The 56413-nt window shown below is 67.2% G+C and carries 54 protein-coding genes (2 of these 54 only partly in view); 35 read left to right on the top strand and 19 right to left on the bottom strand.

What is annotated here, in order from left to right; translation table 11 throughout:
• Positions 1-279, bottom strand: the 5' portion of a protein-coding gene (locus CXR42_RS12285; protein ID WP_103258258.1) for a DMT family transporter. 636 nt of this gene lie to the left of the window's left edge; only the first 279 of its 915 coding nucleotides appear in the window; its start codon is at positions 277-279; its stop codon lies off the left edge, out of view.
• 75 nt (positions 280-354) lie between these two features.
• On the opposite strand from CXR42_RS12285, the gene ade reads away from it, so the two are divergent.
• Positions 355-2055 carry an adenine deaminase gene (ade, locus tag CXR42_RS12280; protein WP_103257865.1) on the top strand — a complete coding sequence of 567 codons (1701 nt, stop codon included), beginning with the start codon at positions 355-357 and terminating at the stop codon, positions 2053-2055.
• Between the two features lie 429 nt (positions 2056-2484).
• Here the strand turns inward: ade and CXR42_RS12275 are convergent, their stop codons facing one another.
• The gene (locus CXR42_RS12275; protein WP_103257864.1) at positions 2485-3630 is read right to left on the bottom strand and encodes an ROK family transcriptional regulator; all 1146 of its coding nucleotides are present in this window, start codon (positions 3628-3630) and stop codon (positions 2485-2487) included.
• A gap of 279 nt (positions 3631-3909) precedes the next feature.
• Here CXR42_RS12275 and CXR42_RS12270 point away from each other — a divergent pair, with 279 nt between their 5' ends.
• The 13 genes from CXR42_RS12270 to CXR42_RS19355 all read left to right on the top strand — a co-directional run bounded on the left by CXR42_RS12270 (position 3910) and on the right by CXR42_RS19355 (position 17868).
• A complete protein-coding gene (locus CXR42_RS12270; RefSeq protein WP_103257863.1) occupies positions 3910-4932 on the top strand; it encodes a substrate-binding domain-containing protein in 1023 nt (340 codons plus the stop codon).
• A 122-nt stretch (positions 4933-5054) separates the two neighbouring features.
• Positions 5055-6134 (top strand): ABC transporter permease, encoded by a 1080-nt coding sequence (locus CXR42_RS12265; protein WP_103257862.1) that lies wholly within the window; start codon positions 5055-5057, stop codon positions 6132-6134.
• Positions 6135-6145: 11 nt separating this feature from the next.
• Positions 6146-6922: an ATP-binding cassette domain-containing protein gene (locus CXR42_RS12260; RefSeq protein WP_103257861.1), complete on the top strand. Its 777-nt coding sequence runs from the start codon at positions 6146-6148 to the stop codon at positions 6920-6922.
• Positions 6923-7234: 312 nt separating this feature from the next.
• Complete coding sequence (locus tag CXR42_RS12255; protein WP_103257860.1) at positions 7235-10063, top strand: monovalent cation/H+ antiporter subunit A; 2829 nt, start codon at positions 7235-7237, stop codon at positions 10061-10063.
• Entirely contained in the window at positions 10063-10428 is a 366-nt protein-coding gene (locus CXR42_RS12250; RefSeq protein WP_103257859.1) for a Na+/H+ antiporter subunit C, read from the top strand. The genes CXR42_RS12255 and CXR42_RS12250 overlap by 1 nt, the downstream gene beginning before the upstream one ends.
• Entirely contained in the window at positions 10425-11915 is a 1491-nt protein-coding gene (locus CXR42_RS12245) for a monovalent cation/H+ antiporter subunit D (RefSeq protein WP_103257858.1), read from the top strand. The genes CXR42_RS12250 and CXR42_RS12245 overlap by 4 nt, the downstream gene beginning before the upstream one ends.
• Complete coding sequence (locus CXR42_RS12240; RefSeq protein ID WP_103257857.1) at positions 11912-12400, top strand: Na+/H+ antiporter subunit E; 489 nt, start codon at positions 11912-11914, stop codon at positions 12398-12400. Before CXR42_RS12245 ends, CXR42_RS12240 begins: the two co-directional genes overlap by 4 nt.
• A complete protein-coding gene (locus CXR42_RS12235) occupies positions 12397-12669 on the top strand; it encodes a K+/H+ antiporter subunit F (RefSeq protein ID WP_103257856.1) in 273 nt (90 codons plus the stop codon). The genes CXR42_RS12240 and CXR42_RS12235 overlap by 4 nt, the downstream gene beginning before the upstream one ends.
• On the top strand, positions 12666-13040 hold the full coding sequence (locus tag CXR42_RS12230) for a cation:proton antiporter (protein ID WP_245875437.1): 375 nt from the start codon (positions 12666-12668) through the stop codon (positions 13038-13040). The genes CXR42_RS12235 and CXR42_RS12230 overlap by 4 nt, the downstream gene beginning before the upstream one ends.
• Before the next feature lie 91 nt (positions 13041-13131).
• The gene (deoC, locus tag CXR42_RS12225; protein ID WP_103257855.1) at positions 13132-14121 is read left to right on the top strand and encodes a deoxyribose-phosphate aldolase; all 990 of its coding nucleotides are present in this window, start codon (positions 13132-13134) and stop codon (positions 14119-14121) included.
• 4 nt (positions 14122-14125) lie between these two features.
• The gene (locus CXR42_RS12220) at positions 14126-14452 is read left to right on the top strand and encodes a hypothetical protein (RefSeq protein WP_103257854.1); all 327 of its coding nucleotides are present in this window, start codon (positions 14126-14128) and stop codon (positions 14450-14452) included.
• Positions 14449-16788 carry an aldehyde dehydrogenase family protein gene (locus CXR42_RS12215; protein WP_103257853.1) on the top strand — a complete coding sequence of 780 codons (2340 nt, stop codon included), beginning with the start codon at positions 14449-14451 and terminating at the stop codon, positions 16786-16788. Before CXR42_RS12220 ends, CXR42_RS12215 begins: the two co-directional genes overlap by 4 nt.
• A gap of 186 nt (positions 16789-16974) precedes the next feature.
• Entirely contained in the window at positions 16975-17868 is an 894-nt protein-coding gene (locus CXR42_RS19355) for a hypothetical protein (RefSeq protein WP_146038062.1), read from the top strand.
• Between the two features lie 179 nt (positions 17869-18047).
• On the opposite strand, the gene CXR42_RS12205 is transcribed toward CXR42_RS19355, so the two are convergent.
• Positions 18048-18602 carry a YqgE/AlgH family protein gene (locus tag CXR42_RS12205; RefSeq protein ID WP_103257851.1) on the bottom strand — a complete coding sequence of 185 codons (555 nt, stop codon included), beginning with the start codon at positions 18600-18602 and terminating at the stop codon, positions 18048-18050.
• A gap of 122 nt (positions 18603-18724) precedes the next feature.
• Between CXR42_RS12205 and CXR42_RS12200 the strand changes: the two genes are divergently transcribed.
• The gene (locus CXR42_RS12200) at positions 18725-19513 is read left to right on the top strand and encodes a protein-disulfide reductase DsbD domain-containing protein (protein WP_103257850.1); all 789 of its coding nucleotides are present in this window, start codon (positions 18725-18727) and stop codon (positions 19511-19513) included.
• Positions 19514-19596: 83 nt separating this feature from the next.
• Here CXR42_RS12200 and CXR42_RS12195 read toward each other — a convergent pair whose 3' ends face one another.
• From CXR42_RS12195 to CXR42_RS12175, 5 genes are all read right to left on the bottom strand, one after another.
• Positions 19597-22959: an efflux RND transporter permease subunit gene (locus CXR42_RS12195; protein WP_103257849.1), complete on the bottom strand. Its 3363-nt coding sequence runs from the start codon at positions 22957-22959 to the stop codon at positions 19597-19599.
• Complete coding sequence (locus CXR42_RS12190; RefSeq protein ID WP_103257848.1) at positions 22959-24392, bottom strand: efflux RND transporter periplasmic adaptor subunit; 1434 nt, start codon at positions 24390-24392, stop codon at positions 22959-22961. The genes CXR42_RS12195 and CXR42_RS12190 overlap by 1 nt, the downstream gene beginning before the upstream one ends.
• 96 nt (positions 24393-24488) lie before the next feature.
• A complete protein-coding gene (gene moaB, locus CXR42_RS12185) occupies positions 24489-25031 on the bottom strand; it encodes a molybdenum cofactor biosynthesis protein B (protein WP_103257847.1) in 543 nt (180 codons plus the stop codon).
• Position 25032: 1 nt separating this feature from the next.
• A complete protein-coding gene (locus CXR42_RS12180; RefSeq protein ID WP_180996049.1) occupies positions 25033-25662 on the bottom strand; it encodes a LysE family translocator in 630 nt (209 codons plus the stop codon).
• Positions 25663-26466, bottom strand: a complete 804-nt coding sequence (locus CXR42_RS12175) for a uracil-DNA glycosylase (protein WP_103257846.1) — start codon at positions 26464-26466, stop codon at positions 25663-25665.
• 168 nt (positions 26467-26634) lie between these two features.
• On the opposite strand from CXR42_RS12175, the gene CXR42_RS12170 reads away from it, so the two are divergent.
• The 8 genes from CXR42_RS12170 (at position 26635) to CXR42_RS12130 (ending at position 32841) form a co-directional block, all read left to right on the top strand.
• Positions 26635-27144 carry a hypothetical protein gene (locus tag CXR42_RS12170; protein ID WP_146038061.1) on the top strand — a complete coding sequence of 170 codons (510 nt, stop codon included), beginning with the start codon at positions 26635-26637 and terminating at the stop codon, positions 27142-27144.
• Between the two features lie 57 nt (positions 27145-27201).
• Positions 27202-28164 (top strand): aspartate carbamoyltransferase catalytic subunit, encoded by a 963-nt coding sequence (locus CXR42_RS12165; RefSeq protein WP_103257844.1) that lies wholly within the window; start codon positions 27202-27204, stop codon positions 28162-28164.
• A 594-nt stretch (positions 28165-28758) separates the two neighbouring features.
• Positions 28759-29307 (top strand): hypothetical protein, encoded by a 549-nt coding sequence (locus tag CXR42_RS12155; RefSeq protein WP_146038060.1) that lies wholly within the window; start codon positions 28759-28761, stop codon positions 29305-29307.
• 115 nt (positions 29308-29422) lie between these two features.
• Positions 29423-29866, top strand: coding sequence for a hypothetical protein (locus CXR42_RS12150; RefSeq protein ID WP_103257841.1), 444 nt, complete (start codon positions 29423-29425; stop codon positions 29864-29866).
• Positions 29863-30384, top strand: a complete 522-nt coding sequence (locus CXR42_RS12145; RefSeq protein ID WP_103257840.1) for a hypothetical protein — start codon at positions 29863-29865, stop codon at positions 30382-30384. Before CXR42_RS12150 ends, CXR42_RS12145 begins: the two co-directional genes overlap by 4 nt.
• Before the next feature lie 63 nt (positions 30385-30447).
• Positions 30448-31719 (top strand): dihydroorotase, encoded by a 1272-nt coding sequence (gene pyrC / locus CXR42_RS12140; protein WP_103257839.1) that lies wholly within the window; start codon positions 30448-30450, stop codon positions 31717-31719.
• Positions 31720-31722: 3 nt separating this feature from the next.
• Positions 31723-32337, top strand: a complete 615-nt coding sequence (gene plsY / locus CXR42_RS12135) for a glycerol-3-phosphate 1-O-acyltransferase PlsY (RefSeq protein ID WP_103257838.1) — start codon at positions 31723-31725, stop codon at positions 32335-32337.
• 3 nt (positions 32338-32340) lie between these two features.
• Positions 32341-32841, top strand: coding sequence for an NYN domain-containing protein (locus CXR42_RS12130; RefSeq protein WP_103257837.1), 501 nt, complete (start codon positions 32341-32343; stop codon positions 32839-32841).
• Here the strand turns inward: CXR42_RS12130 and CXR42_RS12125 are convergent.
• From CXR42_RS12125 to CXR42_RS12115, 3 genes are all read right to left on the bottom strand, one after another.
• A complete protein-coding gene (locus tag CXR42_RS12125) occupies positions 32838-34184 on the bottom strand; it encodes a glutamate--cysteine ligase (protein WP_103257836.1) in 1347 nt (448 codons plus the stop codon). The two genes, CXR42_RS12130 and CXR42_RS12125, sit on opposite strands and share 4 nt — an antisense overlap.
• A gap of 112 nt (positions 34185-34296) precedes the next feature.
• Positions 34297-34839: a hypothetical protein gene (locus CXR42_RS12120; protein ID WP_245875436.1), complete on the bottom strand. Its 543-nt coding sequence runs from the start codon at positions 34837-34839 to the stop codon at positions 34297-34299.
• Positions 34836-35552 carry a 16S rRNA (uracil(1498)-N(3))-methyltransferase gene (locus CXR42_RS12115; protein ID WP_103257835.1) on the bottom strand — a complete coding sequence of 239 codons (717 nt, stop codon included), beginning with the start codon at positions 35550-35552 and terminating at the stop codon, positions 34836-34838. The genes CXR42_RS12120 and CXR42_RS12115 overlap by 4 nt, the downstream gene beginning before the upstream one ends.
• 12 nt (positions 35553-35564) lie before the next feature.
• On the opposite strand from CXR42_RS12115, the gene ubiA reads away from it, so the two are divergent.
• The 11 genes from ubiA (at position 35565) to CXR42_RS12060 (ending at position 47622) form a co-directional block, all read left to right on the top strand.
• Positions 35565-36530, top strand: a complete 966-nt coding sequence (gene ubiA, locus CXR42_RS12110) for a 4-hydroxybenzoate octaprenyltransferase (protein WP_103257834.1) — start codon at positions 35565-35567, stop codon at positions 36528-36530.
• A gap of 70 nt (positions 36531-36600) precedes the next feature.
• Positions 36601-38664 carry an OmpA family protein gene (locus CXR42_RS12105; protein ID WP_245875435.1) on the top strand — a complete coding sequence of 688 codons (2064 nt, stop codon included), beginning with the start codon at positions 36601-36603 and terminating at the stop codon, positions 38662-38664.
• Positions 38661-38990: a hypothetical protein gene (locus tag CXR42_RS12100; RefSeq protein ID WP_103257833.1), complete on the top strand. Its 330-nt coding sequence runs from the start codon at positions 38661-38663 to the stop codon at positions 38988-38990. Before CXR42_RS12105 ends, CXR42_RS12100 begins: the two co-directional genes overlap by 4 nt.
• 59 nt (positions 38991-39049) lie before the next feature.
• Complete coding sequence (locus CXR42_RS12095; protein ID WP_103257832.1) at positions 39050-39616, top strand: hypothetical protein; 567 nt, start codon at positions 39050-39052, stop codon at positions 39614-39616.
• A 111-nt stretch (positions 39617-39727) separates the two neighbouring features.
• Positions 39728-41206, top strand: a complete 1479-nt coding sequence (locus CXR42_RS12090) for an NAD-dependent succinate-semialdehyde dehydrogenase (protein WP_103258253.1) — start codon at positions 39728-39730, stop codon at positions 41204-41206.
• A 143-nt stretch (positions 41207-41349) separates the two neighbouring features.
• On the top strand, positions 41350-42201 hold the full coding sequence (gene yghU / locus CXR42_RS12085) for a glutathione-dependent disulfide-bond oxidoreductase (RefSeq protein ID WP_103257831.1): 852 nt from the start codon (positions 41350-41352) through the stop codon (positions 42199-42201).
• Positions 42202-42274: 73 nt separating this feature from the next.
• Entirely contained in the window at positions 42275-43006 is a 732-nt protein-coding gene (locus tag CXR42_RS12080; protein ID WP_103257830.1) for an SDR family NAD(P)-dependent oxidoreductase, read from the top strand.
• A gap of 74 nt (positions 43007-43080) precedes the next feature.
• A complete protein-coding gene (locus tag CXR42_RS12075) occupies positions 43081-44202 on the top strand; it encodes a pyridoxal phosphate-dependent aminotransferase (protein WP_103257829.1) in 1122 nt (373 codons plus the stop codon).
• Between the two features lie 146 nt (positions 44203-44348).
• Positions 44349-44810 carry a peptidoglycan-binding domain-containing protein gene (locus tag CXR42_RS12070; protein ID WP_103257828.1) on the top strand — a complete coding sequence of 154 codons (462 nt, stop codon included), beginning with the start codon at positions 44349-44351 and terminating at the stop codon, positions 44808-44810.
• 152 nt (positions 44811-44962) lie between these two features.
• Positions 44963-45499, top strand: coding sequence for an RNA polymerase sigma factor (locus tag CXR42_RS12065; RefSeq protein WP_103258252.1), 537 nt, complete (start codon positions 44963-44965; stop codon positions 45497-45499).
• Between the two features lie 215 nt (positions 45500-45714).
• A complete protein-coding gene (locus CXR42_RS12060; protein WP_425444866.1) occupies positions 45715-47622 on the top strand; it encodes a vWA domain-containing protein in 1908 nt (635 codons plus the stop codon).
• 121 nt (positions 47623-47743) lie between these two features.
• On the opposite strand, the gene CXR42_RS12055 is transcribed toward CXR42_RS12060, so the two are convergent.
• The 6 genes from CXR42_RS12055 to CXR42_RS12030 all read right to left on the bottom strand — a co-directional run bounded on the left by CXR42_RS12055 (position 47744) and on the right by CXR42_RS12030 (position 53895).
• Positions 47744-48214 carry an Hsp20 family protein gene (locus tag CXR42_RS12055; protein ID WP_103257827.1) on the bottom strand — a complete coding sequence of 157 codons (471 nt, stop codon included), beginning with the start codon at positions 48212-48214 and terminating at the stop codon, positions 47744-47746.
• A 123-nt stretch (positions 48215-48337) separates the two neighbouring features.
• The gene (locus CXR42_RS12050; protein ID WP_103257826.1) at positions 48338-49150 is read right to left on the bottom strand and encodes a trypsin-like serine peptidase; all 813 of its coding nucleotides are present in this window, start codon (positions 49148-49150) and stop codon (positions 48338-48340) included.
• A complete protein-coding gene (locus CXR42_RS12045) occupies positions 49147-49956 on the bottom strand; it encodes a trypsin-like serine peptidase (protein ID WP_103257825.1) in 810 nt (269 codons plus the stop codon). The genes CXR42_RS12050 and CXR42_RS12045 overlap by 4 nt, the downstream gene beginning before the upstream one ends.
• 74 nt (positions 49957-50030) lie before the next feature.
• The gene (gene glcF, locus CXR42_RS12040) at positions 50031-51314 is read right to left on the bottom strand and encodes a glycolate oxidase subunit GlcF (RefSeq protein ID WP_103257824.1); all 1284 of its coding nucleotides are present in this window, start codon (positions 51312-51314) and stop codon (positions 50031-50033) included.
• On the bottom strand, positions 51314-52396 hold the full coding sequence (locus tag CXR42_RS12035; RefSeq protein ID WP_103257823.1) for an FAD-binding protein: 1083 nt from the start codon (positions 52394-52396) through the stop codon (positions 51314-51316). Before CXR42_RS12035 ends, glcF begins: the two co-directional genes overlap by 1 nt.
• Positions 52397-52461: 65 nt before the next feature.
• A complete protein-coding gene (locus CXR42_RS12030) occupies positions 52462-53895 on the bottom strand; it encodes an FAD-linked oxidase C-terminal domain-containing protein (RefSeq protein WP_103257822.1) in 1434 nt (477 codons plus the stop codon).
• 116 nt (positions 53896-54011) lie between these two features.
• On the opposite strand from CXR42_RS12030, the gene CXR42_RS12025 reads away from it, so the two are divergent.
• A complete protein-coding gene (locus tag CXR42_RS12025) occupies positions 54012-54701 on the top strand; it encodes a DUF599 domain-containing protein (RefSeq protein ID WP_103257821.1) in 690 nt (229 codons plus the stop codon).
• On the opposite strand, the gene CXR42_RS12020 is transcribed toward CXR42_RS12025, so the two are convergent.
• Positions 54669-55919, bottom strand: coding sequence for a flavin monoamine oxidase family protein (locus CXR42_RS12020; RefSeq protein ID WP_103257820.1), 1251 nt, complete (start codon positions 55917-55919; stop codon positions 54669-54671). The genes CXR42_RS12025 and CXR42_RS12020 overlap by 33 nt on opposite strands.
• A 159-nt stretch (positions 55920-56078) precedes the next feature.
• Positions 56079-56413, bottom strand: partial view of a hypothetical protein gene (locus CXR42_RS12015; RefSeq protein WP_103257819.1) — the end only. 1735 nt of this gene lie beyond the right edge of the window; the window shows 335 of its 2070 coding nt (coding positions 1736-2070); its start codon lies beyond the right edge, outside the window — the gene reads right to left on this strand; its stop codon occupies positions 56079-56081.

The raw sequence follows: 56413 nt of genomic DNA, 5'->3' as shown, positions 1-56413 counted from the left end.
CAGCGGCAGGTAGCCCAGCCCGGCGAACCCCAGCCCCATCGCCAGCGTCCCCACCACCCCGCGCCAGAGGTGGCCCATCGGGTTCGCGGTTTTCAACCCCGTCCCCAACTCGCGCCGCAGCGCCAGCCAGACCAGGATCACCGGCATCGCGAAGAAGGACCGGAAGAACACCGCCTGCCCGGCCGGGACATGGTCGGCCGTGGCCTTGATCAGGCTGGCCATGACGATGAACACCAGGACAGAAGCCAGCTTGAAGGCAATGCCGCGCAAGGGGCGCATGTTCGGGTCCGCAAAAGCCGCGGCCTCTGGACGCCGCATCGGCTTTCAGGTTCCCTGATCGGAAAGGAGAATGCCATGCCGAAAGCGCCGCTTGCCGACAGAATTGATCAGGGCCGGGGTCTGGTGCCGGCCGATCTGGTGCTGAAGGGGGGCCGGGTCTTCGACCTGGTCACCGGAGACCTGGTGGAAACCGACGTCGCGATCTGCGGCGACACGATCGTGGGGGTCTTTGGTAGCTATCAGGGCCAGAGGGAGATCGACGTCGCGGGCCGCATCCTGGTCCCCGGCTTCATCGACACGCACCTGCATGTGGAAAGCTCGCTGGTCACCCCGCATGAGTTCGACCGCTGCGTCACCCGGCGCGGGGTGACGACGGCGATCTGCGACCCGCATGAGATCGCGAATGTCTGCGGGATGACCGGCATCCGGTTCTTCCTCGACTCGGCCGCGCAGCTGGTGATGGACCTGCGGGTGCAGCTGTCCTCCTGCGTGCCCTCGACCCATATGGAAACGACGGGCGCGCAGCTGGTGGCTGCCGATCTGGTGCCGTTCATGGACCATCCGAAGGTCATCGGGCTGGCCGAATTCATGAACTATCCCGGCGTGCTGATGAAGGACGCAGGCTGCCTGGAGAAGCTGCAGGCCTTCCAGGGCCGCCATATCGATGGCCATGCCCCCCTGCTGCGGGGGAACGATCTGAACGGTTATATCTCGGCCGGGATCAGGACCGAGCATGAGGCGACAACTTATGACGAGGGGCTGGAGAAGCTGCGCAAGGGGATGCGGGTGCTGATCCGCGAAGGGTCGGTTTCAAAGGACCTGCACGCGCTGGCGGGGCTGCTGACGGAACGGTTCTCGCCCTACCTTGCCTTCTGCACCGACGACCGCAACCCGCTGGACATCGCCGAGCATGGGCATCTCGACTACATGATCCGCACCGCGATCGAACTGGGCGCGCCGCCGCTGGCGGTCTATCGGGCGGCCAGCCTTTCGGCGGCAGAGGCGTTCGGGCTGAAGGACCGCGGGCTGATCGCGCCGGGTAAGCGGGCGGATATCGTGGTGATCGACAGTCTGGAGGGCTGCCACGCCAACCTGGTACTGGCGGGCGGCGTGGTGGCGGACGCGGCGGCCTTTGCGGCGCGGGGGGTGACGCCGCCGGTGGCGCGGCATTCGGTGAAGGCACCTCCGATCCGGGCCGAGGATTTCCGCACCGGCGGCAATCGGGTGGAGACGCCGGTGATCGGTATCCTGCCGGGCAAGATCATCACTGAACACCTGACCTTCGATATCGCCCCACAGGACGGGGACAAGCGGCCGGATCTGTCCCGCGACCTGGTGAAGATCGCCGTGATCGAGAGGCACGGGGTGAACGGGAACCGGGCGACGGGGTTCGTGAAGGGGTTCGGGCTGACGAGGGGGGCCATCGGGTCCACGGTCTGCCACGACCACCACAACATCGCCGTCGTGGGGGCGGAGTATGGGGACATGGCGCTGGCGGCGACCCGGCTGAGCGAGATCGAGGGCGGCTTCGTCGTCGTCGAGGGCGGGCGGGTGCTGGCCGAGCTGCCGCTGCCGGTGGCGGGGTTGATGAGCCTGGGAACCTTCGAGGAGGTGCGGGAGGGGCTGGTGGCCCTGCGGGCGGCGGCGCGGTCCCTGGGGGTCACGCTGGAGGAGCCGTTCCTGCAGCTGGCTTTCCTGGCCCTGCCGGTGATCCCGCATCTGAAGATCACCGATATGGGGATGGTCGATGTGGACCGCTTCGAGGTGATCCCGTGAGGGCTGTCCACGCTGGACAAGGGACTCCGGTCCATTGGAATCAAGGGCTTGCCGGCAAGCGTTAGGAATGCGTTAGGGATGTTTCGCGGCCAGATGTCTGGCCGATCAGCCGCTTTTGCGAACTGGGTCGGGGAGATTGGCAAGGCTCATTGCGGGCTGAGGAGGAGCCGCTCTGAAGCCCGGTCTACGGGGCCGTTTCGGGCGGGATCGCGTTTGCAACGGTCCGGGGCATCGGGCCGTTAGGGCGCAAGCTGGCGCTGGATTCCGGGCGATTTGATGGCGACGTGACGCCGCAGCTTTCCGCGCCTTCCTGGACTGACGGAGCCTCCTCGTTCGACTTCGTCTCCTCGTCGGAGAGCAGCTCCTGCGAGGAGTGACGAAGTCATCGACGGGCGACCGGGGCAAACCGGGCGGAGGACCGGTGCGGGGTCAGCTTTCGCGGATCGGGTTCTGCTCGATCAGATAGCGTTGCGACAGGGGGATCGCGGCGGCCCCTAGGGCGCGGGCCTCGGCGCCGACGGTGCCCTGCCGGATCGCCGGCGGCTCGATCCCCGACAGGTCCAGACGGTACAACGCTGCCTCGGTGCGGCGGGTGACCTCGGCCCGGACGCTGGGGGGCATCCAGCCGTCGATCAGCACGGCCTGCATTTCCAAAAGGGTCGCGGCGCTGAGGATCGCGCTGGCCAGCCCCTCGGCGGCATCGGTCATCCAGGTGTCCAGCACCGCTTCGGGCAGGTCCCAGCGGTCGGGGCTTTCCCACAACTGGTCAGACTGGCCGCCCGCCGCATCCACCGCGTCGGCAAGAACCGACAGCGAGGCGACCGTCATCAGCCGCCGCATCCGACCGTCCGGCCCCGGCACCGGCATCGGCCCGACACCGGCGGCATTGCCGAACTGCCCGGTGAACAGCTGGCCGTTCAGCACCAGACCGCCACCGATGAAGTAGCCGAAGTAGAAATAGAGAAAGTCCTTGGGCCGCTCGCCCGTGCCGAACACCAGTTCGGCGCCGCAGGCGGCGGTGGCGTCGTTCTGCAGATGGACCGGCATCCCGGCCAGTGCCGACAGCTCGGCCTGCATGTCGCGGTGACGCCAGGCGTCCATCTCGGCCTGCGGCGCGCCGATGTAATCGACCCAGGACCAAAGCTGGAACGGCATTGCCACGCCCATCCCGCCGACCCGCTCGCGCAGCGCGGGGGGCAAGCCGGCCAGCAGCGCCGGCAGCGCCTCGGCCACGAAGGCGACCACGGTGTCGGGCGTCGGATAGCGATAGATGCGGCGGCGCGCGCCGCGCACCCGGCCCAGGAAATCGACCAGTGCGAGGTCGGCTGACCGTCGCCCGATCTTCAGCCCGAAGAAGAAGGCCCCATCGGCATTGAGCGACATCGGCACCGAGGGCTGGCCGATGCGACCACGGATCGGTTCGCCCCGCAGGAGAAGCCCGTCCTGTTCCAGCGCACGCATGATGACGCTGACGGTTTGCGCCGAAAGCCCGGTCATCCGGGCGATGTCGGATTTCGCCAGCGCCCCATGCTGACGCACCAGACTAAGGACGAGCCGTTCGTTCCAGGCCCGCATCCCCGACTGGTTCGATCCCCGCAACCCGGCAGGATCCGGGGCAGGTCGCAAGTCGCTGGCTGGGTCGAGATAAAGCCGCACGTCACGGTCCTGGCTGCCTGGATTTGCAGCAGAGTGCGAGGGAAGGCGGCCTTCTGTCAATAATAAATCAGAGTGATTTAATTATCTTGACGCAAGGTCGGGAATCAGGTTTTCTGGTTGCGGCGCAGGGGAAACCCGGCTGACCACGAACGCGATGCCGGGGGCGAAGCCGCACCCCGGCCCAATGGGAGGAACCACATGAAATCCATCACCAAAGCCCTGCTGGGCGCAGGCGCGCTTGCCCTGATGACCGGCGTCGCCTCGGCGCAGGACGGCGTCTCGGCCTGCCTGATCACCAAGACCGACACCAACCCCTTCTTCGTGAAGATGAAGGAAGGCGCGGAAGCCAAGGCTGCCGAACTGGGCATCACGCTGAAGTCCTATGCCGGCAAGGTTGACGGCGACCATGACAGCCAGGTCGCTGCGGTCGAAAGCTGCATCGCGGACGGTGCCAAGGGCATCCTGATCGCCGCGTCGGACACCAAGGCCATCACCGGCCCGCTGGCCAAGGCCCGTGAAGCCGGCCTTCTGGTCATCGCGCTGGACACCCCGCTTGATCCGGCAGACGCCGCCGACGCGACCTTCGCGACCGACAACCTGGAAGCCGGCCGCCTGATCGGCGCCTGGGCTGCCGCGACGCTGGGGGCGGAAGCTGCCAACGCCAAGATCGCCTTCCTGAACCTGACCCCGTCCGAGCCGACCGTCGACGTCCTGCGCAACCAGGGCTTCATGATGGGCTTCGGGATCGACGTGAAGGACCCCGCCGACATCGGCGACGAGGATGACGCGCGCATCGTCGGCCATGACGTGACCAACGGCAACGAAGAAGGCGGCCGCAAGGCGATGGAGAACCTTCTGCAGAAGGATCCCGGCATCAACGTCGTCCACACCATCAACGAGCCCGCCGCCGTGGGTGCCTATCAGGCGCTGAAGGCTGTCGGCATGGAAAGCCAGGTCCTGATCGTTTCGGTCGACGGCGGCTGCCCGGGTGTGGCCTCGGTCAAGGATGGCGTGATCGGTGCGACGTCGCAGCAGTACCCGCTGCAGATGGCTGCCCTGGGCGTGGAAGCCATTGCCAAGTTCGCCGCTGACGGCTCCAAGCCCGCGCCGACCGAGGGCAAGGACTTCTTCGACACCGGCGTGGCGCTGGTGACCGACAAGCCGGCCGAGGGCGTGACCTCGATCGACACCACCAAGGGCACCGAGCTTTGCTGGGGCTGAGACCGGCAACGGCATGACCCGCCGGTGACGGTGGGACCGGGAAGGGCGGCCGCGTGCCGCCCTTTCTTCAAGCCGCAGGTTGAGGCAGGATCAACCGGACCAATGGGGAGGGGACCAGGGGCATGACCCAAGCGCAGGAATTTGAAAGCGCCACGAAGGACGCCGATCAGAACGTCGCGCAGTTCGAGGAGCGCAGGTCGCCGCTGGCGCGGTTGCAGCATCTTCTGCACGGCAACCCGGCGCTGGTGCCGCTGATCGTGCTGATCGGGCTGATCGCCTTTTTCGGCATCTTCGCGGGAGACAGGTTCTTCAGCGCCTATACGCTGACGCTGGTCATGCAGCAGGTCGCCGTCGTCGGCATCCTGGCCGCCGCGCAGACGCTGGTGGTGCTGACGGCGGGCATCGACCTGGCCATCGGCGTGATCATGGTCTTTTCCTTCGTCATCATGGGCAATCTTGTCCTGACCGACGGCTCGCCCGGCGATTTCGCGATGCCTGCGGTGCTGGCGCTGCTGGCAGGCTTCGTGGTCGCCGCCTTCTGGGGCTTCGTGAACGGCAACCTGGTCGCGCGCCTTAAGCTGCCGCCCTTCATCGTGACGCTGGGCACCTGGAACATCATCATGGCGATCTGCCTGATCTATTCCGAAAACGCGACGATGCGCGAGGCGGACCTGACCGCCCAGACCCAGCTTCTGCACGTCTTTGGGCAGAACTTCCGCGTTGGCCCCGCCGTCGTGACCTATGGCGTCGTCGCGATGATCGCGCTTTATATCGCGCTGTGGTTCATGCTGAACCACACCGCCTTTGGCCGCCACATCTATGCCGTGGGCGACGACCCCGATGCCGCCGAGCTGGCCGGCATTAGCACCAGCAAGGTGTTGATCGGGGTCTACACCCTGGCCGGGGTGATCGCGGGCCTTGCCGCCTGGGTCTCCATCGGGCGGAACGGCTCGATCTCGCCATCGACCGTGGTGACCGATTTCAACCTGCAGGCCATTACCGCGACCGTGATCGGGGGCATCTCGCTGTTCGGCGGGAGGGGGTCGATCCTGGGGGTTCTGTTCGGGACGCTGATCGTCGGCATCATGTCGATGGGCCTGAACATGATGAACGCAGACCCGCAATGGAAGGTTCTGCTGACCGGCGTGCTGATCATCGCCGCTGTCGCAGTCGACCAGTGGATCCGCAAGGTATCGGCGTAAGGGAGGACATCATGGAACCCATTCTGACCGCACGCGGGCTGGTAAAGCGCTATGGCAAGGTCACCGCGCTGGACAACTGCGACTTCGAGCTGATGCCGGGCGAGATCCTTGCCGTCATCGGCGACAACGGCGCGGGCAAATCGACGCTGATCAAGGCGATCTCGGGCGCGGTGATCCCCGACGAGGGCGAGATTCGACTGGAGGGCAAGCCGATCCAGTTCCGCACCCCCATCGAGGCGCGCAACGCCGGGATCGAGACGGTGTACCAGACCCTCGCCATGTCGCCGGCGCTGTCCATCGCCGACAACATGTTCATGGGCCGCGAGGTTCGCAAACCTGGCATCATGGGGTCGGTGTTCCGCCAGCTTGACCGGCCGAAGATGCAGGCCTTCGCGCGGGAAAAGCTGAACGAGCTGGGGTTGATGACCATCCAGAACATCAATCAGGCGGTGGAAACCCTCTCGGGTGGCCAGCGTCAGGGCGTGGCCGTGGCCCGCGCCGCCGCCTTCGGGTCCAAGGTGGTGATCCTGGACGAACCCACGGCTGCGCTGGGGGTCAAGGAAAGCCGCCGCGTGCTGGAGCTGATCCGCGATGTGAAGAACCGGGGCATCCCGATCATCCTGATCAGCCACAACATGCCCCATGTGTTCGAGATCGCCGACCGCATCCACATTCACCGTCTGGGCCGCCGGCTGTGCGTGATCAAGCCATCGGACTACAGCATGTCCGACGCCGTGGCCTTCATGACCGGCGCAAAGGTTCCCGAAGGCGTGGCCGAGGTCGCCTGACCCTTCCCGGCGGCAACCCATGCCGCCGGTGTTCAGAGCTGCGGCCTCTGGCCGCAGTCTGTTCTGGTGCGACGCGCGGCGTTTGCCGCTGCGGCATCCGTTCCCCCCAGCACCGCAAGGCTGCGCCCGGGTCGGCGGCAGCGCCGTCCGCGGGGGCTCGATGCCCCCAAGGACGGCACACCCGTCGGGAAAAATCCTGCAAGCCCACCGAAAGCCCTTGAATCCGCCGGGCCGAGCGACAAGATCGGCGACAACCCGCCGCGACGCGACCGCACGCAGAAGACACGCCGCCACGACGAGGACGACGCCCGAATGACCCCTGCCTTTATCGTGGCGCTGCCGTTCCTTGGCGCGATCCTGCCCGCGCTTGCCATTCGCTTCGGCCGCAACGCCTGTGCGCTGGCCACCGGGGCCGTCTCGCTTCTGGCGCTGATCCTGCTGATCCAGGCCGCCCCCGCCGTCCTGCGCGGCGAGGTGGTGCAGGCCCGGATCGACTGGCTGCCCGCGCTTGGCCTGAACGCGACCTTCTTCCTGGACGGGCTGGGCCTCTTGTTCGCGGGCCTGATCCTGGGGATTGGACTCCTGATCATCCTTTACGCCCGCTTCTACCTGGCGAAGTCCGACCCGATGGGGCAGTTCTTCACCTATCTCCTTCTGTTCCAGGGGGCGATGCTGGGGATCGTGCTGTCCGACAACATCCTGCTTTTGCTGGTGTTCTGGGAGCTGACCTCGCTGTCGTCCTTCCTGCTCATCGGCTACTGGAAGCACCTGCCCGAGGGGCGGCAGGGCGCGCGGATGGCGCTGGCCGTCACCGGCGGCGGGGGCCTCGCGATGATCGCCGGGATGCTGATCCTGGGCAATATCGCCGGCAGCTACGACCTGACGGTGATCCTGACGCAGAAAGAGGCGATCCAGGCCAGCGACTGGTACCTGCCCGCGCTGATCCTGATCCTGCTGGGCGCCTTCACCAAGTCGGCGCAGTTCCCGTTCCACTTCTGGCTGCCGCATGCGATGGCCGCGCCGACGCCAGTCTCGGCCTATCTGCACTCGGCCACCATGGTGAAGGCCGGGATCTTCCTGATGGCGCGGATGTGGCCGGTGCTGGCCGGCACGCCCGAGTGGTTCTGGATCGTCTCGACCGCCGGGCTGGTCACCATGGTAATGGCGGCGAAGATCGCCTTCTTCAAGGACGACCTGAAGGCGCTGTTGGCCTTCTCGACCGTCAGCCACCTGGGGCTGATCACCATGCTTCTGGGCTTTGGCACCAAGGCGGCGGCGACGGTGGCGGTGTTCCACATCATCAACCATGCCACCTTCAAGGCCGCGCTTTTCATGACGGCCGGGATCGTCGACCATGAGGCGCATACCCGCGACCTGCGCCGGCTGGGCGGCTTGCGGACGCTGATGCCGGTGACCTTCGGCATCGCGCTCTTGGCCAGCCTGTCGATGGCGGGCATCCCGCCGCTGAACGGGTTCCTCTCCAAGGAGCTGATGCTGGAAGAGGCCGCGCATACCGTCTGGCTGACCCCCTGGGCGATGGGCCTCTTGGCGACGATCGGGGCGGGGTTCTCGGTCGCCTACAGCTTCCGTTTCCTGGCGCATGGTTTCCTGGGCCCGGTGCGCGACGACTATCCGCACCGGCCGCATGATCCGGGTCCGGGCCTTTGGGCCGCGCCGGCGCTGCTGGCGGCGCTGGTGGTGGCGATCGGCCTGGCGCCGATGCTGACGGCGGCATGGCTGGTGGACGTGGCCGCGGGCGCGGTGACGGGCGCGCCGGTGGCAGTGAAGATCAGCCATTGGCACGGGCTTTACGCCCCGGCGCTGTGGATGTCGCTGGCGGCGGTGGGCGGTGGCCTGGCGCTGCTGGGTGCCTATCCCCGGCTGCGGGCCCTGTGGGACGGCGTCCCGCGGCCCGAGGCGAAGCCGATGTTCGATGCGGTGGTGGCGGGGCTGGCCCGGCTGGCGCGCGGCGGGGCCGAAGGACTGCACGACGGCGGGTTCGGCCGGGCGGTGGTGCTGGCGGTGCTGGCCATCGCGGCGGCGGGGTTGTGGGCCTTCCTGGGCGGAACCCATGCCGCGGGCACGCGGGTCGGGCTGCCGACCGACGCGGTGGTCGTGGCGGTCTGGGCGGTGATGCTGGTGGCGGCGCTGGCCGTCCCGATCTTGCACCGCAACCGGGTGGTGGCGCTGATCCTGACCGGCGTGACCGGCCTGCTGATCGCGCCCCTGTTCATGCTGTTCTCGGCCCCCGACCTGGCACTGACCCAGCTGTCGGTCGAGGTGGTGACGATCCTTCTGATGCTGCTGGCGCTGCATTTCCTGCCCAAGGAAACCCCGGTGGAAAGCCCGGCCTGGCGGCGACTGCGCGATGCCGGCGTGGCGGTGATCGCCGGGCTGGGGGTTGGCGGTCTGGCCTGGGCGATGCTGACACGCGAGGCGGCCTTTGCACCGATCTCGGCCTTCCATCTGGCGCAGTCCAAGCCCGGCGCGGGGGGGACGAATGCGGTCAACACGATCATCGTCGACTTCCGTGGCTATGACACCTTTGGCGAGATCATCGTGCTGGGCATTGCCGCGCTGGTGATCTTTGCCCTGGCCGAGGCATTGCTGCGCAGCCCGGCCGTCACCTCGCGCCTGGCCGCCTGGCCCCGCGCGCGAGAGTCGGGCGACCGGCACCCGATGATGCTGGTGGTGGCGACGCGGCTCTTGTTGCCGATGGCGATGATGGTGGGCGTCTACATCTACCTGCGCGGCCACAACCTGCCCGGCGGGGGTTTCGTCGCGGGCCTGGTCTTTGCCATCGCCTACCTGATGCAATACATGGCCTCGGGCTATGACTGGACCCATGCCCGGCAGCGGTTCGACCATCATGTGCTGATCGGCTGGGGTGTGCTGGTCTCGATCCTGGCGGGTGTCGGGGCCTGGGCCTTCGGGCTGCCGTTCCTGACCTCGGGCTTCGAGTATGTGAACCTGTGGCCGCTGGAAGAGTTCGAGCTGGCCACCGCAGCGATCTTCGACCTGGGGGTGTTCCTCTGCGTGCTGGGCGCGGTCCTGCTGGCGCTGGCGTCGCTGTCGCGGCTGGCGCTGCGCACCGGCGAGCAGATCAACCGCCGGGCCTATGACACCGAGGAGACGCCGTGATGGAAGCCCTTGTCGCCAGTGCCATCGGCATCCTGACCGCAGTGGGCATCTATCTGACCCTGCGTTTGCGCACCTTTCCGGTCATCCTGGGGCTGACCTTCCTGTCCTATGCGGTGAACCTGTTCCTGTTCGCTTCGGGCCGGCTGGCGGTTAACTCTGCGCCGATCCTGGGGCGCAGCGAGACCTATTCCGATCCCCTGCCGCAGGCGCTGGTGCTGACGGCCATCGTGATCTCGTTCGGGATGACGGCAGTGATGATGATGATGGCCATCGGCGGGCATCTTCAGGCCGGGCATGACCGGATCGACCTGGACGCGCGGGACGAAACCGCCGGACGTGGCGAAGGACCGGAGGCCGGGGCATGAGTCACTGGATCATCGCCCCGATCGTCCTGCCCGCGCTGGTGGCCGCGATCATGGTCACGGCGTTCCGCGGACAGCTTGCCGCGCAGCGCCTGTTGTCGCTTGCCGCGATCCTGGGGCTGAACGGCATCGCCTGGGCGCTGCTGGCCGCCGCAACCCAAGGACCCGAGGCCTATTTCCTGGGCGACTGGCCCGCGCCGTTCGGGATCGTTCTGGTGCTGGACCGGCTGTCGGCGCTGATGGTGGTCCTGCTTGCGGGCCTCGCGTTGCCCGTGGTCCTGTACGCCATCGGGTCCGGCTGGGACGCCAAGGGCGCGCATTTCCACCCGCTGCTGCAATTCCTGCTGATGGGGATCGGCGGTGCTTTCCTGACCGGGGACGCCTTCAACCTGTTCGTGTTCTTCGAGGTTCTGCTGATCGCGTCCTATGGGCTGATGATCCACGGTGGCGGCGGCGCGCGGACCCGGGCGGGGGTGCAGTACATCGCGTTCAACCTGATCGGCTCGTCCCTGTTCCTGCTGGCGCTGGCGCTGATCTATGCGGTCACCGGCACGCTGAACATGGCCGACCTGGCCGTGAAGCTGCCCACCCTGCCCGAGGGCGATGCGGCCCTGCTGCGCACGGCGGCGGTCCTGCTGATCCTGGTCTTTGCGATCAAGGGTGCGCTGGTGCCCTTGCAGTTCTGGCTGCCGGGCACCTATGCCAACGCGCCGGGGGTCGTCGCGGCGATGTTCGCGGTGATGACCAAGATAGGCGCCTATGCCACCCTGCGCGCCGGCACGCTGATCTTTCCGGCCGACCTGCCGGCAACTGGCCCGCTGCTGTCCACCCTGCTGCAACCGGCGGCGCTGGTGACGCTGGCGCTGGGGGCGGCGGGAGTGCTGGGGGCCCGCACCCTGCCGCGTCTGGTGGCCTTTGGCGCCATCGCCTCGATGGGGACGGCCTTCCTGGCGATCTCGGCCTTCACCCCGCAGGCGACGACGGCGGCGCTGTACTACATCCTGCATTCCACCCTGGCCACGGCGCTGATGTTCCTGGTGGCGGACCTCGTCACCCGCCGCCGCGCCCATGCCGGGCTGGACGCGCCCGCGCCCGTCGCCGGGTCGGGGCCGCTGGCCGCGCTGTTCCTGGTCGGAGCGGTGGCGATGGTGGGGATGCCGCCCTTGTCGGGGTTCCTGGGCAAGCTTCTGGTGCTGGACGCGCTTCGCGGTCAGGCCGGACTGGTCTGGTCGGTGGTGCTGGTGTCATCCTTCGTGATGATCCTGGGCTTTTCCCGCGCCGGCTCGCTGGTGTTCTGGAAGGGCGGCCCCTCGCCCTCGCCCGCCCCGCATGAGCCGCTGGCCTTGGCGGCCGCCTTCGCCCTGCTGGCCGGGCTGGTCGGGCTGACGGTCTTCGCCGGGCCGGTGACCGACTGGCTGGCCGCCACGGCCGAGACGCTGTACGCGCCGCAAGGCTATATCGCCGCAAACCGGCTGGAGGGCGGCGCATGAGACGGTTGTTCCCGCATCCCTATCTGACCCTGACCCTGATCGTGCTGTGGTTCCTGCTGGTGAACCAATGGAAGATCGGAAGCCTGGTCATGGCGGTCATCCTGGGCACGGTGATCCCGCTGATCACATCGACCTGGTGGCCGGACCGGCCACGCATCCAGCGGCCCTTCGCGCTGGCCGCCTATGCGGTGCTGGTGCTGTGGGACGTGATCGTCGCCAATTTCCAGGTGGCGCGGATCGTGCTGTTCATGCCGCGCGACCGCATCCGCTCGGCCTGGATCACGGTGCCGCTGGAGTTGACCCAGCCCGAGGCGATCAGCCTTTTGGCCGGGACGATCACCATGACGCCCGGCACGCTGACCGCCGACATGTCGGCCTGTGGGCGGGCGCTGCTGGTCCACGCCCTTCACGCCCCCGACCCCGACGCGGTGCGCGACGACATCAAGGCCCGTTACGAGGCCCGGCTGCAAAGGATATTCGCATGATCCTGCCCCATGCCCTGACCTTCTTTCTGGCCGCCATCGCGGTCTCGCTGGTGCTGAACCTGTGGCGGCTGGCCACGGCGCCCACGCTGACCGACCGGATCGTGACGCTGGACACCATGGCGGTGAACGCCATCGCGCTGGTGGTGGCCTATGGCATCTGGGCCGGCACCGGGCTGTATCTGGAGGTCGCGGTCCTGTTCGCTCTGACCGGCTTTGTCGGCACGGTGGCCTACTGCAAGTACCTCTTGCGCGGGAGCATCATCGAATGACCCCCTTGCTGGACACCGCGCTTGACCTGTTCCTCTCGGCCATCCTGATCGGTGGCGGCATCTTCGCGCTGGTCGGAAGTTACGGCTTGCTGCGCCTGCCCCGGCCGATGCAGCGGTTGCACGCACCGACCAAGGCCACCACGATCGGCGTCGGCGCGGCGCTTCTGGTCTCGGCGCTGGATCTTCTGGGGCAGGGCCAGATCAGCTGGCAGGAGTTGTTGATCACGCTGTTCCTGCTGCTGACCGCGCCGGTTTCGGCCCTGTTCCTGGCCAAGACCCTGATCCTGCGCGGCGAGGCCGATCCGGGCATGCCCGACAGCGGTACCGGCCAACCCTGGGCCACCTTGGCCGAGGAACGCGCCGACCCCTGAATTTGACCATACGGTCAGAAATCCGCAGCCCCGGCCCTTGCCCGACTGCGCCCCGCGTGGCATCGTCGCCCGGTCACCCTGGGGATGCCCGATGAACACGCTGACACCGGCCCAAGCGGGCCTTCTGCCGCAGGTCACCCATGCCCGAAACCCCGGCATGGCGCTGGATCTGGACTGGGTCGCCTCGGTCCAGGCCAATACCTCGGCCATCGAACGCCGCGCCGCGACCCTTCCCGGTCGCCGTAGCGTGAAGAAGGAGTACCAGGCCGCCTGGCTGCTGAAGGCGATCAGTCTGATCGACCTGACCACACTGTCGGGCGACGACACCGCAGGCCGCGTGCAGCGTCTGTGCGCCAAGGCCCGCCAGCCCGTCGCCCCGTGGATGCTGGAGAAACTGGGGATGTCCGGCCTGACCGTCGGCGCAGTCTGCGTCTACCACGAGATGGTGGAACCCGCCGTTCGCGCGTTGGAGGGGACGAGCATCCCCGTCGCCGCTGTCTCAACCGGCTTTCCGGCGGGCCTTTCGCCCTACAAGCTGCGGATTGCCGAGATCGGCGAAAGCGTGAAGGCGGGCGCGAAGGAGATCGACATCGTCATCTCGCGCCGCCATGTCCTGACCCAGAACTGGCAGGCGCTTTACGATGAGATGCGCGACATGCGCGAAGCCTGCGGCGATGCGCATGTTAAGGCGATTCTTGCGACGGGCGAGCTTGGGACGCTGCGCAACGTCGCCCGCGCCAGTCTGATCTGCATGATGGCGGGGGCGGATTTCATCAAGACCTCCACCGGGAAAGAGGCGGTCAACGCCACCCTCCCCGTCTCCCTGACCATGATCCGCGCCATCCGCGATTATCAGGAGCGCACGGGCTTCAAGGTCGGCTACAAGCCTGCCGGCGGCATCGCCAAGGCCAAGGACGCGCTGGTCTACCTTAGCCTGATGAAAGACGAACTCGGCCACCCCTGGTTGCAACCCGACCTCTTCCGCTTCGGCGCCTCCTCTCTTCTTGGGGATATCGAGCGCCAGCTGGAACACCACCTGACCGGCCACTACTCTGCCGCCAACCGCCACGCGATGGGCTGAGGCTATGTGGCCCTTCACGCGCAAGCTCGCCGCAGGCGACCCATTCCCGCCCGAAGAACGGGCTGTCCTTTTCTGCGCGCGGAAGTGGAACTTCTTCCAGGACCAGCACAAGTTCCCCGACGACCTGCCCCTCGCCGATCAGGTCGCGCTGTTCACCGCCCGCATGCGCGAAACTCTCCCCGTCGAGGTTCCCGCGCTTCCTAGCCTCTCCAAGATCGACCTCGCCCGCTTCGTCACTCAGGGCATCCTCCGCTCCGGCCTCACCCGCCGCGCCGACCTTGAACAGGCGCTTGGCCATTCCGTGTTCTCAGACCAGCAGGCAAGCCCATGACCATCAAGGAAATCTTCGACAGCATGGCCTACGGCCCCGCCCCTGAATCCGCCGCCGAAGCCCTCGCCTGGATCGCCAAACACAACGGCACCTTCGGCCACTATATCGACGGCAGCTTCACCGCGCCGGGTGACACCTTCACTACCGCCAACCCCGCCACCGGCAAACCCCTCGCCCAGGTCACCCAGGGCACCGAGGCCGACGTCGCCAAAGCCGTCGCCGCCGCCCGCCGCGCCCAACCCAAATGGGCCGCTCTCCCCGCCCACAAGCGCGCGCAATACCTCTACGCCCTCGCCCGCCTCACGCAAAAACACGCCCGCCTCCTCGCCGTCCTTGAAACCCTCGACAACGGCAAGCCGATCCGCGAGAGCCGCGACATCGACATCCCCCTCGTCGCCCGCCATTTCTCCTACCACGCGGGCCTCGCCCAACTCCTGCCGAGTGAACACCCCGACCTCACCGCCTTGGGCGTCTGCGGCGCGATCATCCCCTGGAACTTCCCGCTCCTGATGCTGGCCTGGAAGGTCGCCCCCGCCCTCGCCGCCGGGAACACCATCGTCCTCAAACCCGCCGAATACACCCCCCTCACCGCCCTCCTCTTCGCCGAAATCTCGCGCGAGGCGGGCCTCCCCAAGGGCGTCCTCAACATCGTCACCGGGGACGGCACCACCGGCGCGGCCCTGGTCGAAGCCCCGGTGGACAAGATCGCCTTCACCGGCTCCACCTCCGTCGGCAAGCGCATCCGCGAGGCGACCGCAGGCACCGGCAAGGCCCTCACGCTAGAACTCGGCGGCAAATCCCCCTACATCGTCTTCGACGACGCCGACCTCGACTCCGCCATCGAAGGCCTTGTGGATGCCATCTGGTTCAACCAGGGCCAGGTCTGCTGCGCCGGCTCCCGCCTCCTCGTCCAGGAAGGCATCGCCCCCCGCTTCTACGCCAAACTCAAACACCGGATGGACGGCCTCCGCGTCGGCGACCCCCTCGACAAGGCCATCGACATCGGCGCCATCGTCGACCCGATCCAACTCGACACCATCACCCGCCTCGTCCGCGAAAACCCCGAGGGCGAGCATTACCAGGCCCCTTGCCCGCTGCCCGCGCACGGCTCCTTCTACCCCCCCACCCTCATCACCGGCCTCGGCACCGCCTCCCCGCTCATGCAAGAGGAAATCTTCGGCCCCGTCCTCGTCGCCATGACCTTCCGCACGCCGGAAGAGGCCGTCCAACTCGCCAACAACACCAAATACGGACTCGCGGCGACGGTCTGGACCGAGAACATCAACCTCGCCCTCGACATCGCCCCCAAACTGAAAGCCGGGGTCGTCTGGGTCAACGCCACCAACCTCTTCGACGCCGCCGCAGGCTTCGGGGGCGTCCGCGAATCCGGCTTCGGGCGTGAGGGCGGGTGGGAGGGCCTGATGGCCTACCTCAAACCCAGCCACAAACCCGCCGCCCTGAAACCCGTCCCCACCTCAGCGGCCCCCACCGACCCGCAAACGGGCACCCTCGACCGCACCGCCAAGATGTACATCGGCGGCAAACAGGCCCGCCCGGACTCCGGCTACTCGCAACCGATCTACAGCCCCAAGGGCAAACTCCTCGGCCATGTCGGCATGGGCAACCGCAAGGACATAAGGAACGCGGTTGAGGCCGCCCATGCCGCCAAATCCTGGGCCAAGACCACCGCCTACAACCGCGCGCAGGTCCTCTACTTCATCGCCGAAAACCTCTCCGCCCGCGCCACCGAGTTCGCCCAGCGCCTCCAAGACCTCACCGGCAAACCCGGCGGCTCGGAGGTCGACGCCTCCATCCAACGCCTCTTCACCTACGCCGCCTGGGCCGACAAATACGACGGCCACGCCAAATCCGTCCCCATCCGCGGCATCGCCCTTGCGATGAACGAACCCACCGGCGTGATCGGTGCCCTCTGCCCGGATGAGGCCCCCCTCCTCGGCCTCATCTCCCTCATGGCCCCCGCCATCGCGATGGGCAACACGGTGATCCTCGTCCCCGGCCAGCACCCCCTGTCGGCCACCGACTTCTACCAGATCCTCGACACCTCCGACGTGCCGCCCGGGGTCGTCAACATCGTCACCGGCCCCCCGCAAGACCTCGCCAAGTCCCTCGCCGGCCACATGGACGTCGACGCAGTCTGGAGCTTCTCCTCCCACCCCCTCTCCGCCCTCATCGAGCGCGAAGCGGCCGGCAACCTCAAACGCACCTGGGTCAACCACGGGAAGGCGCGGAGCTGGATGGGGCCTGAGGGCGAAGGCCGGACGTTCCTGTCCCAGGCCACCGAGGTCAAGACGGTGTGGGTGCCGTATGGGGAGTGACGCGTAGGTCGGGGCTTGCCCCGACTCTCGTCGGGTGCGCATTCATTGTGCGCCAACACTGCGACCCCTTCGCCGCATTTGCCCAAGCAAAATTTCACAGCGCCTGACGAAGCGAGTGGCAGTTGTCTAATGTCTTCAAGGATGTCACAGTAAACACCACTCAAAATTTTTGGATGACGTTTTGCCATGCGTATCGATTCTAGATGGATTTCGATTGGCTTGACGGCCCTGACGATTGTCTCAATTCCAACTTTGCATGTTCTGGGTTTTTTGGCAGGCATGCCCGAGGCTAGTCGCCAGTTCACCGATGTGCGCTTCACATTAGGTCTCACCGCCAGCTTTTCAACTGGGTTGGCGATTGCAGCTTTCTTTGCAGGATATGCCCCAAAGCTATTTTTGGGTATCTTCATCTATGTTTTTGAATCTATGATTGAGAGTAAGTACTATAGAAGAGGCTATCGTCGCGTCTATGTTCCTTTCACCGGATTTGGGAAGATTTCAAGGCGCATCCGAACCGCACAAGAAATGGCTGAACACTTTAGAGAGTCAGGAAGATTTGACCGGGCCAAGGCGAGATTCACAAACTTCAAACAAAAGAAACTCAATGAGCGTTTTCCAGTTAGGCTCTATGCTCGATACCAGTATGCAGCATCAGGTCTAATCTCGATCTTAGTATTTTCGGTCTTCTACGTCGGCTGGATAAGGTCTGCGCTGTTCATCGTTGTCTTCGGCGTGATCGGCATCGCACTTCTTATCTTCAAGATGTACGGAACGGGCCACATATTTGACCTAAAGAAGCGTTGGTGGGATGAGCAGAAAACTACGATTGATGATCCCTCGGAGTTATTTGATGCTGATTTACTGCCTACGCTGCTTTCAGTCGTAGCTATCTGTTCCTTCAGCCTAGGTTACTTTCGGTTTGGATATGTCTCAAACTCGCCAGACTTTCAGATCACGATCGGTACAGGGGTAAACTACAACCTAGTCGGTCCCAACAGTGATGGCATACTGGTCATAGACAAAGTCCAAGGCAGTCTATTGCTTGTACCTTACAGTGGGGTAGGGAATCTCCGCTTCTGAGAAGGCTGAAAAGCGCACCCCCCCGATTCGCCCCCCAAGGTTAACGCCCCACCACCCGCTCGCGCGTATGCATGGAATGCATACGCGATGTATACGGGGTGTAGCCCCCCATCCAGCCACAAATCCCCCGGATTAACCAAGCGTTCCCAACCCCTTACCGGGAGTCCCTTGCGGCCGCCTCAGGCCCGCCCCGCCGCCGCGCTCAGCGTCAAGGGATCGATTCCCATCCCCTTCAATGCCGCCGACCATTTCGCGGCATCGTCGGGCGCGAAGATCAGGCTGTCGGGGGCCTGGCAGGTCAGCCAGTCGTTGCGGCCGATCTCGGCCTCAAGCTGCCCCGGGCCCCAGCCGGAATAGCCCAGCGCCAGGAGGGCCTTGCCCGGCCCGCCACCCGCTGCAAGCGCCTGCAGGATATCCAGCGTCGCCGTCATGCCATAGCCACCCGGGACTGCCAGCGTCGCGCCACCGGCCTCCCAATCCGCAGAATGCAGGACAAAGCCCCGCCCCCGCTCCACCGGGCCGCCGAACTGGACGCGGATGTCGCGGCCTTGCGGGGCGCGTGGGATGGCAAGCTGGTCGAGGAGGCTGGAAAAGCTTAGATCTTCCAAGGGCTTGTTGACGATAAGGCCCATCGCCCCCTCAGCCGAATGGGCGCAGACCAGGATCACGCTGCGCTCGAAGCGGGGGTCGGCCATTCCAGGCATGGCGATCAGGATCTGTCCGGCAAGCTCCATGACCTCAACATGGACCCGGTGTCCGGTCACGACAAGCCCTTGGGCGTGGCGGGGGGGCCACGATCACGCGGCTTCGCCGCAATGTGATTTCCCTTGGGCGGGCCTTTGCCTATCTTCGACGCATGTTACGCGCCGCATGCCTTGTCCTGATCGCCACCCCTGCCCTTGCCACGACGCAGGAGGACGTCCTTGCGGGCGCGCTGCGGGCCGGGTGGCAGATGGATTCGGGCGCGCATATGGCGGCGGTGGAGTTGCAGTTGGCACCGGGGTGGAAAACCTATTGGCGCAGTCCGGGCGATGCCGGGATACCGCCCAGCTTCGACTGGTCGGCCTCGCAGAACGTGAAGGCGGTGCGCATCCACTGGCCCGCGCCCCGGGTGTTCGACCTGAACGGCATGCAAAGCATCGGCTATCACGACCGCCTGCTTCTGCCGGTCGAGGTCGAGCCGATCGACCCCGCGCAGCCTGTGCAGTTGGCGGTGCAGATGGATCTTGGGGTGTGCGATGAAATCTGCATGCCGGCGCAACTGTCCCTGACGCAAGAGCTTTTGCCGCCAGGTGCAGCCGATCCCGGCATCCAGGCGGCGCTGGCTGCACGGGCGGTCCCGGCGGGCCAGGCGGGGGTCAGCCGGGTGGCCTGCACGGTCGACCCGATCAAGGACGGTCTGCGGCTGACGGCACGGATGCGGCTGCCCGATCCGGGCCGGACCGAGGTGGTGGCCTTCGAGACCGGTGATCCGTCCGTCTGGGTCGCCGAAGCGGTCAGCCAGCGTGAGGGGGGCGAGTTGATCTCGGTCACCGAACTGGTCGCGCCCTCGGGCCAGCCGTTCGCGCTGGATCGCTCGGCGGTGACGGTGACCATCCTGGCCGGCGGCGAGGCGGTCGAGATCAAGGGCTGCCCGGCCCCCTGACCTGTCCTGACGCGGCGCCCGGGCGGCGATCCGTGGCAACGCGGGCGCGCGGGGGCTCGATGCCCCCCAAGCCCGCACCCCCTCTATCCCCGACGCGCCCGCAGGCGCAGCACAGCCGCCAGGGCCCCACCCAGCCAGACCAGCAGGCCAGCGCCCAGGAACAGCGCCAGCGACACCGGGCCCGGCGCGGCGCCTGCAAGACCAGGGGCCAGCGCCAGCAACCATCCGGGCAGGCTGCCGGTTCCGGCGACCCAGAAGGGCAGCGCCAGGGCCAGCGCGCCAAGCGCCAGCACGGCGGGGCGCAGCGCGGGACGCAGCCCAGCGCGCGTCTGGCGGAAGGCCCCCCGGCGCAGGGTGCGGAACGACCGGGCGATATCATGCTGCACCGCCAGGAAGGCCGGCACGACCAGCAGCACCAGCACCATCCCGAAGCCCAGACCAAAGACCAGGGTCACGACTGTGGGCTTCAGGAACTCGGCCTGGGACGACCGTTCGTAGAGCAGCGGCATGAGACCCAGCACCGTCGTCATCGTGGTCAGCAGAACGGCGCGGAAACGGTCGGACACCCCATCCACAATCGCCGGGATCAGCCCACGTTTCCTGGCGTATTCGTCGACCGTGCTGACCAGCACGATCGAGTCGTTGATGATGATGCCCGACATGCCGATCATGCCGACAATCGAGAACATCGAGACCGGGATGCCCCAGACCCAATGCCCGAAGATCGCGCCGATCAGGCCGAAGGGGATCACCGACATCACCACCAGGGGCCGCGTCCAGTGCGCGAAGATCCAGGTCAGGGTAATGTAGATGCCCAGCAGGCACAGGATCAGCGCCACCATTGCACCGGACAGGAACTCTTCCTCATCCGCCGCCTGGCCGGAAAGCTGCCAGTCCACCCCAAAGTCCTGCGCAAGACGCGGCAGGATCTCTTCTTCCAGCGCGCGCTGAACCTCGGTCGCGCGGGTGGGATCATCCTCGGACAGATCGCCCGAGACGGTGACCAGCCGCAGCCCGTTCTCGCGCCGCACGGTGGAAAAGCCGGACTGGCTGTCCACCGTCACGACATCGGCCAGCGGCACATAAAGGCCCGGGGCCGCGCGGATCTGGGTACGGTCGAGGAAGTCGGCGGTCAGCTCGGCCTCGGGCAGTTCGACGCGGATCGCCGCCTGGCGCGGGCCTTCGGGGAAGGTCGCGGCCTCGATCCCGCCCAGCATTTCGCGAAGGGTCCGGCCCAGGGTGGCGGTGTCGAAGCCCAGCGCCTGGCCCTGCGGGGTCAGCGTCAGGATCAGTTCTTCCTTGTCATAGGCAAGCGTGTCCTCCAGCCCCGAAACCTCGGGATAGGCCGCAAGGGCGGCTTTCAGCGCCTCAGCCGCGGCCTTCAGCGTCTCGGCCTCGCCACCCGACAGATCGACGGCCAGCGAGTCCCCACCCGGGCCGAAGCGGGCGCCGCGGAAACTGAGTTCTTCCAGCAGCGGATGTGGCACGATCTCGGCCTCCAGTGCGGCCAGGAATTCGCTGGTCGGATAGGGTCGCAGGTCGGGGCTGATCAGTTCCATCGCGATCGAGCCGAGGAGGTCCGGTCCCTTGGTATCGGCGCTGGACAGGCTGCGGCCGGTGGCGCCGCCAATCTCGGCCAGGATGAAGGTCGCGGGGTTCTGGCCGTGTTCGTCCTCGAACCGGGTGGTGACCACGTCGGCGGCGCGCTGCAATTCGCGCATCATCGCAAGCGTGTCGTCGCGGGTCGCCCCCGGCAGCATCGAGAAGGACCCGGTGACCGAGGCCTGTTCGGGCGCGTTGAAGAAGCGGAACTGCACATCCCCACGGACAAAAAGCGAGACCTGCCAGGCCAGCGCAAGGACAGAGGCGGCCAGCACCGGGTAACGCGCCTTGATCACCAGCCGGATGCCGGGACGGATCGCCACGCGGCGCAGCCAGTCCAGACCCCGGTTGGTCTGGCGTGAGGGCCAGTCATACCACCGCTCGCGCACGGCGTCCTTCATGGCATGGGCCAGGTGGTTTGGCAGGATCAGGAAGCATTCGACCAGCGACACGATCAGCACGAAGCAGACGGTCAGCGGAATGTCGGCGATCAACTCGCCAAACCGGCCGCCGATGGCGACCAGGCCCATGAAGGCGATGATCGTGGTGATGGAAGAGGCCAGGATCGGCCCCGACATCCAGCGCGCGGTGCGTTCTGCCGCCTCTTCGCCGGTCTCGCCCAGATGGCGGACGCGGTGTTCGACGTTTTCGGACACGACGATGGAATCGTCGACCACGACGCCGATCATGATGATCAGCGCGAAAAGCGAGATCATGTTCACCGACTGGCCGAACATGTACATCACCGCCAGGGACGAGATCATCGCGATGGGGATGCCGGTCGCGACCCAAAAGGCGATGCGGGCGTTCAGGAACAGGAACAGGACCGCCAGGACCAGCAGAAGGCCCGAGCCGCCGTTGTCGAGGAACAGCATCAGCCGGTCCTTGATCTGTTCGGCCCGGGTGCGGACCAGGTCCACCGTGACGCCGGGGGGCAGGGTCAACTGCATCTCGGCCGCGACTTCGGCCACGGTGGCCTGCATGCGGATCGCATCGCCATCGGCCGCGCGGTCGATGCGGATGGTCATGGCGGGGTCGTCGCCGACAAAGGCCGCGCGGACGGAATTGGCCTGGTTGGCGCGGATCGTGGCGACTTCGCCCAGGGTCAACTGCGTGCCGTCCGGGGCCGAGCGCAGGACGATGGCGGCGATTTCCGCCACGCTGCGCCGTTCGGTGCCAGTGCGCAGGCGGGCCCCCTCGCCCAACTCGCCTGCCGGGCTGTCGCTGGTCGCGGCGGCGATGGCCTGGGCGATCTCGGCCAGGGTCAGATCGTGCTGCATCAGCGCGGTCGAGGTGACCTCGACCAGCGTTTCCGGCGCGGCAAGGCCGGTGATCGTGGCCCGACTGATCCCGGCGGCAAACAGGCGCGCGATGAAGTCGTCGGCAAAGCGGCCAAGCTGGTCGATTCCGACCGGGCCGCTGATCAGCACATCCGTCACCCGGTCGCGCCAGGCCGAGGCGGCGACGACCGGGTCCTCGCTGCCCTCGGGCAGGGTGGAAAGGGCATCGACGGCGGCCTGCACATCGGCCTCGGCCACGGCAAGGTCGTGGTTCGGCTCGAACTCGATATCCACCACCGCCCGGCCTTCCGAAGCGCGAGAGGAAACTGCGGCCACGCCCTCGATGGTCAGGAACACCGGCTCCAGCACCTGAACGATGCCACGGTCCACGTCCTCGGCCCCGGCGCCGTCCCAGGGGACGGTGACCGACACCTCGTTGATCACGACATCGGGGAAATACTGGGCGCGGATGTTCAGCGCGGCCAGAAGGCCCGCGACCAGCATCAGCATCATCAGCAGGTTGGCGGCGGTCCGGTGGCGGACGAAGAAGCCCAGAAGATCCATCAGCCGCCCATCCGGCCTTCCAGCCGGTCCAACGTGGCGGCGGGAACGGCGTCGGATTGCAGGTCCTTGAGCAGGCTGGCCTTCAGTTCCTCGGGCAATGCGGCGTTGGCCTGGACCAGCGCCACCAGTTCCGCCCGCCGTTCGGGTGAAAGCGGAACCAGATCAGCGCCCTCGGGGCGGATCGGGCGGATGCGGATGCCGTCGCCCAGAAGGGCCGAGCGTTCCTGCACCACCTCGCGCCCCGCAAGGGCACCGACCCGGATCAGCACGTCATCGCCCTGCCGCCGTAGAACTTCGACCGGCAATTCCTGCAGCCGGTCCTCGGGCCCAAGGGCCAGGACAGTGCCATTGCGCCCCACGGCAAGGGCCGGCAGGCGGGCGACATCGTTCAGGGCCGGTTCCTCGATCCGCACTTCGACGAAGTCGCCGGGTTGCAGCAGCGACTGTGCGAGGGTTGAAGGGTCGAGCGCCACATAGACCATCCGGCCGGTCTGACCCTCGGCCACGGCGGCGGCGGCGCGGTCCAGGCGTCCGGTCAGGTTCTGCGGGCCCAGCGTCACGGGGGCTGGCACCAGCGCGCCAGCATCGTCCACCAGCAGCGCAAATTGCGCGGTCGAAAGCCGCACCGCCACATCCAGCGCGGTGGGGTCGATGATCCGGCCGACCACCTCGTTCGCGCCGACCAGCGCGCCGGGGACCAGCGTCACCCCATCGACCCGGCCGGACAGCCCGGCGCGGATCTCGGTCTCGGCCAGGGCGCGTTCCGCCTCGGCCAGGGCGATGCCGGCGCGGGTCACCGCGACCTGAGCCTGGTCAACCGCCGCTTCGGCCTGGGCCAAGGCCTGCCGCCGCGACAGGACCGCCTGCTGGGCCGAGGAAAGCGCCAGTTCCGCCGTCTCGACCGCCTGAGAGGAGCCGGCGCCGCGTTCGGCAATCTGGCGCTGGCGATCCAAAGCCTGGGCGCGCAGCGTCACCTGCGCCTCGGCCGCTGCCAGGTCGTCCTGGGCCAGTCCCACGGCCGCACGGGTCTGGGCGTCCGACGCCGTCGCCTCGGCCAGATCGGCCTGGGCCAGGGCCACAGCCTCTTGCGCGGGGGCCGGGTCGAGGCGCATCAGGACATCGCCCGCAGCGACCGACAAGCCGTTGCGGAAGCTGTCGGCAACCCAGACCACGGTGCCCGATTGCCGGACCCGCAGGTCCAATGTGCGCCGTGCCTCGACCTTGCCATAAGCGGTCAGGATCGGCGTCAGGGTGCCGGGGGTCAGCGTCAGCACATTGGCCGCAACGACGCGTTCCTGCGCCGGGCGACCGGGGCCGCCGGGTTCCAGGCTGGCCCGGATCGCCCCACCCAGCACCATGGCCGCCGCAGCCAGAAGGGCCAGCGTCAGCGCCAGCAGGAAAAGCCCGGTCAGGCTGCGCGTCAGAAATCGCATCGCTTCCCCTTGGTTGCCTTGCGCGAAGTCTAGCGCAAGGCGCAGGCCCCGCCAGTCATGGAACGGGGTTCAACGCAGATGTTACGTCCCGCGCCGCTATTTCCGCCGCAGATGTTCCTGCAAACGCGGCATGATCTCGACAAAGTTGCAGGGCCGGTGCCGGCTGTCGAGTTGGGGCTTCAGGATCTCGTCCCAGGCGTCGCGGCAGGCGCCGGGGCTGCCGGGCAGGGCGAAAAGGTAGGTGCCGCCCGCGACGCCCCCCGTCGCGCGGCTTTGCACGGCGCTGGTGCCGATCTTCTGCATCGAGACGATGGTGAAGACGGTGCCGAAGGCGTCGATCTCTTTTTCATAGACCTCGCGGTGGGCTTCGACCGTCACGTCGCGCCCGGTCAGGCCGGTGCCGCCCGTGGTCAGGATCACGTCAACCGCCGGGTCGGCGATCCAGGCCCGCAACCTGGCCACGATGATTGCCCGGTCGTCGGGGACGATCCCCCGGTCGGCCAGCACATGCCCGGCGGCGGTCAGGCGTTCGACCAGCGTGTCGCCGGATCTGTCCGTCTCGGGCGTGCGGCTATCGCTGACGGTCAGGACGGCGATGCGGACCGGGTGGAACGGAAGGGCTTCGTCGATGCGGCTCATGTCAGCTCCTTGGCATCAGGGCGAGACGCAGGGCCAGCGCGCCGAAGATGGTGGCGCTGATCCGGGACAGCCAGCGCGCAAGGCTGGCCGAACGCGCGACGCGCTGACCGATGGACCCGGCGAAGAGGCCAACCGCACCGTTGACCAGAAGGCCACCCAGCGAGAACACCAGCCCCAGCGTCAGGAACTGCGGCAGGATCGGGCGGGCCGGGTCCACGAACTGCGGCAGGAAGGCCAGGATGAACAGGATCACCTTGGGGTTCAGCAGGTTCACCATCAGCCCTTGCCAGAAGGCACGGCTGGTCGAACTGGCGGTCACCTGCGCCTCGGCCGCGAAGGGTGAGGCACGCAGCGCCCCGATGGCCAACCACAGAAGATAGCCCACGCCCAGCCAGCGGATCGCCTCGAACGCTGCGGGATGCGCGGCCACCAGCGCGCCCAGGCCCAAAGCGGCCAGCGTGGTATGCACCATTCCTCCCAGCGCGATCCCGAAATTCGCCGCCATCGCCGCGCGCCGGCCGGATTTCAGCCCCTGCCCAAGGCAGAACATCATGTCCGCGCCGGGGGTCAGGTTCAGCGCCAGCCCGGCGGGGACGAAGGCGAGGAGGGTAAGCGGATCAACGGGCAGCATTCAGCGCAGCCTTGCTTGCAACGACAGCAGGTCCGCCCAGGCCTCGCGCTTCATCGCGGGGTTGCGCAAGAGATAGGCCGGATGGGCCATGGGGAGGAGAGGCTTGCCCAGTGCCGTGGTCCAGGTGCCGCGGGCGCGCAGGATGCCCTTGCCGCCGGTCAGCGCAAACAGGGGCGTATTGCCCATGACGACGATGACCTGCGGGTCCACCAGCGCGATGTGACGCTCGACAAAGGGCAGCATCATCGCGATCTCGGCGGGCTCCGGGTCGCGGTTGCCGGGGGGGCGCCAGGGCATGACGTTGGTGATGTAAAGCGCCGTTTCGGGGGCAGGCGAGGTGCGCGACAGGCCGACGGCAGCGAACATCTTGTCCAGAAGTTGCCCGGCGCGGCCGACGAAGGGGCGGCCTTCGCGGTCCTCCTCGGCGCCGGGGGCTTCGCCCAGGACCAGGACGCGGGCGGCCGGGTTGCCGTCGGCGAAAACGGTGTTCCGGGCGCCTCGCTTCAACTCGCACAGGTCAAAGCCGGCGAGTGCGGAGCGCAACTCCTCCAGCGTGGTGGCGCGGGCGGCGACGGCCTTGGCGGCGGCGACCGCATCCACCGCAAGGGTCGGCGGCGCGGCAAGGTCTTGCCGGGGCGCATTGGTCTGCGGGGCGGGCTTGGCCAGCTTTGGGGCCTCGGCCGCCAGTTCATAGCGGTTGACCGGCGCGTCAGAGATGACCTCGTCCACCCCCGCCTCGACCTGCCAGGCCAGGGCGGCAAGCGCGGCGTGCCAGTCGTCGGCGATGTCGGTGGCGATTCCCATGGCCGCAAGACTAGGCGCAGTGCCGACCGGGGGCCAGACGCGATTGCCGGCCTGACCGCAGGCTGATTGGCCCGGCTTTGCCCCGGCCTGCCCCACCGGCGGTGATGAATTCCTGCCTTGCCGCCCCAAGCGCCGCCGCCTACCGCTAAGGCAAAACAGGAGCTTCACTTGCGTCGCCTTGCCCTGACCCTTGCTTTTCTGCCCTTTCCCGCCATGGGCGAAACCCCATTGCAAATCGACCTGCAGACCGACCTGCCTTACCTTGAGCAGGCCGAGGTCGCGGGCGGGCGGCTTTGGGTGGAGCCGTCCAGTCTTGACGACCGTCTGATCTGGCAACTGGTCTTCAATGGCCAACCCGTGGGCCTTGCCGATGCGCAGGTCCACATCCAGGCCGTCATTCCCCGGCCCGAGTTTGCGGGCGAAGACATGGTGTTTGTCACCGTTGCCGGGGGCGGCAATGCCTGCCCGACTCTGTGGGCAGTCGTCGTGACCTCGGCAGCAGGTGCCAAGGCGACCGAACCCTTCGGCACCTGCTCTGAAGCGATCCTGAACCCGCGCCTGACGATGGATGCGATGGTGGCCTTCGAGATGGCCCCGGTGGCGGATGACCAGCCCTGGATGACCTATACCGTCGACGGCGCCGACATCTGGGAAAGCGCGCTCTCCGGCCCGCCCTGACGCTTGCCCCCCACCCCCCGGTTTGCGATAGAGGGTCAAACCGCTAGGGGACATGCCATGGCTTTCCGCGCCCGCCATCTGCTGGGGATCGAACATCTGGCCCCGCTGGAGATCACCACGGTCCTTGACCTTGCGGAACGCTATGTCGATCTGAACCGCCGCACGGTGAAACAGTCCGATGTGCTGGCCGGGATGACGCAGATCAACCTGTTCTTCGAGAACTCCACCCGCACGCAGTCGTCGTTCGAACTGGCTGGCAAGCGGCTGGGCGCGGATGTGATGAACATGTCGGTGGCGAATTCGTCGGTGAAGAAGGGGGAAACCCTGATGGACACCGCGATGACGCTGAACGCCATGCACCCGGACCTGCTGGTGGTGCGGCACGGGGCATCGGGGGCGGTGAACCTGCTGGCGCAGAAGGTGGATTGCGCCGTCCTGAACGCGGGCGACGGGCGACATGAGCATCCGACGCAGGCGCTGCTGGACGCGCTGACCATCCGCCGCGCCAAGGGCCGCATCCAGCGCCTGACGATTGCCATCTGCGGCGACATCGCGCACTCCCGCGTGGCCCGGTCGAACCTGATCCTCTTGGGCAAGATGGAGAACCGCCTGCGCCTGATCGCCCCGCCGACCCTGATGCCCTCGGGCGTCGAGGACTTCGGCTGCGAGCTGTTCGACGACATGCGCGAGGGGCTGAAGGGCGCGGATGTGGTGATGATGCTGCGGCTGCAGAAGGAACGGATGGACGGCGGTTTCATCCCCTCGGAACGCGAATACTACCACCGCTACGGGCTGGACGCCGAGAAGCTGTCCTACGCCTCGCCCGAGGCCATCGTGATGCACCCCGGCCCGATGAACCGGGGGGTGGAGATTGACGGGGACCTCGCCGACGACATCAACCGCAGCGTGATCCAGGACCAGGTTGAGATGGGAGTCGCGGTACGGATGGCCTGCATGGACCTACTGGCCCGGAACCTGCGGGCGGAGAGAGGGCGGAAGATCGTGGGGATGATGGCGTGAGGGGGCGGTGAGCGGATCGCCCGATTGTGAAGTCTGGGAGATTGGCAAGCAGTCCGCTCCGCCTCTCCAGCTTGTGGACCTTTTGGACGACAAAGAGCGTCTTTTGTGGGCGGCAGTCTTGCCAAGCACGCATCTGCATAGGCGCTGGCTTCCGGGTGTTGTTATTTGCGTTTGCACCACCGCATTTATTGCCTTCCAAGTGCCTTGGGGACAGACAATGACCGAGTACTGTCGGGTGCAGGGCGGATCGCGCTGCGAGTCTGTTTACCTTCTTGGCTGGCCGCTGCTAGCCTGCTTCACAGTATTCGTAATCCACCTCATCCGACTCTTCTGGAAGAGCAAGTCGGACCCTTGGCACAACGTTTACGGCGTTTCCACGAAACGTTCGCTTCGGATCGACGGGCACAAACCGGGGAAGGTCCATAGCTGTGAACTCAAACGCAACTTCGCGCGCATCGACTGGTTTGGTGACGTCCGATTTGACGGGTCACGTACGGGTCTGGCCTTTCACGCGCTTGACGAGTTGGACGCCAAGCGAGCGGTCTACTGGGCAAACGAGGGGCGGTTCCGAGGCGATATTCTTGAGCCCGCAATTTGAGTAGCACGCCCCTCCCCCTCCGCCCCGGTGAAACCCTCCTCTGGGAGGGTGCGCCTGTCCCCGGCTTTCACCAGCGTGGGGCGACGATCTTCCTGATGCTCTTCGGCCTGCCGTTCCTCATCATCGGTGTCAGTCTTTTCTTCTACGGCCTCCTGCAACTCCACAAAGCGCCAACCACCTCCGACGCGGGCCTAGCCCTTTTCACCGCCGCCTTCGCCCTGACCTTTGGCAGCTTCGGGGCCTTCCTTGTCTTCGGCCCGCTGATCGAAGCCCGCACCGCCCGCTACGTCCGCTATGCCCTGACCACCCGCGCGGCCTATGTCATCCGGCAAGGCCGCTTTCCCAGCCTCAAGGTCTATCCGATCCTGCCCCACACCGCGCTGGAACTGGAGCCGGGAACCCGGGCCAGCACCGTGTGGTTACACTCCCGGCAGGAGCGGGATTCGGACGGTGACCTGGGGACCACGAAGGCCGGCTTTGAAAACATCGCCGAGGGTGAGAAGGTGTTCCAGATGATCCGCGATTTGCAAGGCAAGGACGAATGACCCCTGACCCCGACCGCAAACCCACCAAGGAGGAGATGCGCCAGGGCGGCATGGTGGCCACCGCCGTGCTGGCGTTCATCGCCGTCTTCACCATCGTCATCGTCTGGATCGCCTGATGACAAGGATCGAGCCCGACAGCATCATGGGCCACGCCGCCCCTCTGGCCGAGGGCGAGACGGTTCAGGCCGAGTTTCCCGCCGACCGGCTGGCCTATTGGCGCGGGCATCTGATCCTGGCCGTCGTGCTGGGTGCGGCGGCGGGCCTGTTCCTGCTGTGGCAGGGCAACCCCTATCCCGTCGCCGGACCCTTGGGCGCGGCCATCGCGATCTTCGCGCGGGCGGCCTTCCTGGCCTCGGAAGCCTTGGGAGAGGCCTGGCGCCTGACCGACCGCTGGTTGCTTGGTCCCGGCGGGCGGGCGATTCCCCGGGTGCAGTTGCGGTCGGCCCGGCCGTTTCTGGGTGCGGTCCAGGTCACCACGACGACAGGCGACCGGCACCTGATCCGGTATCAGGCCGACCCCGCCGCCACCGCAAACCGGATCATGGGGGGCCGAGGGTGATCACGATTCCCGCCCACGAACGCGACCAGGTGCGGGTCTTTACGGCCGCGCTTTCGGCGGAGGAAATGCAGGGCGACAAGGCCCGGCTGGCCCCGGCGCTGCTGGGCGACGCGGACCTTGACCCCGCACATGTCGAGTTGTTCGACGTGGCGGACCTGTCGGATATCGGACTGACCGGCTATCTGACCGAAGGCCTCGGCGTTCCCGACGCAACGCTTGCCGCCGATCGCGCCCGGCTGGAGGCCATGACCGGGCCGGTCCTGATCCTGCTCTCAAAGGCGCTGCATGGCCGGGCCGTCACCCTGTCGCCCGATCCCCGTCTGGCCCTGATCGGCACCTATGCCGAAGAGCGGCCGCCCGTGCATTTCGAACCCCTGCCCAGCCCTTCGGCGCAGGGCACGCTCAACCCGAACCCGCCCGCCCCAGCCACTTCGACCCGGATGCAAGGGGTGTTTGTCCTGCTGACCCTGGCGCTGGCCCTGACGGGTGCGGTCGCCCTATGGCTGGCCTTGCGGTGAGTTCCGGTGGACAAGCCGCCTGCGGCGTCGCATATCGACCCATAAGCCGCTGACGGACCGCCCATGACCACGCTTCATTTCCAGAACGCCCGCCTGATCGACCCCGAGGCGGGGACCGATACCCTGGGCAGTCTGACGGTGCGGGATGGCGTGATCCTGGGCCGCGACGGCAAGGCACCGAAGGGGGCCGTGGTCCTCGATTGCGGGGGCAAGTGTCTGGCCCCCGGCATCGTCGACTGGGGCGTCAAGATCGGCGAGCCGGGCGAGCGGCATCGGGAAAGCTTTCGCTCGGCCGGTCTGGCGGCGGCGGCGGGCGGGGTGACGACGATCATCGCCCGGCCTGACACCAGCCCCGCCATCGACACGCCCGAGACGCTGGAATTCGTCACCCGCCGCGCCGCCGAGGCTCCGGTCCGCATCCGCCACATGGCCGCCCTGACCAAGCACCGCGAAGGGCGCGAGATGACCGAGATCGGCTTTCTGCGCGATGCCGGGGCGATTGCGTTTTCCGACGTGTTCCGCGTCTCGACCGAGGCGAAAGCGGTCACCCGCGCGATGAGCTATGCCCGGTCGCTGGGCGCGCTGGTCGTGGGCCATCCGCAGGACCCGGGGCTGTCGGGCGGGGCTTCGGCCACCAGCGGCAAGTTCGCGTCGTTGCGCGGGATTCCCGCAGTTTCGCCGATGGCCGAGCGGATGGGGCTGGAGCGCGACCTGGCCCTGGTCGAAATGACGGGCGTGCGCTACCACGCCGACCAGATCACCACGGCCAAGGCCTTGCCGGCGCTGGCCCGGGCCAAGGCCGCCGGGCTGGACGTGACGGCGGGCACCTCGATCCACCACCTGACACTGAACGAATTCGACGTCGGCGACTACCGGACCTTCTTCAAGATGACGCCGCCGCTGCGGTCTGAGCAGGACCGGCTGGCCATCGTGGCCGCGGTGGCGGACGGGTCGATCGACGTGATCAGCTCGATGCACACCCCGGCAGACGAGGAATCGAAGCGCCTGCCGTTCGAGGACGCCGCCGCCGGCGCCGTCGCGCTGGAGACGTTCCTGCCCGCCGCGATGCGCCTGTATCATGCCGGGCATCTGGACCTGCCGTCGCTGTTCCGTGCGATGGCGTTGAATCCGGCGAACCGGCTGGGCCTGCCGCAGGGCCGGCTGTCGGACGGGGCGCCGGCGGACCTGATCCTGTTCGACCCCGACGCGCCATTCCTGATGGACCGCTTTAAGCTGCGGTCAAAGTCGAAGAACACCCCGTTTGACGGCGCCCGGATGGAGGGTAAGGTTCTGGCCACCTGGGTTGCCGGGACCCAGGTTTTTGCCGCGGAATAGCCTATGCCCGAAATTGTCACCTCGTCCCAGCTTCTGCTTCTGACGGCCGTGCTGGCCTATCTGCTGGGCTCGATTCCCTTTGGCCTCGTGATCACCCGCGCCATGGGCCTGGGCGATTTGCGCAAGATCGGGTCGGGGAACATCGGCGCGACCAATGTGCTGCGGACGGGCAGCAAGGGGGCGGCACTGGCGACGCTGCTCTTGGACGCCGGCAAGGGTGGTATCGCGGTGCTGGTTGCACGGGCGACCCTGGCCGAGGATGCGGCGCAGTTGGCGGCGCTGGCGTCGTTCCTGGGGCATCTGTTTCCGGTCTGGCTGGGCTTCAAGGGCGGCAAGGGTGTGGCGACCTTCCTGGGCACGCTGCTGGTGCTGTCCTGGCCCGTCGGGCTGGCGGTCTGCGCGACCTGGCTGGCGGCGGCGGCGGTGATCCGCATTTCCTCGGCCGCGGCATTGGTGGCGGCGGCCTCCAGTTCGGCGTGGCTGGTCTGGTTCCAGGAGGGGCGGATGCTGCTGCTGGTCATGGTGCTGACCGTGCTGGTCTACATCCGCCACGCCGAGAACCTGCGCCGGATCAAGGCGGGGACCGAGCCGAAGATCGGGCGGAAGAAGGCCTCCTGAGCCATGGACGATATGCTTCTGTTTGGGGGCTTTGCCGTTCTGCTGCTGGGCATCCTGCTGCTGCTGCTGTGGCGGCGGAAGCGGGCGCGGAAGCCAGAGGCCGTCATCGACGGGTCAAACGTCATGCACTGGCAGGACAATACGGCCAAACTGGCCCCGGTGAAGCAGGTCCTGCGGCAGCTGCAAGAGCGCGGGTATCGGGCCGGTGTGATTTTCGACGCCAATGCCGGCTACAAACTGTTCGGCCGGCACGCGGACGACCGGCATCTGGGACGTGCGCTTGGCATCGGCGCGGGCCGGGTGATGGTGGTGCCGAAGGGGGTGCAGGCGGACCCCTACTTGCTGACTTATGCCCGCGACACCGGGGCCATCGTCATCAGCAACGACCGCTTTCGCGACCGGATCGCCGAGTTTCCGCAGATGGGCGCGCCCGGCCGGTTGGTTAAGGGCGGCTGGAGGGATGGCAAGGTCTGGCTGGACCTGCCCGAGCGGAAAAGGGCCTAAAGGCTGGACGCCTGGTAAAGCGGGGTCAGGTCCTGGCCCCAGGCCCCGTTATACAGGTCCAGCCATCTGTCGGCCTGCACTTTCCCGGTCTTTAGGCTTTCGACCAACGGCTGAAGCTGCGCCTCTTCGCCGAAGCCCCGCGCGGCAAGGCCGGCGTGCGACAGACCAACTGTGGCGCGGGCGAGGTCCATGATCTTCACACCCCCAGCCTCTCCCGCAAGGGCCGAGACCGAGGCGGCGACGCGCAACCCTTCGCGGGTTTCGGTGTCAAAGCCCTTGACCAGATCCCAGGCGGCGTCCAGCGCGGTCTGGTCATACATCAGGCCCACCCAGAAGGCCGGAAGTGCCGCGATATGCGCCTGGTCGCCGCAATCGGCGCCGCGCATCTCGATGTATTTCTTCACCCGGGCTTCGGGGAAAACGGTGGTCATGTGGTCGGCCCAGTCGGACAGCGTGGGCTTTTCGCCGGGCAGCGCGGGCAGTTTGCCAGCAAGGAAATCGCGGAACGACTGGCCCAGGGCGTTGATGTACTTGCCGTCGCGGTAGACGAAGTACATCGGCACATCCAGCACCCAGTCGACGTAAGCCTGAAAGCCCATGCCCTGATCAAAGGCGAAGGGCAGCATTCCGGTGCGGCTGTCGTCCAGACCCCGCCAGATCCGGCTGCGCCAGCTGCGGTGGCCGTTGGGCCGCCCCTCGAAGAACGGGCTGGAGGCAAAGAGCGCGGTCGCCACCGGCTGCAAGGCCAGCGCGACGCGCAGCTTCTTCACCATGTCGGCCTCGGACGCGTAATCGAGGTTCACCTGCACGGTGCAGGTGCGGTACATCATCTGCGTGCCATGGGTGCCGACGCGGCCCATGTAATCGGTCATCAGCCGGTAGCGACCCTTGGGCATCACCGGCATCTGGTCATGCGTCCACTCCGGGGCCGCACCGATCCCCATGAAGCGCACGCCCATCGGATCAGCGATGCTGCGCACCTCGTCCAGGTGGTTCTGCAGCTCGGCTCCGACCTCCAGCGTCGAGGCGAGGGGGGCGCCCGAAAGTTCGAACTGACCGCCGGGTTCCAGACTGATGTTCGCGCCGTTGCGTGTCAGGCCGATGACATGCTCGCCCTCGCGCACAGGCTGCCAGCCGTAGCGCGATTCGAGGGCAGCGAAGATGGCCGAGATCGAACGGTCGCCGGCATAGGGCAAAGGCGCGCGGGTGTCGGTGAGCCAGCCGAATTTCTCGTGCTCGGCGCCGATGCGCCAGTCGGCCTTGGGCTTGCAGCCGGATTCCATCATGCCGGCGAGTTGGTCGAAACTTTCGATCGGTCCGCCGCCGGACTGGGGAATGGACATGGCGCAGGCTCCGGGTCTGTTCGGCGGGATGGCCGGGCGACAACAGGTGTCTTGCGGCGCGGGGCAAGTCAAGGGGGGGTGCTGCGGGTGGTGGCGCAGGGCTGACCGTGCATCAGCGCACGACGACCCCCTGCCCCTTGCGCGCCCAGACCAGCCGGTCGACGGCGTTCAGCGCGATCACGGTGCTGTCGGTCGGGGCCTCGGTCCCCAGCGCGGCGACCAGAGCGGCGGTATCCATCCCCGGCAGGGCGGCGAAGGCGTCGAAAAGGGCATCGGCGCCCTGCGCTTCGACGGGGATGTGCAGCAGCTGGCCGTCGGCCTGTTTCAGCTTCCAGATCCGCCGTCCGCGCAGGGTAAGAAGCCGGATCTCGATCAGGTCGGGCAGGCCGATGAAGCCGCCGGTGCGCGGGCCCATGTAGGCGATCTGCGCCTCGGTCACGCGGAGGATGCCGGGGGCGTCGCCGTCCTGATGAAAGCGCAGGCGGCGCAGGGATTGAAGCGCCCAGGCCAGGCCCAGGGCCGCGACGATCAGGCCAAGCGGAAGAAGAAGGTACCCGCCCTGCCAGGCGGTCCAGCCGCCGATGGCGGTGATGGCAAGGCCGGCAATGACCTCGCGCCAGCGGAGGAGTTGGGCCTGAAGCTCGGGCCGGATCATCGCCAGTCCCCGCAGGCCGCCTGCCACAGGGTGATGGCCGCCACGGCCGCGGTGTCGGCGCGCAGGATGCGGGGGCCGAGGGACAGGGGCACAGTATCGGGCCGCGCGCGCAGGCGTTGGGCTTCGTCAGCCGAAAAGCCGCCTTCGGGGCCGATCAGGATGGCGGCGGGGCCTGTTGTGGCAGTCAGACTGGCGGGCTGGCCGGCGGCGCTTTCATCGCACCAGTAAAGGCGGCGGCCCTCGGGCCATTTCGCCATCAGCTTGTCGAGGGGGATCAGGTCGGCGACCTCGGGCACATAGGTCGCGCCGCATTGCTCGGCCGCTTCCAGTGCATGGGCCTGCAGGCGGTCCTGGCGGATGCGTTCGGAATTGGTGTGGCGGGTCTGGACCGGGAGGATACGTGCGACACCCAGCTCGACCGCCTTTTCGACGATAAAGTCGGTGCGGGCCTTCTTGATCGGCGCGAAGAGGAGCCAAAGGTCAGGCGGCAGGTGCAGCGGGCGGGTCTGCCGGTCGCAAGTGACGATGGCGCCGCGTTTGGCGGCGTGGGTCAGGGTGGCCCGCCACTCACCATCCCGGCCGTTGAACAGAAGGACCGGGTCGCCCAAGCCCAGGCGCATGACGCCGACAAGGTAATGCGCCTGGTCCGGCGAAAGGGCCACGGCTTGCCCCGGGGCAAGCGGCTGGTCTACATGAAGCCTGATATCCGACATGAGCGTGACCCTATGACCCCGCCGCCGCAAATTCCAGAGGGCCAAACCGCGGGCATGGTGGCCGACGCGCCAAAGGGCAACTGGGTCGACCTGTATGCCCCACCCGGCGCGCGGCCCTATCTGCGGCTAAGCCGGGCCGACCGGCCGATCGGGACCTGGCTGTTGTGGCTGCCCTGCCTGTGGGCGCTGGCCCTGGCGGGTGGCGCGGACGGGTTCACCGGCTGGGACCTGTGGCTGGCGGCATCCTCGGGCGTGGGGGCCTTCCTGATGCGGGGGGCGGGGTGCACCTGGAACGACATCACCGACCGTCACATCGACGCGAGTGTCACCCGCACGCGCAGCCGGCCGATCCCCTCGGGGCAGGTGACGGTGCGGGGGGCTTTGGTCTGGATGGTGGTGCAGGCGGCGCTCGCGGCGGGGATCCTGTTCACCTACAACTGGCTGGCGGTGGGGCTGGGCGTGGCCAGCCTGGCGCTGGTCGCGGTCTATCCGTTTGCCAAGCGGTTCACCTGGTGGCCGCAGGTCTTTCTGGGCCTGGCCTTCAACTGGGGCGCGCTGCTGATGTGGGCGGCGCATTCCGGCGCGGTGCCTTTGGCTGCGCTGCTGCTGTACGCCGCCGGGATCGCCTGGACGCTGTACTATGACACGATCTATGCCCATCAGGACCGCGAGGATGATGCGCTGATCGGGGTGAAATCCACCGCGCGGCTGTTCGGGGCGCAAAGCCGGACCTGGCTGTGGGGGTTCTTCGTCCTGACCATGCTCTTGTTCGCCGGGGCCGTCGTGGCGGCCCATGACCGGCTGATCCCGACGGTCCTGGGCCTGTTGGGCATCTGGGCGATGGGGTGGAACATCGTCGGCCAGATGCTGCGGCTGGACCTGGACGATCCGGCGAGTTGCCTGGTGGCGTTCCGGGCGAACCGGAATGCCGGGCTGATCCCTGTGCCGTTTCTTGCCTGCGCCGGATGGCTTGGTTGAACCCGGGCGTCCAAACCCCTAGGAAGCCCAAGGCGCCCGCTGCGCGCCTGAGTCGCCCCCGCCGGTTTACGTGCTGCCCCTGATCCGCAAGCTTTCCTCGACCACCCTGGCGCTGCTGGCCTTCGTGCTGGCGGCGATCCTGATGGTATCCGTGGCCTATGGCACCGCGTTGGTGATCGAATCGCGCACCCAGCGCGCAGTCGAGGCCCGGCTGGCCGAGCAGAACATCGACTGGATCAGCGTCCGCACCGACGGGTTGCAGGTCCATCTGACCGGCACCGCCCCGAACGAGGCTGCGCGGTTCCGCGCGGTGAACCTGGTCGGCGCGCTGATCGACAGCTCTCGCATCCGCGACGGGCTGGACGTGACGCCCGCCTCGGCGATCGAGGCGCCGGATTTCTCGGTCCAGATGTTGCGGACCGAGGACGGGGTGCAACTGATCGGGCTGATGCCGCTGAACCCCGCCGAAGGGGCCCTGTCCGAGGCCGCGCTGGCCGAGGCCGCCGCCGCCCTGACCCCGGGGATCGAGCTGAAAAACATCCTGGAGACCGCCGATTACCCCGCGCCCGCAACCTGGGGCGCGGCGCTGGATTTCGGGTTGAAGGCCCTGCAACGCCTGCCACGCTCCAAGGTCTCGGTCACGGCCGAGGTGGTGGAGGTCACGGCGATTTCCGACAGCGCGGCGCAGAAGGGCCAGCTGGAGCGTGACTTGACCGCCATGACACCAGAAGGGGTGCGGCTGGTGCTGGACATCTCGGCCCCGCGACCGGTGATCACGCCGTTCACGCTGCGCTTCGTGGTGGACGGGGACGGCGCGCGGTTCGACAGCTGCTCGGCCGATACCGACCGGGCGCAGCGCCAGATCCTGGCGGCGGCGGCAACGGCCGGGGTGACAGGCCGGCCCAGTTGCACCATCGGGATCGGCACGCCCACGCCCCGCTGGGCCGAGGCGGTGGTCAAGGCGATTGGCGCGGTCGCGGAACTTGGCTCGGGTTCCGTCACCTTTTCGGACGGCGACGTGACGCTGCTTGCCGGCAGCGACGTCACTCAGGCCGCCTTCGACAAGGTGGTGGGCGAGTTGGAGACCGGGTTGCCCGATGCGTTCTCGCTGACCTCGACGCTGGAGAAGAAGGAAAGCGCGACCCAGGGCCCGGCCGAGTTCACCGCGATCCTGGCCGAGGATGGCAGGGTGACCCTGCGCGGCCGCCTGACCGACGAGATGCAGCGCCAGGCCGTGGACGCCTTCGCCCGCGCGGCCTTCGAAGGGGCTGATGTGGTAACGGCGACCCGGGTGGACGAGACGCTGCCGGATGGCTGGCCGATCCGGGTGCTGGCGGGGCTGGAGGCGCTGTCGCTGGTCGAAAACGGCTCGCTTCTGGTGCGGGCCGACCTGGTGGAAGTCACCGGGGTCACCGGGTCTACCGAAACGCGGGGGAAGATCACGCAGATCCTGTCGGGCAAGCTGGGCCAGGGCCAGACCTTCCGGGTGAATGTCCGCTATGACGAGGCGCTGGATCCCCTTGCCGCCCTGCCGACGCCCGAGGAATGTGCGGCGGATGTGAACCGGGTGATCGCGCGGACGAAGATCACCTTCACCCCGGCCAGCGCCGAGATCGCCACGACGGCCCGGCCGGTGCTGGACGAGTTGGCCGGCATCCTGACCGCCTGCCCGCCGATGCAGCTGGAAATCGGCGGCCACACCGATTCCCAAGGGTCCGAGGGCGGCAACCTGGCGCTGTCGCAGGCCCGGGCCGAGGCGGTGCTGCTGGCGCTGCAGGGCCGGCGGGTCGACATCACCGGGATGACGGCCGAAGGCTATGGCGAATCGATGCCCATTGCCGACAACGAGACGGAAGAAGGCCGCGAAGCGAACCGGCGTATCGAATTCGTGCTGAAAGGTGTGCAGGCCGCTGAAACCCTGCCCTCTGGCGCGCCGCCGCCCGCCACACAGGCGCCCGAGGCGGTGGCCGAGGCGGCTACAACAGCGACTGAGGCCCCGGCAGCAACATCGGATTCCGCGGCCGAGGCCGCGCCTGCGGGACAGGCGGATACCAGCCCCTCTGTTGCTCCGACAGAAAAGACGATACGACCCTTGCCACGGCCCGCCGATCTTGAGGCCGGGGAAGACGAATGAACCGGACCGAATACGTCATCGCCACCGCCGTCATCCTGCTGGTCGCCTTTGCGATGGGCTGGTTCGCGCACTGGCTGTTGCACCGCTTCACCCGCGTCCAGGGCGGCGACATGGCCGAGATGGACAAGCTGGCGCAATCGCTGCACGAGGCCGAAGAACTGCGCGACCAGGCCCTGGCCTATATGGAGCAGCGCGAGGCCGAGTTGATGAACCACATCAGCCAGACCGAGGCCGAACTGAAGGCCGCGATGGAGGGCCTGCGCGATGCCCGTCACGAGGCCGAGGAAATGCGCGGCTATATCGAGCGGATGCACGCCAACGGCTGACATCTTGCCGTTGTGCGCCGATGCTCCATAGTGGCCTGGCCACATTATTGGAGCGTTTCATGCGTCTTGCCACTTTCCTTCTTGCCAGCCTTGCCCTGTCCACCCCCGCTCTTTCCGACGAGGTCAGCCCCCGGCTGGAGGCTGCCCTTGCCGCCCAGGCAGCGGGCGACCTGAAGGCGGCAGCCGCGGAACTTGCCGCCGCGACCGCCGCCCTGAACGCCGAACGGGCCCAGCGGCTGGAGGCCCTGCTGCCCGCCGCCCCCAAGGGCATGACCCAGACGCTGCAGGCCGACTACATGGCCAATCTGGCGATGATCGGCGGGGGCACGGGGGCCGAGGCCAGCTACTCGGCCGAAGATGGCAGCTATGCCACCGTGACCTACAATCTGGACACGCCCCTGATGGCAGGGATGGCAGCGGCGCTGACCGATCCGAACATGCAGATGATCCTGGGTGCTCCGGTCGAGTTGAACGGGCTGGCGTTCTATGACCAGACCAGTTCGATGACCGCGCTGGCCGACGGGCGGATCATGGTGACGGTGAACGGCAGCGACCCGGCCACGATCCGCAAGCTGGCCGAAACCATCGACGGTCCCGCCCTGATCAGCTTCGACGCACCGCGCTAGGTTCAGGCCAGTCGGGCCAGAGTTTGATCAAATTCTGGCCCGATCCCGCCCGGAAAACTGGACATCGCGCCCCCCGCGTGGCAGGCCTTTGGCTAACAAATGGAGGCCCCCATGCTCGATTCCGTGACCGACCTCGCGTCGCTTTTGAAAGACCCCTCGCTGCTGGTCACCAAGTCCTATGTCGCTGGTGAGTGGATCGCGGCGGACGATGGCAGCACTTTCCCCGTGACGAACCCGGCACGGGGCGATGTGATCTGCCACCTGCCGAACCTTGGCCGTGCCGAAGCCGCCCGCGCGATCAAGGCTGCCCACACCGCCCACCGCGAATGGGCCAAGCGGACGGCCAAGGAACGCGCCCAGGTGCTGCGCAAGTGGTTTGATCTGTGCATGGCGAACCAGGACGACCTGGCCACCATCCTGACCGCCGAAATGGGCAAGCCCCTGGCCGAGGCCAAGGGCGAGATCGCCTATGGTGCCTCCTACATCGAGTTCTACGGCGAGGAAGCCAAGCGCACCTATGGCGACATCATTCCCGGCCACCAGCGCGACAAGCGCATCCATGTCCTGAAGCAGCCGATTGGCGTGGCCGCGTCCATCACGCCCTGGAACTTCCCCAACGCGATGATCGCGCGGAAGGTGGCCCCTGCCCTTGCGGCCGGTTGTGGTTTCGTCGCGCGTCCTGCGGCGGAGACTCCGCTGTCGGCGCTGGCTTTGGCGGTGCTGGCCGAGCGGGCCGGGGTGCCGGCGGGCCTCTTCTCGGTCATCACCTCGAAGCGGTCGTCGGACATCGGGAAAGAGTTCTGCGAGAACCCGCTGATCCGCAAGCTGACCTTTACCGGGTCGACGGAAGTGGGTCGCATCCTGTTGAAGCAGGCGGCGGACCAGATCCTGAAATGCAGCATGGAGCTGGGCGGCAACGCGCCCTTCATCGTCTTTGACGACGCCGATCTGGATGCGGCGGTCGAGGGCGCGATGATCTCGAAGTTCCGCAACAACGGCCAGACCTGCGTCTGCGCGAACCGGATCTATGTGCAGGCCGGGGTCTATGATGCCTTCGCCAAGAAGCTGGCCGCGGCGGTCGAGAAGCTGGCCATTGGCGACGGGCTGAAGCCGGGCGTCACCACCGGCCCGCTGATCAACGCGGATGCCGTGGACAAGGTCGAAGAGCATATTGCCGACGTGCTGGCGGGTGGCGGGCAGATCGTCACCGGCGGCAAGCGGCATGAGCTGGGTGGGACCTTCTTCCAGCCGACCGTCGTGACCGGCGTGAAGCCCGACATGAAAGTCGCGCAGGAAGAAACGTTCGGACCTCTGGCCCCCCTCTTCAAGTTCGAGACCGAGGAAGAGGTGATCGAACTGGCCAACGCCACGATCTTCGGTCTGGCAAGCTACTTCTATGCCCGCGACATCGGCCGCATCACGCGCGTGCAAGAGGCGCTGGAATACGGGATGGTCGGGGTGAATACCGGCCTCATCTCGAACGAGATGGCACCGTTCGGCGGGGTCAAGCAGTCGGGCCTGGGCCGCGAGGGCAGCCGCCACGGGCTGGATGACTATATGGAACTGAAATACGTCTGCCTGTCGGTCTGACGTAAGGCCATTTTGTGCAAGGGGCGGCCGCAGCGCCGCCCTTTGTGCGTTTCGGCAGGGTAGTCCCGCCGTTTCGGGCCTATGGTGGGGCGCAAGGGGATGCACTAGCTTCCTTGTCCGAACCCAAAAGCAAGGGCCATACCATGTCGAACGACTATACCCCGCCGAAGGTCTGGAAATGGGAGCAGCCCTCGGGCGGGACTTTCGCCAGCATCAACCGTCCCATTGCCGGCGCCACGCATGACAAGGAATTGCCGGTCGGCAAGCATCCCTTGCAGTTGTATTCGCTGGCGACGCCGAACGGGGTCAAGGTGACGATCCTTTTGGAGGAGTTGCTGGAAGCCGGCCATGACGCCGAATACGACGCCTGGCTGATCGAAATTTCCAAGGGCGACCAGTTCGGGTCGGGCTTTGTCGCGGTAAACCCGAACTCGAAGATCCCGGCGCTGATGGATCATGGCGTCACGCCCGGCCAGCGGGTGTTCGAAAGCGCCTCGATCATGCTGTATCTGGCCGAGAAGTTCGGCGGCGCCTTCATCCCCAAGGACCCGCGCCAGCGGACCGAAATGTTCAGCTGGCTGTTCTGGCAGATGGGGTCCGCGCCTTTCGTCGGCGGCGGCTTCGGGCATTTCTACGCCTACGCCCCGGTCAAGATCGAATACGCGATCAACCGCTATGCGATGGAGACAAAGCGGCAGTTGGACGTGCTGGACCAGCATCTGGCGCAGAATGAGTGGATGGCGGGAGAATACTCCTTGGCCGACATGGCGATCTATGCCTGGTACGGCAACATGGTGATGGGCCGCGCCTATAACGCGGCCGAGTTCCTGGAGGTGGACAGCTACAAGCATGTCCTGGCCTGGGCCAAGCGCATCGACGCGCGGCCGGGGGTGATCCGGGGGCGCAAGGTCAACCGTTCCTGGGGCGAGGACTGGGAGAAGCTGCCGGAGCGTCACTCGGCCGCCGATTTCGACGCTTTGCCGAAAGCGCCGTGACCGCGTGACGGGATGGATTGAGCCGGCCTTGGGCTTCGCCTAGGCTGGCTTTCCCATGCCAAGGAGCGCAGCCATGACCACCCGCATCGCCGTCGTCACCGGAGCCGCCGGAGGGTTGGGCAGGGCCTTCACCGACCGCCTGCTTGTTGACGGGCTGACGGTGGTGGGCGTCGACATCGACGGCGCGGCGCTGCTGGCGATGGCGGCGGATCGTGTCGGCTTTGTGCCCGAAGCGGTGGATTTGACCGATTCCGAGGCTATTGCCGACCTCTTCGACCGGCTGACCGCCCGGTTTGGCGGAGTGGACGCGCTGGTCAACAATGCCGGCACCTGCTTCATGTCGGACTTCCCGGACATTCCGGCCAGTGAGTTGGACCGGCAGATGGCGATCAACTTCTCATCTGCCTTCCATTGCTGTCAGGGTGCGGTGAGGGCGATGGCGGGGCGGCCTGGGGTGCGGAAGATCGTCAACATCTCGTCGAACGGGGCCTACAATTTCGACGTATTCGACCCGCCGCATTACCGGGCCTCGAAGGCCGCGATGGATACGCTGACCAAGGACCTGGCGCGGCGCTATGCGCGCGAGAAAATCGCGGTGAACTCCATCGCGCCGGCGATGACCGAGACGCCCTTGTTCAACGTGCTGACCGAGGAGGTGCTGGCGAAAGCGATCAGCGCCATGCCGCATGGGCGGGCGATGCAGCCCGAGGAGATTGCGAACTGGGTGGGGTTCCTGATCTCGCCCGCCGGGGACGTGTCGTCGGGCAATGTCATCATCCTGAACCAGGGGCGCGACGTACGGTAAGGGGGCCAAATTTCTTGAGTAAGAAATTTGACAAGAATTTTACTTAAAATTCTTGGGGTTGCGCGGAGGGGCGGATGAAGGTCACCATTCACAAGCTGTTCGATTACCTCTTGGAGACCACGGCCGCCAAGCCGCCGGAGTGCTTCATCGGTTTTTCACTGGCGCGCTCTCCGCGGCTGAAGGACTTTCTGCCCGACCTTGACCCCGAGCTGTCGCTGGATTGGAACGGGAAAAGCTTCCTGGGCCTGCCTGCCTTGCGGCAAAGGGTGCTGGACCAGGCAGGCCTCGACCTACCCCTGGACAGCGTGCTGGTCACGGCAGGCGCGGCCGAGGCGAACTACCTGCTCTTCCGCCAGATGCTGACCGCCGGCGATGAGATCATCACCGAAGCGCCCGGCTGGCCGCAGGCGGGCGTCATGGCCAAGGCCATCGGCGCGAGGCTGGTGGAGGTTTCGCGGGATGAGGGCCAAGGCTGGTGGCTGGACCCTGAATCCGTCGAAGCGGCGATCACGCCAAGGACGCGGATGATTTTTCTGACCAACCCGAACAATCCGACCGGCCGGCTGATTCCCGAAGCAGACCTGCGCGCCTTGGCCGCGCTGGCCGAACGCCACGGTATCTGGCTGGTGGTGGACGAGGTTTATGCCGGGCTGGAATGGGCCGGACCGCGCCCCCCCTCCATCGCGGGGCTGACGCGGTTCGGGATCACCACGGGGTCGGTCTCCAAGGCGCTAGGGCTGCAGGGGCTGCGGACCGGTTGGATGATCTGCCAGTCGCCGGAGGTGATCCGCGACGCGATGATCCTGCGCGAGAATTCGTCCGAGATCATGAACACCCTGGGCGAGCATATCGCCGAGGTTGCGCTGCGACCGGAGCGGTTGGCGGCCTCGCTGGGGCGGGCGCGGGCTGAGGGCGCCGAAACGCTGGACCGGCTGGACCGTTTCGTGGCCGGGGAAGCGCGACTAAGCTGGCACCGGCCCGAGGCGGGGTTGATCGGGCTGGCGCGGGTGGCGGGGGTCGATGGCGAGACCCTGGCCCGCGCCCTTTTGCAGCCGCCCTACCGCACCTTCCTGCTGCCCGGCTCGGCCTACGATTTGCCGCATCACATCCGCATCGGGGCGGGCGGCGGGCCGGAAGCGCGGCTGGAGGAAGGTTTAGACCGGCTTTCCGCCTTGCTTTCCAGCGGGACGCTATGACTTAAACCTTTGTTATTCCTGACGTTATCCGATAACAACCGCGCGTTTTTTGCTAACGTCGCGACGCTTTTGCCTAGCGTGGCCCGAATGCCCATACCGATTGGCATCTACCCCGGACTGCCCGGGACCCACGAAAGGACCATGACATGCTGCTCTCTGTCACCAAAGCCCGCACCACCCTGATCGCCGGCCTGACTGCTGCCGCGATCGCCGCCGTGCCCGCCACCCCGGCCCTTGCCTGGGGCGAAAAGGAGCAGGGCTTCGTCGCCGGTGTCGCCACGGCGGTCATCGTCGACGAATTGCTGAAACAAGGCCGCAAGGCCCGCGAGGCCCGGCGCGCCCCCGAGGTTGTCTATGTCGAACGCCCGGTGCGGACCGCGACCTCGATCTACGCCACCCCGGCCGGCCGCGCGTTCCAGAGCTATTCGCTGTCCGAGCGCAAGGCGATCCAGCGCAACCTGCGCGCCTGGGGCTACTATCGCGGCGGGATCGACGGCAAGTTCGGGCCGGGCACCTATAACGCGATCACCGCCTATGCCCGTGACGAAGGCGCTGCGCTGAACACCACTGCAAGCGCCTATGGCATCTACGACGGCCTGCTCTTCTGATCCCCTTTCCCCAAGTGATCGAAGACCTGAACAGGCCCACAACCCCCGGCCCGGCTTCCCCCGGTGCCGGGGGTCTTTTTGTCCGGGGTAAGGATTTCCGGGCGCGGCCCAAGGATTGCACCGGCACCTGCGTCACAGATAACGTGATGCTGATGGACACGCCCGATGAGACGCTTGCGACCCATGCTGCCCAGGGGGACCGGGCGGCCTTTGCCACGCTGGTCGGGCGGCATTACGACCGGATGCACGGGCTGGCCTGGCGGTTGACCGGATCGAAGGCCGAGGCCGAGGACCTGACCCAGGACATCTGCGCCGCCCTGCCGGCCAAGCTGCGCAACTGGCGCGGCGAGGCGCGGTTCACCACCTGGCTGTATCGCGTCGTGGTCAATGCCGCGCACGATCTGCGCCGCCGGCAAGCGACCCGCAGCCGTGCGGCGCAGGGCTGGGGCGACTGGGAACTGGCCCGGCAGGACGAAATCCAGGTCCAGGCCGAAGCGGCCGGTTGGCTGGCCCAGGCGATGACGCAGCTGCCACCGGACCTGCGCGACACCGTGGCGCTGGTCCTGGGCGAAGAGATGACGCAAGCCGACGCCGGGGTTGTCCTTGGCGTCAGCGAGGGCACAATCGCCTGGCGGATGAGCGAAGTGAAGAAGCGCCTGCGGGCCATGGCACGGGAGGAGGCGAAGTGACCGACGATCTTCACGACCTCCGCAAGCATTTGCAGGCCGCCCCGGCGCCCGATGCCGAGGCGAAGGCCTGGGCCATGGCTTTGGCGATGGAAAATTTCGACCGTCTCCAAGGATCGCCCCAGGCGCCCCGTTCCAGTGAGGACCGCCCGAAGGCGGCCGCAATGAACGGAGTGCGTCGCATGCTGAACCTTCTGACTTCCCGGCCGGCCCTGGCCATGACCACCTCGGCCGCCGCGCTGGTGCTTGGCGTCGCGGTGATCCTGCCGGTTGCAGACCTGCGCCTGACCGGCCCGGGTGCGCTGCCGGCGTCCGAGACTCCCACCGCAAAGCGGAGCACGCCGGCCGATGCCGCCGCCCCTGCCACCGCGCCGGCCGACCCTGCCCTGGACGCCGGGACAGCCAGCTCGATGGCCGAGGCCGAACCCATGGATGGGATCACGGCCGAGGAATTCGAGCTGTCGGGCGAGATCCTGTCCCCGAACCTGGCCCAACCCGAACCGGCAGCGCCCGCCCGGTCCGAGCCCGCTGCCAAGACCGAAGCCCCTGGGAACCTGGCGCTGAGTGAGCCAATCGAGGAAGAGGCGGCCCCCTCCGCTCCAATGGGGCTGCCAGAGGCCGAGGCGCGGCTGCGGCTTGAGGCCCCCGCGGAAACGGCCGATGGCGCGGTGGGCTACATCGCCGCCGATCCGGTGATCGCCCCCCTGCCCGATCTGGTCCAGCCGCAGGTGCAGGACAGCGAAGCCTATGCCACTGCCGCCGCCAACCCGGTGAAGGTCACGGCGGAAGAGCCGGTCTCGACCTTCTCGATCGATGTCGACACGGCGTCCTGGGCGGTCATCCGATCCTCGCTCAACCTGGGCGTCCTGCCCACGCCCGACCAGGTGCGGGTCGAGGAGATGGTGAACTATTTCCCTTACGCCTATCCCGCGCCGACGCCCGAGGCCGCGTTTTCGACCAATGTCTCGGTGATGCAGACGCCGTGGAATACCGGCACGCGGCTGGTGACCATCGGGATCCAGGGCGCGCTCCCTGCGGTGGCGGACCGACCGCCGCTGAACCTGGTGTTCCTGATCGACACCTCAGGCTCGATGGAGGATCCGAACAAGCTGGGGCTCTTGAAGCAGTCGCTGGCGCTGATGCTGGCCGAACTGCGGCCCGAGGATCAGATCGCCATCGTCGCCTATGCCGGATCGGCGGGCCAGGTCCTGCCCCCCACCCCGGCCGCAGAGCGCGAGACGATCCTGGCCGCGCTGGAGACGCTGTCGGCAGGCGGGTCCACCGCCGGGGCGGAAGGGCTGGAGCTGGCCTATCAGGTGGCCGAGGCGATGAAGGCTGATGGAGAGATCAGCCGCATCCTTCTGGCGACCGATGGCGATTTCAACGTCGGGGTCAGCGACCCCGAGGGGCTGGAAGCCTATGTCGCCCGGCAGCGCGAGACGGGGACCTATCTGTCGGTCCTGGGCTTCGGGCGGGGCAACCTGGACGATGCGGTGATGCAGGCGCTGGCGCAGAACGGCAACGGGACGGCGGCGTACATCGATACGCTGTCCGAGGCGCGGAAGGTGCTGGTCGACCAATTGACCGGGGCGCTGTTCCCAATTGCGGATGACGTGAAGATCCAGGTCGAATGGAACCCTGCCGAAGTCGCGGAGTACCGGCTGATCGGCTATGAGACCCGTGCCCTGCGGCGCGAGGATTTCAACAACGACCGGGTGGACGCGGGCGCGATCGGCGCGGGCCGCCAAGTGACCGCGATCTATGAGGTGACCGCGCCGGGGTCTGACGCGCTGCGGAACGATCCCCTGCGCTATGGCGCGGCCCCAGCCGAAGGTGCGGGGGGAGAGGTTGGCTTCCTGCGTCTGCGCTGGAAGGCGCCGGGGGCCGAGGTGTCGACCCTGGCCGAGACCGCGATCACCGGGGCGGAACCGGCCAGCGAGGAGGCGCGCTTTGCCGCCGCCATCGCGGGCTTTGGGCAGCTTTTGCAGGGCTCGGTTTACCTGGGCGACTGGGGCTGGGACGAAGCGATTGCGCTGGCGGCCTCGGCCCGGGGCGAGGATGCTTACGGCTATCGCAACGAGGCGGTGACGCTGATGCGGCTGGCGCAGGCGCTGGCGGCGAACTGAGGCGCGGCTTCTCGTCGCTGGATGAACCGCGAGGAGTGACGCAGTCATCGACGAGCAGTCGGGCACAAGTGAAACGGCGCGCCCCGGCCCGGGACGCGCCGCTTTTTTCAGGATGTCGCGATCAGTTGACCTGTTCGGGCTTCGCCTCGATCACCGGGGTCGCGCCGTTGGCGCGGGCGATCTCGATCCGGCGGGGTTTCATCGCCTCGGGCACTTCGCGGACCAGGTCGATGTGCAGCATGCCGTGCTCATGCGCGGCGCCCGCGACGCGGACATGGTCGGCCAAGGCAAAGCGGCGCTCGAACGCGCGGGTCGCGATGCCACGGTGCAGATAGGCGCGGTCGGTCTCATCGGTCGCCTTGCGGGCCGAGACGTGCAGGGTGCCATCCTTGACCTCGACACTCAACTCGTCGGGCGCAAAGCCGGCGACGGCGATCGAGATGCGATAGGCATTATCAGCGGTCTTTTCGATGTTGTAGGGCGGGTAGGTCGGCTGGGCCACGTCACTGGACAGCACACGGTCCATCATGTCGGCGATGCGGTCAAAACCGACGGTGGCACGGTAGAGCGGCGCGAAATCAAGGTTACGCATTGTCATCCTCCTGGAAGCGATGTCAGGGGCCTTCCCTTCTCGGGCAAGGCAGGGTTCCCGGGCCCGTCATGGCACCCGGATGACTGTGAGGTAAGAAGCGGAAACCGGCCTTTCAAGACCCGGTCAGGGGGTGATGAACCGGGCGCCGGTGTCGCCCGCCCCCCCGCCCACGGTGATCCGCTTGCCGACCTTGCGTTCCCCCTCGACGGCCGGGGCCTCGCTGGTGGCCTGGCCGCTGCGCAGGGCCGACTTCAGCGCGGCGACCCTGCCGGGCAGTTGCATCCCGATGGCGATGGGCTGGCCCTCCATCGTGCTGCCGGCCGAGATGATCGAGACGATCTTCGCCCGATAGTGCGACCGATCCAGAACCGGCGCGCCGGACGACCCTGCGGCCACGTCGCAGTCGAAGGCCAGAAGCGCACCCTGCCGGTGCAAGGCATGACAGACCGGCTGCCAGGACAAAGCCTCTTCCCGGCCGGCCGCATAGGACACCACGCTGACCTCATCCCCCGGCCCCGGTTCGGCCACCACGAAGGGCGAGATCTGGGCAGTCGGGATCGGCTGTGCCAGTTCCAGAAGCGCCACGTCCAGCGCCAGCATGTCCATGGGCGCTACTTCCAGCGGCCGGAAGGCGGGGTCAACGACGGTGCGGCGCACGGTCGCCTCGGCCAGTGCCACCCCGTCCGACAGCCCGGCGCGGAAGGTGATCGTCTCGGCCGGGACCGGCGAGCCGTCGTCGCGCAGCACGCAATGCCCGGCTGTCAGAACAAGGTCCGGCGCGATCAGCGCGCCGGTGCAGAAGCCGCCGCCCGCGACATCGACACGGCCCACCGCCTCGAACCCGCGCAGATCCTCACGCGTTGTCAGCCGGTCCAGGCCCTGACCGGCCACCGGGCCTGCCAGCAGAACCAGGGCGATGACCGCCCGCAGCATCATGGCTTGATGAACTTGGCGCCGTCGCTTTGCCCGCCCGACAGCACACGCACCGTCTCGGTCCCGGTCCGGCTGCGTGCCTTGCTGGCCTCCAGCGCGATGTGCAGCGCGTGCAGGGGTTCGGCCAGGGGCACGGCCAAGGCCACCTTGCGGCCATCGACTTCGGCCTTGGCCGAGATGACCGAGACCACCCGTGCCACCCCGTCATGCACCGCAAACACGGGCGCGCCCGAGGACCCGAAATCGACGTTGCAGGACAGGATCAGCGTCTGGCGCCGGCCGGCCAGCACCTCGCAGAATTCCTGGATCGAGGGCGCCTCGGCCCGGTCCTGCGCGTAAGAGACGACACCGACGCGGTCCCCTTCGACCGGGGTCGCCCCGGTCTCGAACGGGATCAGCGAGGGGAGGCGGATCGGCTGGTTCAGTTCTAGCAGTGCAAGGTCCGAGGTCACCCGCTCCAGCTTGTCCTCGGCCACATAGCGATAGTCGGGATGGGCCACGGCGCGGGCCACGCTACGGTAAGCCACCGCCCGACCGTTGCGAAACCCGGCCTGGAACTGGATATCCTCGGGCCGCATCTGCACGCCGGTCGCCTTGTCATAGAGGCAATGCGCCGCAGTCAGCACCAGTTGCGGGGCGATCAGCGCGCCGGTGCAAAAGCCACGGTCGCCCAGCACCAGCTTGCCCACCGCGTCCCAACCGCGCGAATCATCCGCCGTCTGCAGGCTAACGATATCGGCATCCTGCGCCGCAGCCTGGCCGGGAAGGGCCAGCCAGAGGGCAAGCAGCGCGGGAATCAGGTGACGCATTGAACCTCCCATCCGCATGGCCTGCACCTACCCGGCAAGTTAGGCGGATTTTTGGCCCGTTCCGCAAGGGCGCGCTAGCCCAGCGCCTGCGGTTTCGGCCCGCCTGTGGCCCAATCCAGAAGTTCCACCGTATGCACCACCGGAATTCCGGTGCCCGACCCGATCTGCATCATGCAGCCGATATTTCCCGCCGCGATCACCTGGGGGGCCTTTGCCTCCAGCGTCTGCACCTTGCGACGTTTCAGTTCTGCGCTGATCTCGGGTTGCAGCAGGTTGTAGGTGCCGGCGCTGCCGCAGCACAGGTGGCTGTCGGCGGGCTCCACCACCTCGAACCCCGCGCGTTTCAGCAGATCCTTGGGCGCGGTCTTGATCTGCTGGCCGTGCTGCAAGCTGCAAGCGGCGTGATAGGCGACCCGCAGCCCCTTGGGCGCGCCCTGCGGCAGGCCCAGCGTGACCAGCACCTCGCTGATATCCTTGGCCAATCCCGCCACAGTCGCCGCATCCCCCGCCAACGGGTCGGTGCGGAACATGTGGCCATAGTCCTTCACCGTCGTCCCGCAGCCCGAGGTGTTGATGACGATTGCATCCAGGCCCCCGGCCTGCTTTTCGGCCATCCAGGCCCGGATATTGGCGGCGGCGCTGGCATGGGAGAGGTCCTCTTTCCCCATGTGATGCGTCAGCGCCCCGCAGCAGCCCTGGCCCTTGGCCACGACTACCTCGCAGCCCAGACGGCGCAGCAGGCGGATCGTGGCGTCATTGATGTCGGTGTTCAGCGCCTTCTGCGCGCAGCCGGTCATCAGCGCGACCCGCATCCGCCGCTGACCTTCGGCCGGAAAGACCTGGGGGTCGTCATTGCGGCTGACCGGCGGGATCGTCTTGGGCGCCATCTTCAGCATCGCCTGCACCCGCGCGTCGGGGATCAGCCAGGCGAAGGGCCGGCCGATCTTGGCCGCCAGCAGCGCCAGACGGAAGCGGCCGGGATAGGGGATCACCCGCGCCAGCACGGCGCGCAGCACCCGGTCCGTGAAGGGCCGCTTGTAGGTCTTTTCAATATGGGCGCGGGCATGGTCGACCAGATGCATGTAATGCACGCCACTGGGACAGGTGGTCATGCAGGCCAGGCAGGACAGACACCGGTCGATGTGCTTGACCGTCTTTTCATCCGCCGGCCGACCCGCCTCCAGCATGTCCTTGATCAGGTAGATCCGGCCCCTGGGGCTGTCCAACTCATCCCCCAGCACCTGATAGGTCGGGCAGGTCGCCGTGCAGAACCCGCAATGCACGCAGGAGCGCAGGATCTCGTTGGCGCGGGCGATGCCGGGATCGGCCAGTTGCTCTGGCGTGAACGTCGTCTGCATCAGCCCATCATCCCGCGATTGAGAATTCCCCTGGGGTCGAACTTCGCCTTAACCCCCGCGACCAGTGCCGCCACCTCGGGCGCCTCGGGCGGAAAGACCGGCCCGCCTTCGCCCCGCACCAACGTCGCGTGGCCACGGCCCGCGACTGCCGCCGCGACCTCGGCCCCGCGCCCGTGATCCAGAAGCAGCCAGATCAGCCCACCACCCCAGTCCCACAGCGCCTGACCCTCCAGCCCGGCGACGATCTCGGCCGCCACCGTGGGCAGCGTGGCGATGCGCCAGACCTCGCCGGGGCGGCCATGGAACGGCGCCACATCCCGCACCTCGCGCCAAAGCCGGGTTGAGGCTTCGGCCTCGACCACCGAAACCTCGCCGCCAACCCGCGCGGTCAACTCGCGCACGCGGTAGGCCACCGACCCCGCCATCCCCTCGACCCGGATCAGGCTGCGCCCCGAATGCCGCGCGGCACCCGACACATCGAAGGGCGACCCCAGCGCCACGCGCAGGGCGGCAAGCCCCGCTTCGTCGCCCAGGCCTTCGACGATGAGCGTTGCCTCGGCTTCGGGCTGGGCCTGCACCTTGAAGCTGACCTCGCTCAGCACGCCAAGCGCGCCCCGGCTGCCGGCCATCAGCTTCACCAGGTCATAGCCGGTGACGTTCTTCATCACGCGCCCGCCGTTCTTGACTACCGCGCCGGTCCCATCGACGAACCGCACGCCAAGCGCCGCGTCCCGGGCGGCCCCCACCTGCACCCGACGCGGACCCGAAGCGTTGGCCGCCAGCACACCCCCGATGGTCGACAGGCCCTCACGTCCCAGAAGGCCCCGCAGATCCGGCACCTCGAAGGCCAGCCGCTGGCGTTCGCTTGCCAGCACCTCTTCCACCTCAGCGACCGGCGTCCCCGCGCGCACCACCAGCGTCAGCGCGCCCGGCTCGTAAAGTTCCACCCCCGACAGGCCGCCGGTTTCCAGCACCTCGCCCACCGCATGGCCCAAGGTCCGCGTGCCCCCGCCGCGCACCAGAAGCGGCCCCGACGCCCCCGCCACGGCTTCCGCCAGTTCCGCTTCTGTCACAGGCCGCATCACGCTCTCATTTTCTGTCTGCAAGTATCCTGCGGGGGTCCGGGGGTGCAAAACCCCCGGCGCTTTCAACCCGCGCGCCGCTCGGCGCTGGTTGCCAGGGGAAACACTTTCGCCGGGTTCAAAAGCCATTTCGGGTCGAACACATCCTTCACCCGCATCTGCGCCTCCATATCGGCAGGAGCGAACTGCACCGCCATCAGATCGCGCTTCTCGATCCCGACGCCATGCTCACCGGTCAGGCATCCCCCCACCTCCACGCAAAGCTTCAGGATTTCCGCACCGAAGGCTTCGCATTTCTCAAGATCGCCGGGGGTGTTGGCGTTGAACAGGATCAACGGATGCATGTTGCCGTCGCCCGCGTGAAAGACGTTGCCGACGTCCAAGCCGAACTCCTGGCTCATCTCGCCGATCCGCTTCAGCACATGCGGCAGGCTGGAGACCGGGATCGTCCCGTCCAGGCACATGTAATCGTTGATCTGCCCCATCGCGCCGAAGGCCGACTTCCGCCCCAGCCAGATGCGCTTGGCCTGATCCTCGTCTGCCGCCTCGCGGAATTCCACCGGGTCGTGGGCCAGCGCGATGTCCTTGATCCGGCCAAGCTGTTCGGCAATCTCGGCCTCGGACCCCTCGACCTCGATGATCAGCAAGGCCTCGCAATCCGGGTAGCCGGCCTTGGCAAAAGCCTCGGTCGCGCGGATGCAGGGGCGGTCCATGAATTCGATCGCGACGGGCAGGATGCCGGCCTTGATGATGTCGCTGACGCAAGCCCCCGCGACCTCGTTCGAGTTGAAGCCGACCAGCACCGGCCGCGCGCCTTCGGGCTTTGGCAGGATGCGCAGCCAGGCCTCGGTCACAACGCCCAACTGCCCCTCGGACCCGCAGACCACGCCCAGAAGGTCCAGGCCCGACGGCTCGCCCCAAGGTCCGCCCAGCGTCACGATGGTCCCGTCCATTTGCACCAGCCGCACGCCCAGAAGGTTGTTCGTCGTCACGCCATACTTCAGGCAGTGCGCCCCGCCCGAGTTCATCGCGATGTTCCCGGCAATCGCGCAGGCCAGCTGGCTGGAGGGATCGGGCGCATAGAAGAACCCCTCCGCCTCGACCGCGCCGGTGACGCTCAGGTTGGTCCGCCCGGCCTCGACATGGACAAAGCGGTTGTCATAATCGGCCGCCAGCACCCGGTTCATCCGCGCCACACCCAGGATCACGCTGTCCGCCGTCGGCATCGCGCCCCCGGCCAGGCTGGTCCCCGAGCCGCGCGGGACCACCGGCACCCCCTCCTCCCAACAGACGCGCAGCACGGCCGCGACTTCATCCGTCGTGCGGGGCAGCACTGCGGCAAGCGGCGGGCAGCGGTAGGCGGTCAGCGCGTCGCATTCATAGACGCGCAATTCCTCAACCGCGTCGATCACCGCATCGGCGGGCAGGACGGCACGCAGGCGGGTCACGATGCGGGACTTGCGGGCAAGGACGCCCTGATCCGGCTTTGGCATCTGCATCGGCGGCCCCTCCTGCTGATTGGTAAGATAATATAACCAATTTCCCAAACCGCAAGCGAAAACCCCAAATGGACATTCCCCTTCCGCCGCCGCCGCCCGCGCTTTAACCTGCGGCCATGACACTTCCCATCGGTCCCCTCGCCCCGCTTGACGCCGCCGTCCTTGGCTATCTGGTCCTTGCCTGGCTTCTGGGCAGTTGGCTGATCGAGAACCCGCCAGCGCGCCGCCCTTCCGTCTCGCTGATCATGCAGGACTATCGGCGCGACTGGATGCGAACCTTTGTCACCCGGCAGCCGCGGATTTTCGATGCCACCCTGATCGACAGCCTGCGGCAGGGCACCGCTTTCTTTGCCAGCGCCTGCATGATCGCGATTGGCGGCGGGGTGGCCCTGATCGGCAATGCCGGCGCGGTGCAGCGTCTGGCCGAGGATTTGCCGCTGGCCGGCTCTGGCCCCGACATGGCGCTGCGGATGCTGCCGGTGATCGGTTTCCTGGCCAATGCGCTGCTGAAGTTCGTCTGGGCGCACCGGCTGTTCGGCTACTGCTCGATCCTGATGGCCGCCGTCCCGAATGATCCGCAGGACCCGCTGGCCTTTCACCGCGCCGGACAGGCAGCCGAGATCAACATCACCGCCGCGAAAAGCTTTAACCGGGGCCTGCGGTCGATCTATTTCGCGCTGGCCGCGCTGGGCTGGCTGCTGGGTCCCTGGGGCCTTGTCGCCGGCACGACGCTGGCCACCGCCGTCCTCTTGCGGCGCGAGTTTGCCAGCCACTCACGCCGCGTCATCCTGATGCGAGAGCCATAGCGCCACCTTGCCCGCCACCGCCTCGCCCGACAGCCGCGCCCCGCCGGCTGTCTGTTTCAACCCGCCTGCCAAAGCCTCGCCGGCGAACCAGATCCGCTCGCCCACCGGGCGCGACAGGATTTCGCGGGCATGGGCCTTGCCCGGCCGGGCGGCAGCGTAGGCACCGCGCACGTGACGCTCGGCCGACCAGTTGGTCATGGTGCCGCCGGTCACCGCGCGATGAACGTCCGAGCCGAAGATCTCCACCAACCGGTCGGTGACGAAATCCACCGCCGCATCGCGCCCTGCCGCCTCCATCTCCCAGGCGAAATCGCCACCGACAAAGCCGACCATCAGGTCGGTGTCGAAGGGGAAGGCAAGGAAATACAGATCGTGCCGTGCATGGCGTTCGATCAGCACGTCGTCAAAGGGTTGCAGTCCCAGCCGGGTTCCCTCGATCCTGACCGGGATCTTGGTCAGAAGGCCCATCGGCAGGTCGCAGATCGCCTCAAGGTGGTCGTCGGGCAGGTCGGGGGTAAAGGCGATATCCTCAAAGGCCAGAACGCCGGTCGATACGGTGACGATCACTGCCCGGGCACGGATTGTGCCCTTGTCGGTCTCGACCTGAACCCCCGGCCCGTCCCAGCGGATGCGGCGGACGGGCGTGGACAGCGTCACCGGCACATCCGCGCCCCAGTGGTGGATCAGGGCACCAAACCCCTCGCGGGTGAAATAGTTCGGGTCCAGGTCCGCCGCGCTGCGAAAGTCGGTCACGCTGATCTCGTCATCATCCGCGCCATAGTCCATCGGCCCGGCAAAAGTGGCGCTGGCGCGCAGGCCATGGCAGGCCTCGACCAGGGTGGACAGGCGGTCGCTCTCGCCCCTGTGCCGCTCGATGCACGCGGCCAGTTCCCCCGCGGCGCGGGCCTCGGCCGCCATCTCGGCCGCCGTAGCCTTGCGCTTGCCGAACCAAAGATGGTCCAGGCCCATGTCGTGATGCTGCAAGGTCCAGCCCGCCGCAACGGCCTCGGGGAAGAACGGATTTCGGTCGGCGGCGTGCAGCCAGGCGCAACCGATGTCGAAGGGCACGCCGAAGTCCGAGGTCGTCGTCAACGCCCGACCGCCGATCCGGTCCATCGCTTCCAGCACGGTCACCGTCACGCCCTGCGCCAGCAACCGCTTCGCCGCCGCCAACCCGGCGCAACCCGCGCCGACAACCACCACATCAACATCCGCCATGACCCAATCCCCCGCATTTCAAATGCCGGCAGCATGACGGTCAGGCCGATTCGCGCCAAGCATGGTGCTACGACGCCTGGCTTTCATCTTTGCTCAAATATCCCACTGGGGTCCGGGGGTGTGAAACCCCCGGTCCGAGGCCGGCCGCAGGCGCAGCCGTCAGGCCTTTGCGCCCTTGCGCCCCTCGACCAGCCAGGCGAGCAGGGCAAAGCCAGCCGCCAGCAGAAGCCATGCCCAGGGCGGCAGCAGGGCGACGACGTTCACATCGGTGGTCACATAGGCCTCGCGCGGGGTCACGCCGATCCAGCCACGGCCGATGGCGGGGCGGCCCTCGGCCACGCTGCGGATGTCGGGCAGCCCGTCCTCGATCCGCGTCACGCCGCCCAGCGTTCCCTCGGCCAGCGGCGCAAGCTCTGTGCTTGAGGCGATGGTCTCGATGAATTCGCGCGGCGCGGCGGGGCCGACGGCGATCACGCGCACCAGATCGCCCTGCT

Origin of the sequence: Tabrizicola aquatica (assembly GCF_002900975.1) — a bacterium.
Taxonomy (GTDB): Bacteria; Pseudomonadota; Alphaproteobacteria; order Rhodobacterales; family Rhodobacteraceae; genus Tabrizicola; species Tabrizicola aquatica.
The sequence above is the reverse complement of the archived record's forward strand: the minus strand, read 5'-3'. Positions and strand labels throughout refer to the sequence as shown.

Bases quoted from the DNA above. Each gene is read 5' to 3' on its own strand.
- ade (WP_103257865.1), top strand. From the start codon at position 355: ATGCCGAAAGCGCCGCTTGCCGACAGAATTGATCAGGGCCGGGGTCTG.
- CXR42_RS12275 (WP_103257864.1), bottom strand. From the start codon at position 3,630: ATGCGGGCCTGGAACGAACGGCTCGTCCTTAGTCTGGTGCGTCAGCAT.
- CXR42_RS12270 (WP_103257863.1), top strand. From the start codon at position 3,910: ATGAAATCCATCACCAAAGCCCTGCTGGGCGCAGGCGCGCTTGCCCTG.
- CXR42_RS12265 (WP_103257862.1), top strand. From the start codon at position 5,055: ATGACCCAAGCGCAGGAATTTGAAAGCGCCACGAAGGACGCCGATCAG.
- CXR42_RS12260 (WP_103257861.1), top strand. From the start codon at position 6,146: ATGGAACCCATTCTGACCGCACGCGGGCTGGTAAAGCGCTATGGCAAG.
- CXR42_RS12255 (WP_103257860.1), top strand. From the start codon at position 7,235: ATGACCCCTGCCTTTATCGTGGCGCTGCCGTTCCTTGGCGCGATCCTG.
- CXR42_RS12250 (WP_103257859.1), top strand. From the start codon at position 10,063: ATGGAAGCCCTTGTCGCCAGTGCCATCGGCATCCTGACCGCAGTGGGC.
- CXR42_RS12245 (WP_103257858.1), top strand. From the start codon at position 10,425: ATGAGTCACTGGATCATCGCCCCGATCGTCCTGCCCGCGCTGGTGGCC.
- CXR42_RS12240 (WP_103257857.1), top strand. From the start codon at position 11,912: ATGAGACGGTTGTTCCCGCATCCCTATCTGACCCTGACCCTGATCGTG.
- CXR42_RS12235 (WP_103257856.1), top strand. From the start codon at position 12,397: ATGATCCTGCCCCATGCCCTGACCTTCTTTCTGGCCGCCATCGCGGTC.
- CXR42_RS12230 (WP_245875437.1), top strand. From the start codon at position 12,666: ATGACCCCCTTGCTGGACACCGCGCTTGACCTGTTCCTCTCGGCCATC.
- deoC (WP_103257855.1), top strand. From the start codon at position 13,132: ATGAACACGCTGACACCGGCCCAAGCGGGCCTTCTGCCGCAGGTCACC.
- CXR42_RS12220 (WP_103257854.1), top strand. From the start codon at position 14,126: ATGTGGCCCTTCACGCGCAAGCTCGCCGCAGGCGACCCATTCCCGCCC.
- CXR42_RS12215 (WP_103257853.1), top strand. From the start codon at position 14,449: ATGACCATCAAGGAAATCTTCGACAGCATGGCCTACGGCCCCGCCCCT.
- CXR42_RS19355 (WP_146038062.1), top strand. From the start codon at position 16,975: ATGCGTATCGATTCTAGATGGATTTCGATTGGCTTGACGGCCCTGACG.
- CXR42_RS12205 (WP_103257851.1), bottom strand. From the start codon at position 18,602: ATGGAGCTTGCCGGACAGATCCTGATCGCCATGCCTGGAATGGCCGAC.
- CXR42_RS12200 (WP_103257850.1), top strand. From the start codon at position 18,725: ATGTTACGCGCCGCATGCCTTGTCCTGATCGCCACCCCTGCCCTTGCC.
- CXR42_RS12195 (WP_103257849.1), bottom strand. From the start codon at position 22,959: ATGGATCTTCTGGGCTTCTTCGTCCGCCACCGGACCGCCGCCAACCTG.
- CXR42_RS12190 (WP_103257848.1), bottom strand. From the start codon at position 24,392: ATGCGATTTCTGACGCGCAGCCTGACCGGGCTTTTCCTGCTGGCGCTG.
- moaB (WP_103257847.1), bottom strand. From the start codon at position 25,031: ATGAGCCGCATCGACGAAGCCCTTCCGTTCCACCCGGTCCGCATCGCC.
- CXR42_RS12180 (WP_180996049.1), bottom strand. From the start codon at position 25,662: ATGCTGCCCGTTGATCCGCTTACCCTCCTCGCCTTCGTCCCCGCCGGG.
- CXR42_RS12175 (WP_103257846.1), bottom strand. From the start codon at position 26,466: ATGGGAATCGCCACCGACATCGCCGACGACTGGCACGCCGCGCTTGCC.
- CXR42_RS12165 (WP_103257844.1), top strand. From the start codon at position 27,202: ATGGCTTTCCGCGCCCGCCATCTGCTGGGGATCGAACATCTGGCCCCG.
- CXR42_RS12150 (WP_103257841.1), top strand. From the start codon at position 29,423: ATGACAAGGATCGAGCCCGACAGCATCATGGGCCACGCCGCCCCTCTG.
- pyrC (WP_103257839.1), top strand. From the start codon at position 30,448: ATGACCACGCTTCATTTCCAGAACGCCCGCCTGATCGACCCCGAGGCG.
- plsY (WP_103257838.1), top strand. From the start codon at position 31,723: ATGCCCGAAATTGTCACCTCGTCCCAGCTTCTGCTTCTGACGGCCGTG.
- CXR42_RS12130 (WP_103257837.1), top strand. From the start codon at position 32,341: ATGGACGATATGCTTCTGTTTGGGGGCTTTGCCGTTCTGCTGCTGGGC.
- CXR42_RS12125 (WP_103257836.1), bottom strand. From the start codon at position 34,184: ATGTCCATTCCCCAGTCCGGCGGCGGACCGATCGAAAGTTTCGACCAA.
- CXR42_RS12120 (WP_245875436.1), bottom strand. From the start codon at position 34,839: ATGATCCGGCCCGAGCTTCAGGCCCAACTCCTCCGCTGGCGCGAGGTC.
- CXR42_RS12115 (WP_103257835.1), bottom strand. From the start codon at position 35,552: ATGTCGGATATCAGGCTTCATGTAGACCAGCCGCTTGCCCCGGGGCAA.
- ubiA (WP_103257834.1), top strand. From the start codon at position 35,565: ATGACCCCGCCGCCGCAAATTCCAGAGGGCCAAACCGCGGGCATGGTG.
- CXR42_RS12100 (WP_103257833.1), top strand. From the start codon at position 38,661: ATGAACCGGACCGAATACGTCATCGCCACCGCCGTCATCCTGCTGGTC.
- CXR42_RS12095 (WP_103257832.1), top strand. From the start codon at position 39,050: ATGCGTCTTGCCACTTTCCTTCTTGCCAGCCTTGCCCTGTCCACCCCC.
- CXR42_RS12090 (WP_103258253.1), top strand. From the start codon at position 39,728: ATGCTCGATTCCGTGACCGACCTCGCGTCGCTTTTGAAAGACCCCTCG.
- yghU (WP_103257831.1), top strand. From the start codon at position 41,350: ATGTCGAACGACTATACCCCGCCGAAGGTCTGGAAATGGGAGCAGCCC.
- CXR42_RS12080 (WP_103257830.1), top strand. From the start codon at position 42,275: ATGACCACCCGCATCGCCGTCGTCACCGGAGCCGCCGGAGGGTTGGGC.
- CXR42_RS12075 (WP_103257829.1), top strand. From the start codon at position 43,081: ATGAAGGTCACCATTCACAAGCTGTTCGATTACCTCTTGGAGACCACG.
- CXR42_RS12070 (WP_103257828.1), top strand. From the start codon at position 44,349: ATGCTGCTCTCTGTCACCAAAGCCCGCACCACCCTGATCGCCGGCCTG.
- CXR42_RS12065 (WP_103258252.1), top strand. From the start codon at position 44,963: ATGGACACGCCCGATGAGACGCTTGCGACCCATGCTGCCCAGGGGGAC.
- CXR42_RS12060 (WP_425444866.1), top strand. From the start codon at position 45,715: ATGACCACCTCGGCCGCCGCGCTGGTGCTTGGCGTCGCGGTGATCCTG.
- CXR42_RS12055 (WP_103257827.1), bottom strand. From the start codon at position 48,214: ATGCGTAACCTTGATTTCGCGCCGCTCTACCGTGCCACCGTCGGTTTT.
- CXR42_RS12050 (WP_103257826.1), bottom strand. From the start codon at position 49,150: ATGATGCTGCGGGCGGTCATCGCCCTGGTTCTGCTGGCAGGCCCGGTG.
- CXR42_RS12045 (WP_103257825.1), bottom strand. From the start codon at position 49,956: ATGCGTCACCTGATTCCCGCGCTGCTTGCCCTCTGGCTGGCCCTTCCC.
- glcF (WP_103257824.1), bottom strand. From the start codon at position 51,314: ATGCAGACGACGTTCACGCCAGAGCAACTGGCCGATCCCGGCATCGCC.
- CXR42_RS12035 (WP_103257823.1), bottom strand. From the start codon at position 52,396: ATGCGGCCTGTGACAGAAGCGGAACTGGCGGAAGCCGTGGCGGGGGCG.
- CXR42_RS12030 (WP_103257822.1), bottom strand. From the start codon at position 53,895: ATGCAGATGCCAAAGCCGGATCAGGGCGTCCTTGCCCGCAAGTCCCGC.
- CXR42_RS12025 (WP_103257821.1), top strand. From the start codon at position 54,012: ATGACACTTCCCATCGGTCCCCTCGCCCCGCTTGACGCCGCCGTCCTT.
- CXR42_RS12020 (WP_103257820.1), bottom strand. From the start codon at position 55,919: ATGGCGGATGTTGATGTGGTGGTTGTCGGCGCGGGTTGCGCCGGGTTG.